This is a genomic window from Pseudomonas sp. BF-B-30 (genome assembly GCF_019956305.1).
In the GTDB taxonomy this organism is placed as follows: domain Bacteria; phylum Pseudomonadota; class Gammaproteobacteria; order Pseudomonadales; family Pseudomonadaceae; genus Aquipseudomonas; species Aquipseudomonas jessenii.
Map to the genome: position 1 here is coordinate 57,231 of NZ_JAHBDG010000005.1, position 57,671 is coordinate 114,901.

50 protein-coding genes (1 of these 50 only partly in view) are annotated in these 57,671 nt (G+C 60.5%); 23 read left to right on the forward strand and 27 right to left on the reverse strand.

Features of this window, described 5'->3' with window-relative positions:
* On the reverse strand, positions 1–842 hold the 5' portion of the coding sequence (locus tag KGB29_RS03265) for a GGDEF domain-containing protein (RefSeq protein WP_057713488.1). It extends 265 nt beyond the left edge of the window; the window shows 842 of its 1,107 coding nt (coding positions 1–842); it begins with the start codon at positions 840–842; its stop codon lies beyond the left edge, outside the window.
* Positions 843–1,335: 493 nt separating this feature from the next.
* Between KGB29_RS03265 and KGB29_RS03270 the strand changes: the two genes are divergently transcribed.
* The 5 genes from KGB29_RS03270 (at position 1,336) to KGB29_RS03290 (ending at position 9,260) form a co-directional block, all read left to right on the forward strand.
* Complete coding sequence (locus KGB29_RS03270; RefSeq protein WP_057396275.1) at positions 1,336–2,859, forward strand: fumarate hydratase; 1,524 nt, start codon at positions 1,336–1,338, stop codon at positions 2,857–2,859.
* Between the two features lie 236 nt (positions 2,860–3,095).
* Positions 3,096–4,862, forward strand: a complete 1,767-nt coding sequence (locus KGB29_RS03275; protein ID WP_150813327.1) for an ATP-binding protein — start codon at positions 3,096–3,098, stop codon at positions 4,860–4,862.
* Positions 4,856–6,181: a sigma-54-dependent transcriptional regulator gene (locus KGB29_RS03280; protein WP_008052500.1), complete on the forward strand. Its 1,326-nt coding sequence runs from the start codon at positions 4,856–4,858 to the stop codon at positions 6,179–6,181. Before KGB29_RS03275 ends, KGB29_RS03280 begins: the two co-directional genes overlap by 7 nt.
* A 314-nt stretch (positions 6,182–6,495) precedes the next feature.
* Positions 6,496–7,815, forward strand: a complete 1,320-nt coding sequence (locus KGB29_RS03285) for an MFS transporter (RefSeq protein WP_150813328.1) — start codon at positions 6,496–6,498, stop codon at positions 7,813–7,815.
* Positions 7,816–8,630: 815 nt separating this feature from the next.
* Entirely contained in the window at positions 8,631–9,260 is a 630-nt protein-coding gene (locus KGB29_RS03290; RefSeq protein ID WP_056726095.1) for a flavin reductase family protein, read from the forward strand.
* Here the strand turns inward: KGB29_RS03290 and KGB29_RS03295 are convergent, their stop codons facing one another.
* Positions 9,261–9,491, reverse strand: coding sequence for a hypothetical protein (locus tag KGB29_RS03295; protein ID WP_150813329.1), 231 nt, complete (start codon positions 9,489–9,491; stop codon positions 9,261–9,263).
* A 41-nt stretch (positions 9,492–9,532) separates the two neighbouring features.
* Complete coding sequence (locus tag KGB29_RS03300; protein WP_057713481.1) at positions 9,533–9,886, reverse strand: putative quinol monooxygenase; 354 nt, start codon at positions 9,884–9,886, stop codon at positions 9,533–9,535.
* A 339-nt stretch (positions 9,887–10,225) separates the two neighbouring features.
* Between KGB29_RS03300 and KGB29_RS03305 the strand changes: the two genes are divergently transcribed.
* Positions 10,226–11,155, forward strand: a complete 930-nt coding sequence (locus KGB29_RS03305) for an AraC family transcriptional regulator (protein WP_150813330.1) — start codon at positions 10,226–10,228, stop codon at positions 11,153–11,155.
* 126 nt (positions 11,156–11,281) lie between these two features.
* On the opposite strand, the gene KGB29_RS03310 is transcribed toward KGB29_RS03305, so the two are convergent.
* From KGB29_RS03310 to KGB29_RS03335, 6 genes are all read right to left on the reverse strand, one after another.
* The gene (locus tag KGB29_RS03310) at positions 11,282–12,337 is read right to left on the reverse strand and encodes an ABC transporter ATP-binding protein (protein ID WP_057713479.1); all 1,056 of its coding nucleotides are present in this window, start codon (positions 12,335–12,337) and stop codon (positions 11,282–11,284) included.
* A gap of 18 nt (positions 12,338–12,355) precedes the next feature.
* Positions 12,356–13,204 carry an ABC transporter permease gene (locus KGB29_RS03315; RefSeq protein ID WP_007978496.1) on the reverse strand — a complete coding sequence of 283 codons (849 nt, stop codon included), beginning with the start codon at positions 13,202–13,204 and terminating at the stop codon, positions 12,356–12,358.
* Positions 13,201–14,109 (reverse strand): ABC transporter permease, encoded by a 909-nt coding sequence (locus tag KGB29_RS03320; RefSeq protein ID WP_057713477.1) that lies wholly within the window; start codon positions 14,107–14,109, stop codon positions 13,201–13,203. Before KGB29_RS03320 ends, KGB29_RS03315 begins: the two co-directional genes overlap by 4 nt.
* 193 nt (positions 14,110–14,302) lie before the next feature.
* Positions 14,303–15,406: an extracellular solute-binding protein gene (locus KGB29_RS03325; RefSeq protein ID WP_057713476.1), complete on the reverse strand. Its 1,104-nt coding sequence runs from the start codon at positions 15,404–15,406 to the stop codon at positions 14,303–14,305.
* 304 nt (positions 15,407–15,710) lie between these two features.
* On the reverse strand, positions 15,711–17,159 hold the full coding sequence (locus tag KGB29_RS03330; RefSeq protein WP_150813331.1) for an aldehyde dehydrogenase family protein: 1,449 nt from the start codon (positions 17,157–17,159) through the stop codon (positions 15,711–15,713).
* Positions 17,156–18,793, reverse strand: a complete 1,638-nt coding sequence (locus KGB29_RS03335; protein WP_150813332.1) for a 5-guanidino-2-oxopentanoate decarboxylase — start codon at positions 18,791–18,793, stop codon at positions 17,156–17,158. Before KGB29_RS03335 ends, KGB29_RS03330 begins: the two co-directional genes overlap by 4 nt.
* A 159-nt stretch (positions 18,794–18,952) precedes the next feature.
* On the opposite strand from KGB29_RS03335, the gene KGB29_RS03340 reads away from it, so the two are divergent.
* Positions 18,953–19,834 (forward strand): LysR substrate-binding domain-containing protein, encoded by an 882-nt coding sequence (locus KGB29_RS03340; protein ID WP_150813333.1) that lies wholly within the window; start codon positions 18,953–18,955, stop codon positions 19,832–19,834.
* 140 nt (positions 19,835–19,974) lie between these two features.
* Here KGB29_RS03340 and KGB29_RS03345 read toward each other — a convergent pair whose 3' ends face one another.
* Together KGB29_RS03345 and KGB29_RS03350 are read right to left on the reverse strand one after the other, a co-directional pair.
* Positions 19,975–20,589, reverse strand: coding sequence for an NAD(P)-dependent oxidoreductase (locus KGB29_RS03345; protein ID WP_150813335.1), 615 nt, complete (start codon positions 20,587–20,589; stop codon positions 19,975–19,977).
* A gap of 216 nt (positions 20,590–20,805) precedes the next feature.
* Positions 20,806–21,681, reverse strand: a complete 876-nt coding sequence (locus KGB29_RS03350; protein ID WP_150813336.1) for an MBL fold metallo-hydrolase — start codon at positions 21,679–21,681, stop codon at positions 20,806–20,808.
* 223 nt (positions 21,682–21,904) lie between these two features.
* On the opposite strand from KGB29_RS03350, the gene KGB29_RS03355 reads away from it, so the two are divergent.
* Together KGB29_RS03355 and KGB29_RS03360 are read left to right on the forward strand one after the other, a co-directional pair.
* Positions 21,905–22,810, forward strand: a complete 906-nt coding sequence (locus KGB29_RS03355) for a LysR family transcriptional regulator (RefSeq protein ID WP_206743389.1) — start codon at positions 21,905–21,907, stop codon at positions 22,808–22,810.
* Positions 22,811–23,012: 202 nt separating this feature from the next.
* Positions 23,013–23,189 carry a hypothetical protein gene (locus KGB29_RS03360; protein WP_007978514.1) on the forward strand — a complete coding sequence of 59 codons (177 nt, stop codon included), beginning with the start codon at positions 23,013–23,015 and terminating at the stop codon, positions 23,187–23,189.
* A 9-nt stretch (positions 23,190–23,198) separates the two neighbouring features.
* Here KGB29_RS03360 and KGB29_RS03365 read toward each other — a convergent pair whose 3' ends face one another.
* Positions 23,199–24,095, reverse strand: a complete 897-nt coding sequence (locus tag KGB29_RS03365; RefSeq protein WP_150813337.1) for a helix-turn-helix domain-containing protein — start codon at positions 24,093–24,095, stop codon at positions 23,199–23,201.
* A gap of 181 nt (positions 24,096–24,276) precedes the next feature.
* Between KGB29_RS03365 and pobA the strand changes: the two genes are divergently transcribed.
* A complete protein-coding gene (gene pobA / locus KGB29_RS03370) occupies positions 24,277–25,470 on the forward strand; it encodes a 4-hydroxybenzoate 3-monooxygenase (protein WP_150813338.1) in 1,194 nt (397 codons plus the stop codon).
* Between the two features lie 78 nt (positions 25,471–25,548).
* On the forward strand, positions 25,549–27,066 hold the full coding sequence (locus KGB29_RS03375) for an MDR family MFS transporter (protein ID WP_150813339.1): 1,518 nt from the start codon (positions 25,549–25,551) through the stop codon (positions 27,064–27,066).
* Positions 27,067–27,189: 123 nt separating this feature from the next.
* Here the strand turns inward: KGB29_RS03375 and KGB29_RS03380 are convergent, their stop codons facing one another.
* The 4 genes from KGB29_RS03380 to KGB29_RS03395 form a co-directional block, all read right to left on the reverse strand.
* Positions 27,190–28,038: a cache domain-containing protein gene (locus tag KGB29_RS03380; RefSeq protein WP_150813340.1), complete on the reverse strand. Its 849-nt coding sequence runs from the start codon at positions 28,036–28,038 to the stop codon at positions 27,190–27,192.
* Between the two features lie 249 nt (positions 28,039–28,287).
* A complete protein-coding gene (locus KGB29_RS03385; protein WP_150813341.1) occupies positions 28,288–29,160 on the reverse strand; it encodes an ATPase in 873 nt (290 codons plus the stop codon).
* 116 nt (positions 29,161–29,276) lie between these two features.
* Positions 29,277–30,269, reverse strand: coding sequence for an NAD-dependent epimerase/dehydratase family protein (locus KGB29_RS03390; RefSeq protein WP_223616248.1), 993 nt, complete (start codon positions 30,267–30,269; stop codon positions 29,277–29,279).
* A gap of 54 nt (positions 30,270–30,323) precedes the next feature.
* Positions 30,324–31,217 carry a LysR family transcriptional regulator ArgP gene (locus KGB29_RS03395; protein WP_057713462.1) on the reverse strand — a complete coding sequence of 298 codons (894 nt, stop codon included), beginning with the start codon at positions 31,215–31,217 and terminating at the stop codon, positions 30,324–30,326.
* A gap of 96 nt (positions 31,218–31,313) precedes the next feature.
* On the opposite strand from KGB29_RS03395, the gene KGB29_RS03400 reads away from it, so the two are divergent.
* The 3 genes from KGB29_RS03400 (at position 31,314) to KGB29_RS03410 (ending at position 33,085) form a co-directional block, all read left to right on the forward strand.
* Entirely contained in the window at positions 31,314–31,715 is a 402-nt protein-coding gene (locus tag KGB29_RS03400; protein WP_150813343.1) for an ACT domain-containing protein, read from the forward strand.
* Between the two features lie 6 nt (positions 31,716–31,721).
* Complete coding sequence (locus KGB29_RS03405; protein WP_057713460.1) at positions 31,722–32,324, forward strand: LysE/ArgO family amino acid transporter; 603 nt, start codon at positions 31,722–31,724, stop codon at positions 32,322–32,324.
* A 164-nt stretch (positions 32,325–32,488) separates the two neighbouring features.
* Positions 32,489–33,085 carry a superoxide dismutase gene (locus KGB29_RS03410; protein WP_008022038.1) on the forward strand — a complete coding sequence of 199 codons (597 nt, stop codon included), beginning with the start codon at positions 32,489–32,491 and terminating at the stop codon, positions 33,083–33,085.
* Between the two features lie 193 nt (positions 33,086–33,278).
* Here KGB29_RS03410 and KGB29_RS03415 read toward each other — a convergent pair whose 3' ends face one another.
* On the reverse strand, positions 33,279–33,542 hold the full coding sequence (locus tag KGB29_RS03415; RefSeq protein WP_090457509.1) for a DUF6124 family protein: 264 nt from the start codon (positions 33,540–33,542) through the stop codon (positions 33,279–33,281).
* Between the two features lie 1,114 nt (positions 33,543–34,656).
* Between KGB29_RS03415 and KGB29_RS03420 the strand changes: the two genes are divergently transcribed.
* The 7 genes from KGB29_RS03420 (at position 34,657) to KGB29_RS03450 (ending at position 46,601) form a co-directional block, all read left to right on the forward strand.
* The gene (locus KGB29_RS03420) at positions 34,657–36,708 is read left to right on the forward strand and encodes a putative bifunctional diguanylate cyclase/phosphodiesterase (RefSeq protein WP_102671210.1); all 2,052 of its coding nucleotides are present in this window, start codon (positions 34,657–34,659) and stop codon (positions 36,706–36,708) included.
* 241 nt (positions 36,709–36,949) lie between these two features.
* Positions 36,950–38,299 (forward strand): imelysin family protein, encoded by a 1,350-nt coding sequence (locus tag KGB29_RS03425; protein ID WP_150813344.1) that lies wholly within the window; start codon positions 36,950–36,952, stop codon positions 38,297–38,299.
* Positions 38,300–38,577: 278 nt separating this feature from the next.
* On the forward strand, positions 38,578–40,005 hold the full coding sequence (locus tag KGB29_RS03430) for a di-heme oxidoredictase family protein (RefSeq protein ID WP_150813345.1): 1,428 nt from the start codon (positions 38,578–38,580) through the stop codon (positions 40,003–40,005).
* Between the two features lie 27 nt (positions 40,006–40,032).
* On the forward strand, positions 40,033–41,097 hold the full coding sequence (locus KGB29_RS03435; protein WP_150813346.1) for an imelysin family protein: 1,065 nt from the start codon (positions 40,033–40,035) through the stop codon (positions 41,095–41,097).
* 14 nt (positions 41,098–41,111) lie between these two features.
* Positions 41,112–42,212: a DUF1513 domain-containing protein gene (locus tag KGB29_RS03440; RefSeq protein WP_150813347.1), complete on the forward strand. Its 1,101-nt coding sequence runs from the start codon at positions 41,112–41,114 to the stop codon at positions 42,210–42,212.
* Positions 42,213–42,412: 200 nt separating this feature from the next.
* Complete coding sequence (locus KGB29_RS03445; protein WP_150813348.1) at positions 42,413–43,561, forward strand: efflux RND transporter periplasmic adaptor subunit; 1,149 nt, start codon at positions 42,413–42,415, stop codon at positions 43,559–43,561.
* A gap of 13 nt (positions 43,562–43,574) precedes the next feature.
* Positions 43,575–46,601: a multidrug efflux RND transporter permease subunit gene (locus tag KGB29_RS03450; RefSeq protein WP_150813349.1), complete on the forward strand. Its 3,027-nt coding sequence runs from the start codon at positions 43,575–43,577 to the stop codon at positions 46,599–46,601.
* A gap of 183 nt (positions 46,602–46,784) precedes the next feature.
* On the opposite strand, the gene KGB29_RS03455 is transcribed toward KGB29_RS03450, so the two are convergent.
* The 5 genes from KGB29_RS03455 to colR all read right to left on the reverse strand — a co-directional run bounded on the left by KGB29_RS03455 (position 46,785) and on the right by colR (position 50,503).
* Complete coding sequence (locus KGB29_RS03455) at positions 46,785–47,012, reverse strand: hypothetical protein (protein WP_079246712.1); 228 nt, start codon at positions 47,010–47,012, stop codon at positions 46,785–46,787.
* 2 nt (positions 47,013–47,014) lie between these two features.
* Positions 47,015–47,728, reverse strand: coding sequence for a lipopolysaccharide kinase InaA family protein (locus tag KGB29_RS03460; RefSeq protein WP_057713452.1), 714 nt, complete (start codon positions 47,726–47,728; stop codon positions 47,015–47,017).
* 4 nt (positions 47,729–47,732) lie between these two features.
* On the reverse strand, positions 47,733–48,401 hold the full coding sequence (locus KGB29_RS03465; protein WP_057716567.1) for a class I SAM-dependent methyltransferase: 669 nt from the start codon (positions 48,399–48,401) through the stop codon (positions 47,733–47,735).
* A 154-nt stretch (positions 48,402–48,555) separates the two neighbouring features.
* The gene (locus tag KGB29_RS03470) at positions 48,556–49,830 is read right to left on the reverse strand and encodes a sensor histidine kinase (protein WP_057713451.1); all 1,275 of its coding nucleotides are present in this window, start codon (positions 49,828–49,830) and stop codon (positions 48,556–48,558) included.
* The gene (gene colR, locus KGB29_RS03475) at positions 49,820–50,503 is read right to left on the reverse strand and encodes a two-component system response regulator ColR (RefSeq protein WP_007985839.1); all 684 of its coding nucleotides are present in this window, start codon (positions 50,501–50,503) and stop codon (positions 49,820–49,822) included. Before colR ends, KGB29_RS03470 begins: the two co-directional genes overlap by 11 nt.
* Before the next feature lie 218 nt (positions 50,504–50,721).
* Between colR and KGB29_RS03480 the strand changes: the two genes are divergently transcribed.
* The gene (locus tag KGB29_RS03480) at positions 50,722–51,465 is read left to right on the forward strand and encodes a phosphatase PAP2 family protein (protein WP_150813350.1); all 744 of its coding nucleotides are present in this window, start codon (positions 50,722–50,724) and stop codon (positions 51,463–51,465) included.
* Positions 51,466–51,695: 230 nt separating this feature from the next.
* Here KGB29_RS03480 and groL read toward each other — a convergent pair whose 3' ends face one another.
* The 4 genes from groL to KGB29_RS03500 form a co-directional block, all read right to left on the reverse strand.
* The gene (gene groL / locus KGB29_RS03485) at positions 51,696–53,342 is read right to left on the reverse strand and encodes a chaperonin GroEL (protein ID WP_090457529.1); all 1,647 of its coding nucleotides are present in this window, start codon (positions 53,340–53,342) and stop codon (positions 51,696–51,698) included.
* 50 nt (positions 53,343–53,392) lie between these two features.
* Positions 53,393–53,686 carry a co-chaperone GroES gene (locus KGB29_RS03490; protein ID WP_007985847.1) on the reverse strand — a complete coding sequence of 98 codons (294 nt, stop codon included), beginning with the start codon at positions 53,684–53,686 and terminating at the stop codon, positions 53,393–53,395.
* 248 nt (positions 53,687–53,934) lie between these two features.
* Positions 53,935–54,411, reverse strand: a complete 477-nt coding sequence (locus KGB29_RS03495; RefSeq protein WP_057713449.1) for an FxsA family protein — start codon at positions 54,409–54,411, stop codon at positions 53,935–53,937.
* 66 nt (positions 54,412–54,477) lie between these two features.
* Positions 54,478–55,209, reverse strand: coding sequence for a HugZ family protein (locus KGB29_RS03500; protein ID WP_150813351.1), 732 nt, complete (start codon positions 55,207–55,209; stop codon positions 54,478–54,480).
* Between the two features lie 163 nt (positions 55,210–55,372).
* On the opposite strand from KGB29_RS03500, the gene KGB29_RS03505 reads away from it, so the two are divergent.
* Positions 55,373–56,131, forward strand: coding sequence for an SDR family oxidoreductase (locus tag KGB29_RS03505; RefSeq protein WP_150813352.1), 759 nt, complete (start codon positions 55,373–55,375; stop codon positions 56,129–56,131).
* A 133-nt stretch (positions 56,132–56,264) separates the two neighbouring features.
* Here KGB29_RS03505 and apbC read toward each other — a convergent pair whose 3' ends face one another.
* Positions 56,265–57,359 carry an iron-sulfur cluster carrier protein ApbC gene (gene apbC / locus KGB29_RS03510; RefSeq protein WP_150813353.1) on the reverse strand — a complete coding sequence of 365 codons (1,095 nt, stop codon included), beginning with the start codon at positions 57,357–57,359 and terminating at the stop codon, positions 56,265–56,267.
* Between the last annotated feature and the right edge of the window lie 312 nt (positions 57,360–57,671).

Genomic DNA, 57,671 nt, shown 5'->3' on the forward strand with positions numbered 1-57,671 from the left:
TAGCGAGCCAGTACGTCACCGTCACGCAGGCACGCGCTGGCAACGCCGGCAAAGGCTTGCAGCACCTGATCGCCGGCGGCATGACCGTGCAGGTCGTTGATGCGTTTGAAATGGTCGAGGTCGATCAGCGCCAGGCCATGCACGACACCGGCGTCCATGGCGTTCAGCTCGCGTGACGCCAGGCGCAGGAAATGCCGACGATTGAACAGGCCCGTGAGCTCGTCGGTGGCCACCAGGTCTTCGAGCTGACGCATCATCCCGCGCAACGTGTCCTGGTGCGCCTGCAAGGCAAAACGCCGCTGGCGCATGCGTTGTCGCGAGGCCTGGACATAGCGGGCATACAGCACCAGCCACACCAGCACGATGAACAGCACACAGACCTGCAACACCGCCATAGCCGGGTCAGGCAGCTGGAAGTGGTAGCCCTCCCACAGCGTGATCGCACTGAAACTCAAAAACACCAGCAGCGCGCATCGTACTAAAGACCGGCGAGACAGATGGAACAGGCCGAACAGCAGGATCAGCACGTAAAACACCAGAAACGCGCCCCGGGCTTCGTCCAGATGGGCAATCAGCCAGGTTTGCCAACCCAGCCCCAGCAACACTTGTGCCTCGGTCAGGCTGGGGTCGGCGAAGCGCAGGTTGCAGCCGCTGTAGAACACCGCGAACAGGATGGCCTGACTGATCACTACCAGTGCGCTGCCGATGGCGACACTGGAAAGCGGCGCGTTGTAGTGACCGGTAAAAAACGCCAGCCACAGCAACAGCAATGCCAGGGCATAGGTGCCGGCCGCGAGGGCGAAACGTTTGAGCAACAGGCGCTGGATGGCGTTTTGGGTCAATCGTTGATTCACCAAATGAAAGGAGACTGACAGAGCGTCCTACTCTACAGACCGAATGTCACTTTAGTGGCGTGGCCGATAAATGACCATTCAATTTTCGGGATCGACGGTCGAGCCTTGCGCGACCCTGTGGCGAGGGGGCTTGCCCCCGTTCGGTTGCGAAGCAGCCGCAAAAACGGTGAAAACAATCCGCCTGACACAACGACCTGTCTGTTACCGGGACTGCTCCGCAGTCCAACGGGGGCAAGCCCCCTCGCCACAAAAGCCACGCACTCCTCTTGCAGCTTCAATCTTGCCGCTTGCAGCTGCTTCTATGCGACCAACGATTGACTGCCGGCGCGTGTGCCTGTCCGCGAGGCGCGGTATACTGCCGCGCCTTTTTAGCGTCGCGCCAGCTTGCCCGGCGTGCCTTGAAAGGTGCTTGCAACCGACCGATGCACCCAAGCTGCAAGCACCTTATTGAATGTTCCCGTCTTTTAGAGGAGCGCGACTCATGACCGTGATCAAGCAAGACGACCTGATTCAGAGCGTTGCCGACGCCCTGCAGTTCATTTCCTACTACCACCCCGTGGATTTCATCCAGGCGATGCACGAGGCCTACCTGCGCGAAGAATCGCCAGCGGCCCGCGACTCGATGGCACAGATCCTGATCAACTCGCGCATGTGCGCCACCGGCCACCGCCCGATCTGCCAGGACACCGGTATCGTCACCGTGTTCGTGCGTGTCGGCATGGACGTGCGCTGGGATGGCGCCACCATGGGCCTGGACGACATGATCAACGAAGGCGTACGTCGCGCCTACAACCTGCCGGAAAACGTCCTGCGTGCTTCGATCCTCGCCGACCCGGCGGGCGCTCGCAAGAACACCAAGGACAACACCCCGGCGGTCATCCACTACTCCATCGTTCCGGGTAACACCGTGGAAGTGGACGTGGCAGCCAAGGGCGGCGGTTCCGAGAACAAGTCGAAGATGGCCATGCTCAACCCGTCCGACTCGATCGTCGACTGGGTGCTCAAGACAGTTCCGGAAATGGGCGCCGGCTGGTGCCCACCGGGCATGCTCGGCATCGGCATCGGCGGCACCGCCGAGAAAGCTGCCGTCATGGCCAAGGAAGTGTTGATGGAATCCATCGACATTCACGAACTGAAGGCCCGTGGCCCACAGAACCGCATTGAAGAAATGCGCCTGGAGCTGTTCGAGAAGGTCAACCAACTGGGCATCGGCGCCCAGGGCCTGGGTGGCCTGACCACCGTGCTCGACGTGAAGATCATGGACTACCCGACTCACGCCGCTTCGCTGCCGGTGTGCATGATCCCGAACTGCGCCGCCACCCGTCACGCACACTTCGTGCTCGACGGTTCCGGCCCTGCTTCGCTGGAGGCGCCACCGCTGGACGCCTACCCGGAAATCGTCTGGGAAGCCGGCCCGTCGGCCCGTCGCGTCAACCTCGACACCCTGACCCCGGAAGAAGTGCAGAGCTGGAAGCCGGGCGAAACCGTCCTGCTCAACGGCAAGATGCTCACCGGCCGCGACGCTGCGCACAAGCGCATGGTCGAGATGCTGAACAAGGGAGAAACCCTGCCGGTGGACCTCAAGGGTCGCTTCATCTACTACGTCGGCCCGGTCGATCCGGTTGGTGACGAAGTGGTTGGCCCGGCCGGTCCTACCACCGCCACGCGGATGGACAAGTTCACCCGTCAGATCCTCGAGCAAACCGGCCTGCTGGGCATGATCGGCAAATCCGAGCGCGGCCCGACCGCCATCGACGCGATCAAGGACCACAAGGCCGTCTACCTGATGGCAGTCGGCGGCGCGGCTTACCTTGTAGCGCAAGCGATCAAGAAATCCCGCGTGGTGGCTTTCGCCGAACTGGGCATGGAAGCGATCTACGAGTTCGACGTGAAAGACATGCCTGTGACTGTTGCCGTCGACAGCAAAGGTGAGTCGGTACACATCACCGGTCCTGCCATCTGGCAGAAAAAGATCAGTGAAAGCCTGGCGGTAGAAGTGCAGTAAGCGCTTGGACTGTTCCAGAAAAGGCGACAGGGTTATCCCTGTCGCCTTTTTTATTGCCAGGCCATCCCTCTGCAGAAGCGAGCCCGCTCGCGAAGGACGCATGGACGCATGGACGACACGGGCTGTCTGATGCCCCGCGTTATCGTTGACTTCCATCGCGAGCAGGCTCGCTCCTACAAGGGCCAAGTCGCTCATGTTATCGTGCGCCCCCTCCGTATTCCTTGTGTAAGCCCTGCATGTTTGAGTCATCTCGATCCCTGCGCCTGGCGCTCTATACCGTATTGATCATTGCCGGTGCTGCCATCGCGGCCACTCTGGCCATGCGCCACACCGTGCGCCAGTCAATGGTCGAAGACGCGGCTCGCGCCAATCAGCAACTGGCACTGTATGCCACGTCCCTGCATACCCTGATCGAACGTTACCGCGCCCTGCCCGCGGTGCTGGCGCTGGACCCGGAGCTGCGCTCGGCGCTCAAGGGCAAGGTCAGTTCCGAACAGCAGGACGCATTGAACCGCAAACTGGAAAAAATCAACGGCGCCGCCCAATCATCGACCCTGGAACTGCTCGATCACACCGGCCTCGCCGTGGCGGCGAGCAACTGGCGTTTGCCCAGCAGTTATGTCGGCCACAACTACGGTTTCCGTCCCTATTTCAACCAGACCCGCACCCAGGGCACCGGGCGCTTTTACGCCGTGGGGGTGACCAGCGGAATTCCCGGCTACTTCCTCTCCAGCGCGGTCAGCGATGACGATGGCCGGTTCCTCGGCGCCATGGTGGTGAAACTGGAATTCCCCGAACTGGAACGCGAGTGGCGCCAGGGCAGCGACACACTGCTGGTCAGCGACGCACGTGGAATAATCTTCATCGCCAACCAGCCGGGCTGGCGCTATCGCTTGCTCAAGCCGCTGAGCGACAGCGATCATGCCGAACTCAAGACCACCCGCCAGTACGACAAGCAGCCGCTGACGCCGCTTGAGTTTCAATCGTTGCGGCGCTTCGACGATAACAGCGACCTGGCTCGGGTCGACGGCCCCGACGGCAAGGCGGATTACCTGTGGGAATCCCTGCCGCTGAATACCGAGGGCTGGACCCTGCACCTGCTGCGGCGCCCACAAGTCGCCTTCGAAGACAGCCGCAATGCTGCCCTCGCCGCGGCCGGGCTATGGCTGACCCTGGTGTTCCTGCTGCTGTTTCTCAACCAGCGCTGGCGCCTGGCCAAACTGCGTCAGCGCAGTCGCGAAGAACTCGAACAGCTTGTAGAAGAGCGTACCCGCGACCTGCGCACCGCCCAGGAAGGTCTGGTGCAGTCGGCCAAACTCGCGGCGCTGGGGCAGATGTCCGCCGCCCTGGCCCATGAGATCAACCAGCCGCTCACCGCCCAGCGCATGCAGCTGGCGACCTTGCGCCTGCTGCTCGACAACGGCCGCGTCGACGACGCCTACAAGGCGCTCAAGCCGGTGGATGAAATGCTCACCCGCATGGCGGCCCTCACCGGCCACCTGAAAACCTTCGCCCGCAAGAGCCCCAGCGGTTTGCGCGAACGCCTGGACCTGGCGGCGGTGGTGGATCAGTCGCTGCAACTGCTCGACACTCGGCTGCGCGACGAACAGGTCAGCACCGTGCTGCATCTGACCCGCCCGGCCTGGGTGCGTGGCGATGCGATTCGCCTGGAACAGGTGCTGATCAATCTGCTGCGCAATGCCCTCGATGCGATGCAGGATAAACCCTGCAAACGCCTGGAAATCCGCCTCGAAGCCGACGAACAACTATGGCGCCTGAGTGTGATCGACAACGGCGGCGGTATCGCCGAAGAGAACCTGTCCAAGGTCTTCGATCCGTTCTTCACCACCAAACCGGTGGGCGATGGCCTGGGGATCGGTTTGGCCGTATCGTTTGCCATCGTTCACGAATCCGGCGGGCGCTTGAGTGCCGACAATCATGACAAAGGTGCCGTGTTCACCGTGACCTTGCCCATCGACCTGGAGGTGCATAAACCATGCTGAACTCAGTGATCGTGGTCGACGACGAAAGCAGCATCCGCAGTGCCGTCGAGCAATGGTTGAGCCTGTCGGGTTTCGAGGTGCAGTTGTTCAGTCGCGCCGATGAATGCCTGGCGCAATTGCCCAGGCATTTTGCCGGGGTGATTCTCAGCGATGTGCGCATGCCCGGCATGACCGGCCTCGAACTGCTGGCCGAGGTGCAACGCCGGGATGCCGATTTGCCGGTGATCCTGCTGACCGGTCACGGCGATGTACCGATGGCCGTCGAAGCCATGCGCGACGGTGCCTACGATTTCCTCGAAAAACCCTTCAGCCCGGAAACCCTGCTCGGCAGCCTGCGCCGCGCCCTCGACAAACGCCGGCTGGTGCTGGAAAACCGCGCGCTGCACGAGCAGGCGGACAACCGCGCCAAACTGGATGCCACGCTGCTCGGCGTGTCTCGGGGTCTACAGACCCTGCGTCGGCAAGTTTTGGACCTGGCAGCACTGCCGGTCAACGTGCTGATTCGCGGCGAAACCGGTAGCGGCAAGGAACTGGTCGCGCGTTGCCTGCACGACTTCGGGCCGCGGGCCGACAAGCCCTTTGTCGCACTCAACTGCGCGGCCATCCCCGAGCAATTGTTCGAAGCCGAGCTGTTCGGTCACGAGAGCGGTGCGTTCACCGGAGCGTCCGGCAAGCGCATCGGCAAGCTCGAGTACGCCGACGGCGGCACACTGTTTCTCGATGAAATCGAAAGTATGCCGTTGGCCCAGCAAGTGAAACTGCTACGGGTGTTGCAGGAGCAAAAGCTTGAACGGCTGGGCTCGAACCAGAGCATCCGCGTGGATTTGCGCATCATTGCCGCGACCAAGCCGGACCTGCTCGACGAAGCGCGGGCCGGACGTTTTCGCGAAGACCTGGCCTATCGCTTGAACGTCGCTGAGCTACGCCTGCCGCCCTTGCGCGAACGCCGTGAAGACATACCCCTGTTGTTCGAATCATTTGCCCAAAACGCCGCCGAACGCCTGGGACGTAAATTTCCGCCGTTGAGCGGCGCCCAGTTGAGTCACCTGCTGAGCCACGACTGGCCAGGCAACGTGCGCGAATTGGCGAATGTCGCCGAGCGTCAGGTATTGGGGCTCGGTGAACCGGAACCCTTGGGCATCGAGCCCGGCCAGTCACTGGCGGCTCAGCAGGAAGCGTTCGAAGCGCAATGCCTGCGTGCGGCATTGACCCGGCACAAGGGCGATGTGAAAGCGGTGCTCGAAGAACTGCAACTGCCACGCCGGACCTTCAATGAAAAGATGCAGCGGCATGGGTTGAGCCGGGAGATGTTTTTGTAGCGCCTGAACTGGCCTCTTCGCGAGCAAGCCCGCTCCCACAGTGGATCTCCAGTGAACACAAGATTTGTGTACGTCTCAGATCAATTGTGGGAGCGGGCTTGCTCGCGAAGAGGCCGGTACAGGCGACACAAACCCAGGAGCCCGAATAAGCAACTTTCCGCTCACCACCAACAAAAGATAAGCGGATTTCCGCTCACCGAAACACTCCACCCCCTCTAAACCGGCCCTCTCCCCGTTGGCACACCTCCTGCTATAGCCCTGGCAGGCTGCGTTTCATCGCGCTCCACAAAAACAATTAAATGAAGGATCCTTCAATGGATAACTCCAACTCCCTGCCGCTTGGGTCGGCTGCCACGCCGGCCAAAGAAAGAACCACTTCCAGCCGCATCAAGTCGATCTTCAGCGGTTCCGTTGGCAACATGGTCGAGTGGTACGACTGGTACGTCTACGCCGCCTTCTCCCTGTACTTCGCCAAAACCTTCTTCCCCAAAGGCGACACCACCGCCCAACTGCTCAACACCGCCGCGATCTTCGCCGTGGGCTTCCTGATGCGTCCGATCGGTGGCTGGCTGATGGGTCTGTATGCCGACAAGGTCGGGCGCAAAAAGGCCCTGATGGCCTCGGTGTACCTGATGTGCTTTGGCTCGCTGCTGATTGCCCTGAGCCCGGGTTATGAAGTCATCGGCATCGGCGCGCCGATCCTGCTGGTGTTCGCGCGCTTGCTGCAAGGCCTGTCGGTGGGTGGCGAATACGGCACCTCCGCCACTTACCTCAGCGAGATGGCGACCAAGGAACGTCGCGGTTTCTACTCCAGCTTCCAGTACGTGACCCTGATCTCCGGCCAGCTCATCGCTTTGGCGGTGCTGATTGTCCTGCAGAACTTCCTGACCACCGAGGAGCTCTACGCCTGGGGCTGGCGCATCCCGTTCGCCATCGGCGCGCTGTGTGCCGTGGTTGCGCTGTACCTGCGTCGTGGCATGGAAGAAACCGAGTCCTTCACCAAGAAAGAAAAAGCCAAGGAAAGCGCGATGCGCACCTTGATGCGCCACCCCAAGGAACTGATGACCGTGGTCGGCCTGACCATGGGCGGTACGCTGGCGTTCTACACCTACACCACCTACATGCAGAAATACCTGGTGAATACCGTCGGCATGAGCATTTCCGACTCCACCACCATTTCCGCTGCCACGTTGTTCCTGTTCATGTGCCTGCAACCGATCATCGGCGGGCTGTCGGATAAAATCGGTCGTCGGCCGATCCTGATTGCCTTCGGCATCCTGGGCACGCTGTTCACCGTACCGATCCTGACCACCCTGCACACCATTACGACCTGGTGGGGCGCGTTCTTCCTGATCATGGCGGCGTTGATCATCGTCAGCGGCTACACCTCGATCAACGCCGTGGTGAAAGCCGAACTGTTCCCGACCGAGATCCGCGCCCTGGGCGTGGGCCTGCCGTACGCACTGACCGTCTCGATCTTCGGCGGCACCGCTGAATACATCGCGCTGTGGTTCAAGAGCATCGGCATGGAGACGGGTTACTACTGGTACGTCACCGCGTGTATTGCCGTGTCGTTGCTGGTGTACATCACCATGAAAGACACCCGCAAGCATTCGCGGATCGTCACTGACTGACAGATAGATCGAAGCTGGCTGTACCGGCCTCTTCGCGAGCAAGCCCGCTCCCACATTCGACCGCGTTCCTTCTGGAACAACCCGGTTAAATGTGGGAGCGGGCTTGCTCGCGAATGGAGCCGACTCGGTATCAAGCCAGCATAGTCATGACAGCCAAACCCAGGCTCGGCGATGCCACACTGAAAAATGGACAAAGGCTTCATGAAAAATCCGTCATCCAGGTAAAAGAGCCGATTAATCACGCGTTAATGCTCGCCGCCCAACCTTTAACGGCCTGATCGATTCATTGCGATGCGCTCACTCAGTCCTTGAAAGCGGAAAAGCCTGACGGCCTTAACATCCAATTAATCGATAAGTAGCAGGATTTAATTGCGAAATTTAATCGATATATCTGGCGTCTTGGCTTTTTCCACTAAACGCCAACGAGACGGGAGTCACCACCATGAAGACCAAACTGATCCTTGCCCTGGCCCTTTCCGTACTGGCCGCCAACACGTTCGCCGCCGATGGCTACGACAAAACCGGTAGCGCTGAAGCTATCGGCTGATCGTGGAGGGAACTCACGGCCCGGCTTCGGCCGGGCTTGGTCGTTTTTGGGGTAATACAATTCTTCCGGCAGACCACAAATCCTGTGGGAGCGGGCTTGCTCGCGAAGACGGCGGCACATCCAATATCAATGTGACTGGCACACCGCTTTCGCGAGCAAGCCCGCTCCCACATTGGATCTCATCAACTCAAGTACCGAATCCGACTGGAAATCCGTGGCGCGTGCTTGCACCATGAGCGCCTCCATCCCGCTCCGGAAATTCTCTCCAATGCCTGACGACATCCACTTCTACGAACCCGCCAACGGCCACGGCCTGCCCCACGATCCGTTCAACGCTATCGTCGGCCCGCGCCCCATTGGCTGGATCTCTTCACAGGATGCCGAGGGCCGCTTGAACCTGGCGCCCTACAGTTTCTTCAACGCCTTCAACTACATTCCGCCGATCATTGGGTTTTCCAGCGTCGGGCGCAAAGACAGCCTGAACAACATCGAACAGACCGGCGAGTTCGCCTGGAACCTGGCCACGCGGCCGCTGGCCGAGCAGATGAACCAGAGCTGCGCCATGGTCGGGCCTGAGGTCAACGAATTCGAACTGGCCGGGCTGACGACCGCTGCCTCGAAGGTCATTCAGGTGCCACGGGTGGCAGAGAGCCCGGTGTCCTTCGAGTGCAAGGTCACGCAGATCATTCAGTTGCAACGAGCGGACGGCAACGTGGTGCCGAGCTGGCTGATCCTCGGCGAAGTGGTCGCCGTGCATATCGCCAAATGGCTGTTGAAGGACGGGGTATACGACACCGCCGCGGCAGAACCGATTCTGCGCGGCGGCGGGCCGGCGGATTACTTCCAGCTGGGGCCTGAGGCGTTGTTCAAGATGTACCGCCCGGGGGCGGTGAAGTGATCACCAGAGCAGGTCGGCGTCTTCTTTGACGTCCTTGAGGTGGGTCAGTTCTTTGGCCGCTGCCAGGTCGGCGTCATGGGCGGTCTTGAAGATCTGCCCTTCCAGCACCTTGTGAAAACGCGGGGCGCCGGAACCACCCAGCGCTTTGACGGCGATAGCGGCGTGGTAACCACCCTCGCCCGGTACTACAGCGGAAACAGCTTCGAAGTGTTCAAAGGCTTTACGTGCCATGTCGCGAATCCTGGCTGGTTGAGAATGCCGTCATTAAACCCTCAACCGGCCAGTTTGTGTACCGCCACTGCGGACTGCCCCAGGGCCTGCGCCGCCGAGACATCCTTGAAGGTGTGGAAATCCAGGCTGTTGACCACCAGCTCCTGCACCAGCTCGGCAAAAATCTCCATCGCCGGCGTGCTGAAGTACGCGGTCATGGCCTGTTGATTGCTCCAGAAACCGGACACCAGCCACAGCTCCGGATCGCATTGCGAATGCTGCAAGGCAAAGCTCAGGCAGCCTGGCGCTGCGCGGGACGGTTCGATCAGGGCGCTGAGGCGCACACCGAGTTCCTCCGAGCGCCCGGCACGCGCTCGAACGAAGGCCATATGACTGACGGGGATCTGCGTGGACATGTTCAACCCTCCCGGGGAGTCGCGTGGCAGCCGGGGGACGGGCTGCGACAGGATCAAAGGTTAAGGGCCGCGACGCCTGTCTCGTTAGTCGATTCCTGCCGGCGCGTTGCACAATCCTGCGAAACTTCATCGCCAGCCTGTAACAAGCTGTAAAACCCTGTCACGGTTCTGCCATACGAGTTTCAAGCAAGTTCTTGCGGCACAAGGCTCTATTGGCTACACCGCCGGTCGCCCCCTGGCAGAATCAGGCAAGCATCCGGCAGGATGTGTCTACCGCTGTCGCTTGCACAAACTTATGCTCTGCACCACTCCCTTCATGCCTTGCCGAGGATGCCTCGCATGTCGCCGCTCGATCACTTTCAAGCCCCGCTGGACACCGACATGGAAAAGCAGCGCGCGGAACTGGCGGCCATCATCCGCCGCAACACCGCCGAAGATGGCAGTTATGCCACGGCCATCGGCTCGCTGTTCATGTCCCGCCACAGTCAGTCCCACGAGTTCGCCCCGGTGCTCGCGCAACCGGCGCTGTGCATCATGGCCCAGGGGCGCAAGGAAGTTCAGCTGGCCAACGAATACTTCAACTACGACCCGCTGAACTACCTGGTGGTCTCGGTCTCGATGCCGCTCAGTGGACGAGTGGTGGATGTCTCGCCTGAGGAACCGATCCTGGCCTTGCGCCTGGACATCGATCCGACGGAAATCACCGCACTGATCGCTGACGCCGGCCCCCTCGGCGTGCCCACCCGGCCGACCGGGCGCGGGCTTTATGTCGAAAAACTCGACACCGCGATGCTCGACGCCGTGCTGCGCCTGGCACGGTTACTGGACACGCCAAAAGACATCGCCATGCTCGCGCCGCTGATTCGCCGGGAGATCCTCTATCGCCTGTTGCGCAGTAAACAGGGGCATCGGCTGTACGAAATCGCCATCGCCAACAGTCAGAGCCATCGCATCAGCCAGGCGATCAAATGGCTCAACGGCAATTTCGAACAGCCGTTGCGCATAGATGAATTGGCCAAGGAAGTGAACCTGAGCGTGTCGACGCTGCATCACCGCTTCAAGGCGATGACGGCGATGAGTCCGTTGCAGTATCAGAAGCAGCTGCGCCTGCAGGAAGCACGGCGGCTGATGCTCGCCGAAGGGCTGGAGGCTTCGGCGGCGGGGTATCGGGTCGGGTATGAAAGTCCGTCGCAGTTCAGCCGGGAGTACAGCCGGTTGTTCGGTGCGCCGCCGTTGCGGGATCTGGCGCGGTTGCGGTTGACGGTTTGATCCGGAGTTTTTGGTGTGGCTGCTGACCCCTTCGCGAGCAAGCCCGCTCCCACAGGTGGAATACATTCCAAATGTGGGAGCGGGCTTGCTCGCGAAGAGTCCAGCTCAGGCAATACAAATCCTGGATCAGGCTCCGAGTACCCGGCATGCCTCCACCGGCAAGGTCACCGACACCGGATGACCAACGCTCAGGCCAAAGCCCTGACATGGCGTGCTCAGCGCGGTAAACGACACCCCGGAACACTCCACCGTGGTCTCGATGGTCGCACCGATATCGCGCACGAACGTCACCTTGCCCAGCAAACGGTTGCCCGCGGTCGCCTGGGGTGCGGACAGTTGCAGGTCTTCCGGGCGAATCAGCATCTTCACCTTTTCACCGACCACGATGCTGCTGCAGATCGGTACTTGCAGCGCATCGCCGCCCGGCAAACTGACCTTGCCGTTACCCAGCACCGTGGCCGGGAAGATGTTGCCGGAACCGATGAAGTCCGCGACGAACTCGTTGGCCGGGTGGCGATAGATCTCGATCGGCGTGCCCACCTGCTGCACCTTGTGCTCACCCAATACGACCACGATATCGGCCATGGTCATGGCCTCGCGCTGGTCGTGGGTCACCATGATGGTGGTGATGTTCAGGCGTTGTTGCAGTTGGCGGATTTCCACCTGCATCGACTCGCGCAGCTTGGCATCCAGCGCCGACAGAGGCTCGTCGAGCAGGAGGATTTTCGGGTGATTGGCAATCGCCCGGGCAATCGCCACGCGCTGGCGTTGGCCGCCGGACAGCTTGGCCACCGGACGATTGATCATCGCTTGCAGCTGGATCAGTTCCAGCAATTCCACCACCCGCGCCTGCTGGTCAGCCTTGCTGACCCCGCGCAGTTTCAGCGGATAGGCGATGTTCTCCCCCACCGTCATGTGCGGGAACAGCGCCAGGGACTGGAACACCATGCCGAAATTACGCAAATGCGCCGGAGTGTGGCCGATGTCCTCACCGTCCAGGCGAATCTCGCCACCGCTCAGGGTTTCCAGCCCGGCAATCATGCGCAGCAAGGTGGTTTTGCCACAGCCCGAAGGACCGAGGAAACACACCAGTTTGCCCTCGGGCAAATGCAGGTTTACATCCTTTACCGCGCAGGCCGAGCCGTAATGTTTCTCGACGTTTTCCAGAATCAGACCAGACATAAGAATCACCTCAAGAAATCAGAACGAAACGCCACCTTCACCAACCAGCTTCTCCAGCGCCCAGATGAGGACGAAGTCGATCAGCACGATCAGCACGGCAAACGAAAATACGGTTGGGTCGAGCGAAGACACGGTGCGGCTGTACATCCAGATCGGCACGGTCATGACGTCGATGGTGTAGAGGAAATAGGTCACGGTGAATTCGTTGAACGAGACGATGAACGCCAGCAGCATGCCCGCCAGGATCCCCGACTTCATCAACGGCACCACCACATCGACAATCGCCCGCAGCGGTGAAGCACCGAGCATTTGCGCGGCCTCTTCGACTTCGCTGCCGATGGAGAGCATCGCCGCCGTGCAGTTCTTCACCACGAATGGCAACGCGAGGATCACGTGGGCAATCACCAGGCGCGAGGTGGTCATGTGGAACGGCAGGCTGTCGAACACCAGCAGCAACGCCAGGCCCAACACCACCATCGGAAACACCAGCGGCAACGACATCAGCTGCAGCGCCACGGCCTTGCCGCGGAACTCGCAACGGGTCAGCGCGTAGGCCGCCGGCACCGCGATGATCGTGGCGAAAATCATGGTCAGGCACGACACCAGCAGGCTGGTGCTCATGGCCTGGCCGAGGCTCAGGACGTCACTGGCATCCGGCGACACGAAGGTGTGCCAGGCGGCCTTGTACCATTGCAGGCTGTAGCTGCTCGGCGGGAAGTCGAGGTTCGACGCGCCGCTGAACGACATGACGATCATGGTCAGGATCGGCAGTACCGCCAGCAGCAAGATGAAGCCGGAAAGGATGCCGGCAAACTTGCCGGTCTCGCCGGGCAACAGCCCATAACGCTTTTTGGTCAGGGTGCTCATTGGGAAGCCTCCAGCATGCGCCGACGACGGCCAGTGATGTATTCGGACAAGGTCATGATCGCGAGGGTGGTGACGATCAGCACCACGCCGGCAGCGGATGCGGCGGGCCAGTTCATCAGCGGGGCGATCTGGTCATGCACCATCACCGCCAGCATCGGCACGCGCCGACCTCCGAGCAGCAAGGGCACCACGAAACTGCTGGCGTTGTAGGCGAACACCAGGGTCGCACCGGTAATGATCCCCGGCAGACTCATCGGCAATACCACCTGGCGGAACACCTGGAAGCGACTGGCGCCCAGGGTGGCGGCAGCTTCTTCGTAGCTGCGGGCGACACCGCGCATGGCGCTGGCAATCGGCAACACGGCCAGCGGGAAGGCGGTTTGCACCAAGCCCATCAACACGCCGTTCTGGTTGTACAACAGCATGATCGGGCGCTTGATCAGGCCCAGGCCCATCAGTGCCTGGTTGAGCATGCCGCCAGGGCCGAGGATCACCAGCCAGCCGTAGCTTTGCAGCAGCAGGTTGACCAGCAATGGCAGCAACACCGCCGCCAGGAAGATCCGTCGCACGAACGGCGAGGTCAGGCGCGACATGGTGTAGGCCACCGGGATCGCCAGAATCACTGCGATCACCGCGCTGATCAGCGCCAGGCGCAGGGTCAGCATCAGCGACTTGAGGTAATAGGGTTCCAGCAACTGGGCGTAACTGGCCAGGCTGAACCCGGACCATTCCGCGCCTTTGGTGCCCACGCTCATGCGCAGTACCAGCAGGCTCGCGGCAATCAAAACGCCGAGAAACAGCATCGACGGCGTGAGGAAAAGCCAGGCGCGCGCGGTCGGCGAAACACCCCGAGCGGCGCGCACGGGGGCGGCACTCAGCGGATGAGTCAGAGGTTGGTGTTCCATAGCAAAGGGTCTCGTCAATGGACAGCAGCTGACAAACACAAGCCTCGATACCACCGTGAACCCTGTGGGAGCGGGCTTGCTCGCGAAAGCGGTGTATCAGTCACATTGATGTTGGATGTGCCGACGCATTCGCGAGCAAGCCCGCTCCCACATTTGATTTGTGGTGCTTCAAGGTCTTGTGTACGTCACTCGATCAGGAAGAAAAGATTTCCGTGTAACGACGAATCCATTGGTCATGCACGCTGGCCAGGAAGGCGTTGTCGTGCATGATCGCCTTCTCGGCAATCTGCTCCGGCGTGAGGATGTACGGGCTCTTGCGTGCTTCGGCGGAAATGATCGCCTTGGCGTTGACCGGGCCGTTGTAGATGTCTTCAGCCATCTTGCCCTGCACCAGCGGGTCCAGAGAGTGGTTGATGAAGGCGTAGGCCATGTCGGTATCGCCCGGACGGTTCTTCGGCATCACCGACAGCATCAGGTCGGTGTAGAAACCTTCCTTCATGCCGAATGTGGCGCCCAGGCCGTAGTTCGGATCGCGGATCTGTTTCGGGAAGAAGGCTGGCGCGTACAGGCCGCCCATGTCCAGGGAACCGGTGCGGAACAGTTCGGCGATCTGGTTCGGGTTTTCACCCAGGGTCACCACACGATCCTTCAGCTCGGCGAGCTTCTTGAAGCCAGGCTCGATGTTGTGTTCGTCACCACCGGCCAGTTTGGCGGCGATGATGATCAGGTCCATGGCCTCGGTCCAGTTCGGCGGCGGCAGGAAGATGTTCGGCGCCGCGTCGGCATCCCACAGGGAGGCGTAGCTGGTCGGGGCTTCTTTCTGGGTGCGGGTGCTGTAGACCAGGCTGTTGCACCACAGCAGGTAACCGATACCGTGGCCATTGGCGCCGGTGCGGTATTTCTCCGGTACATCGACGAGGTTGGGAATGCGGTTGAGGTCGGGTTTTTCCAGCAGGTTGGCGGCGGCCAGACCTTCGGCGCCGACGCCTGCCAGGGTGATGATGTCGTATTGCGGACGATCACCGCCGGCCTTGAGCTTGGCGACCATTTCCGAGGTACTGCCGGTGCGGTCAGCGATGACCTTGCAGCCGTACTTGTCTTCGAACGTCGCGGCGATGTTGCGCAGTGCGGCCAGGCCGGTGTCATCGGACCAGGTCAGCAGACGAAGGGTCTTGCCGGCAAAGCGTGTGTCGCTGGCATTGGCCTTGATGAACGGCATGCTCATGGCTGCCGCTGCAACCGAGGCTACGCCCACGGTCTTGATGAATTGACGTCTGTTCAGATCATGCTCGCCCATTACGGACTCCCTTTGTTTTTGTAGGTATAAGGCAGGTCGAAACTGTTGCATCCGCGCGACCGGACCAGCGTTAGCCCTCGTATTTTCGGGGGCTTGGCTGAGCCAGCGAGTTCATCCTGAGGTCGTGTAAAACACCTGACTATCGATAAAAACTCATTGAAGCCATGACGCCAGCGCATGCCTCCTTTTCCTTGTGGGAGCGAGCTTGCTCGCGATGGACGTCAACGATAATGCGGGGCATCAGACAGCCCGTGTCGTCCATGCATCCATCGCGAGCAGGCTCGCTCCTACACAGAGCCAGGCGTCAGACGGCCCGGATCACGTGTTTGATTTCCTGGAAAGCCTGCAAGCCCCATGGCCCCAATTCGCGGCCGATGCTGCTCTGCTTGTAGCCGCCCCAGGCGGTCTGCGGGAAGATCACCTGCGGCGCGTTGATCCACACAAGCCCCGCCTGCAAAGCATTGGCAACGCGGTCGGCGGTCTGTGCATTGCGCGTCACCACACTGGCGACCAGGCCAAACTGACTGTCGTTGGCCAGGGCAATCGCTTCGGCCTCGGAGGCGAAACGGCGCACGCAGATCACCGGGCCGAAAATCTCTTCATTCCACAACGCACTGTCGAGGGGCACTTCGGTGAACACCGTCGGCTGCAAAAAATATCCGCGCGGCAGGTCGGCCGGGCGATTGCCACCGCAAACCAGCTTGGCACCGGCACTCAAACCGCGATCGATGTGACCGAGCACGCGCTGGTATTGCGCCTGATTGACCAGCGCGCCCATTTCCACGTTCGGGTCGAACGGGTCGGCCACGCGAATGGCTTCGGCACGGGCCTTCACTCGACTCAGGAATTCATCGGCCAGTTCATCGGCGACCAGCACGCGGCTGGTGGCAGAGCACATCTGCCCGGCGTTGAAGAAACCACCGCCACAGGCCACTTCCACCGCCAGTTCGAGATCGGCATCGGCCAGCACCAACAGCGAAGATTTGCCGCCCAGCTCCAGGCTCACGCCTTTGACGGTTTCCGCCGCCCGTTGCATGACCTGCACGCCAACGGCATTGCTGCCGGTGAACGACACCTTGGCGATGCGCGGGTCTGCCGACAGCGGAGCGCCAACGGCCAGGCCGGTGCCGCACACCAGGTTAAAGACACCCGCCGGCACACCGGCTTGAGCGATGATCGCGGCCAGTTCCAGTTCCGGCAGCGGCGTCACTTCCGAAGGCTTGAGCACCACGCAGCAACCGGCGGCCAGGGCTGGGGCGAGTTTCCATGCGGTGGTGACCATCGGAAAATTCCACGGCACGATCAGGCCGACCACACCGCACGGCTCGCGGCGCAGGCGAGCGCTGAAGTCGTCGGTCGGCAGCTCTACCGCGCTGTCTTGTTTGGCATCCAGGCCTTCGGCCAGACCGGCGTAATACTCGAACGTGGCGATCACGTCATCGACGTCGATCGCGGCTTCGAACTGCGGTTTGCCGTTGTTGCTCGACTGCAAGTGCATCAGTTTTTCACGGTTGGCCTGCACGCCCGTGGCGATTTTGCGCAGGATCGCACCGCGTTCGGCGCCCGTGGTTTTCGACCAGTCGGCGAACGCCTGGGTCGCTGCGTTCACGGCTTGATCAACTGCGCGTTCGTCGCCGCCATTGACGGTGGTCAACAGGGCTTCGGTCGCCGGGTTGATCACCCGCAGGTGTTCGTTGCCGGCCGACCATTGGCCGTTGATGTACAGGCCATCCAGAGTCGTCGGGAAGCTCATTTCGACACCGCCTGCATCCACTGGGTCTGGTCGATTTCAATCAGGGTCGGGCCCTGGCGATCGGTAGCCACCCGCAATGCGCCGCGCAATTGCTCGACACTGCTGACCGCTTCGGCGGCGCAACCCAATGCCTTGGCCACACCGATGAAGTCCGGGGTGTAGATGTCCACGCCCACCGGCTCGATGGCGCGGTTGACCATGTATTTCTTGATCTCTTCGTAGCCCTGGTTATTCCACAGCAGCACGATCACCGGGGTGCGCGCTTCAACGGCACTGGCCAGTTCCGGCAAGGTGAACTGCAGGCCACCGTCGCCGATCAGGCACACCACCGGAGGACGCGCGCCACCTTCGATGCGGCCACCCAGCCAGGCGCCAATCGCCGCCGGCAAGGCATAGCCGAGGGTGCCGTAACCGGTGGACGAGTTGAACCAGCGACGCGGACGCTCCGGGTTGAACGTCAGGTTGCCGGTGTAAACCGGCTGGGTCGAATCGCCGACGAACACCGCGTCCGGCAGTTCCTGCAGCACGGTTTCGAGGAAGCGGGTCTGGGCCAGGGTCGGTGCGTCCCAGGTTGCAGCCAGGTCTTCACGCAGACGGGCGGCACGTACTTGTCCCCAATCGTTGCGACGCTCGGCCAGGGATTTGTGCGACAGGGCACTGAGCAAAGCCTGGGCGGCGTTGCGCGAGTCGGCCACCAGCGCCACGTGCGGCGGGTAGTTGCGCACGGTCTGGTCCGGGTCGATATCGACGCGCAGCAACTTGCCAGGAATTTCGAAGCCACCGGCGAAGGTCACGTCGTAGTCGGTCTCGGCCAGTTCAGTGCCGATGGCCAGTACCACGTCGGCCTCGGCGACCAGCGCTCGGGTGGCGACCAGGCTCTGGGTCGAGCCGATCAGCAGCGGGTGGCCGGAGGCGAGCATGCCCTTGGCATTGATGGTCAGGGCGACCGGCGCGTCCAGCAGTTCAGCCAGCTCAGTCAGCTCGACGGCCGCGTCGATGGCGCCGCCACCGGCGAGAATCAGCGGACGCTTGGCGCCGGCCAGCAATTCGGCCATGCGCGACACGGCGCTCGGCGAAGCACCGGCGCGGTCGATGTTGACCGGCAGGCTGACGAGCAAGTCGTCGGCTTCTTCAACCAGAACATCCAGCGGAATTTCAATGTGTACCGGACGCGGACGGCCAGCCTGGAACAGTGCAAAGGCGCGAGCCAGCACACCCGGCAATTCCGACGCCGACATCAGGGTGTGGGAGAACGCCGCGACACCGGCACACAGTGCGCCCTGGTTCGGCAGTTCATGCAGCTTGCCGCGACCACCGCCCAACTGGCTGCGCGATTGCACGCTGGAGATCACCAGCATCGGGATCGAATCGGCGTAGGCCTGGCCCATGGCGGTGGTGATGTTGGTCATGCCAGGGCCGGTGATGATGAAGCACACACCCGGTTTGCCGCTGGTACGGGCGTAGCCGTCGGCCATGAAGCCGGCGCCCTGTTCATGGCGCGGCGTGACGTGGTTGATGCTCGAACGGGCCAGCCCGCGATACAGCTCCACGGTGTGCACCCCTGGAATGCCGAACACCTGCTCGACCCCGTAGTTTTCGAGTAACTTGACCAATACTTCGCCGCACGTCGCCATGTCTTTGCCCTTTTTGTTCGTTTGAGACGCCGGGCGTGCGCTGTGTTTATGATGGATTCGCAGGCCCGGGAATGGCCTCATTGGAACGGGCGACAGGTAGCCGCAACAATGGATAAAAAGTCATACTAGCCATGTCCTCACGTCATACCTTGGATCCCAATGAAACGACTGCCTCCCCTGCCGGCGCTGCACACTTTTCTGATTACCGCGCAGTGCTGCAATTTCACCCGGGCCGCCGAACAGCTGCACATCACCCAGGGCGCGGTGAGTCGGCAGATCGCCGGGCTGGAAGATCATCTGGGTTATGAACTGTTCATCCGCCTGGCCCGAGGCCTGGACCTGACAGCCGAGGGTCGGGAATGGCTGCCACGGGTCCAGCAGATTTTCGGCCTGATCGACGAGGCCGTTGAACAGATCGGCGAGAAGCGTGAAACCCTGCAACTCAAGGCACCGACCTGCGTCATGCGCTGGTTGCTGCCGCGTCTGTTGCAATGGCAAAGGGAACGCCCGGACGTGCCGGTGGAACTGACCACCACGGTCAAGCACGGGGTGGATTTTCATCGCGAGCAGTTCGATGCGGCGGTGATGTACGGCGCACCGCCGGATGATTCATTGATGTCGCAAAAACTCTTCGACGAACAACTCACGCCGGTGTGTTCCAGACCAATGCTCGAAGGCCCCATGCCCCTGCAGACTCCGGCCGATCTGCAACAACACCTGTTGCTGCACCCGACCCGCGACGAACGGGACTGGAAAGCCTGGTTGAAAGCCGCGGATGTGCATTTGACCAATGTCGGCAAGGGCCAGCACTTCGAAACACTGGACCTGGCGATGTCGATGGCGTCCCAGGGAACGGGGGTGGCCATTGGCGACTGGTCGCTGATCGGCGATGACCTGAACGCCGGGCGGCTGGTCATGCCATTCGATTTGAAGGTGACAACGGGGCTGGCGTATTACCTGGTGTTCCCGGAAAAACCCGGGCCTTCGCCGAAGTTGCGTGAACTGATGGGGTGGTTGGTGGAGCAAGCGCAATCGCGGTAAAACCGCAAAATCCTGGTGCACCACCCTGTGGGAGCGCGCTTGCTCGCGATGAACCTGAGAACGCCGCGGGGTATCAGGTTCCCAGCGTTATCGTTGGCGATCATCGCGAGCGAGCTCGCTCCTACAGGAAGTCAGTGACCTCAATAACCGACGGTAAACCGCTGCCGCGAATGCTTCGGGGCTTCCACTTCATCGAGCATCGCGATCGCATAATCGGCGAACGTGATCCAGCTGCGCCCTTCGCTGCTCACCAGCAAATCGTCCTTGCCGATGCGGAACTTGCCCGTGCGCTCGCCCTCGACAAATTCGGCCGATGGCGACAGGAAGGTCCAGTCCAGATCCCGCTCTTCACGCAGGTTTGCGAGGAATTCGGCACCCGCGCTGGCCTCTGCCTTGTAAGCCTCAGGGAAACCTTCGCTATCGATCACTCGAGCGCCATCGGGCAATAGCAGCGAACCCGCCCCGCCCACTACCAACAAACGTTTAACCCCGGCTTTTTTCACCGGGCCAACGACTGCGCTGGCAGGCAGGGTCGCGAAATGTGCGGCGCTGATGACTACGTCATGGCCCGCAATCGCAGCTTGCAACGCAGGGGCATCAAGGGCATCGACGGCCTTGCTGGCCACACCTTCACGCGCGTCTATTTTCGACGTATCGCGGGCAATGGCGGTAACGCTGTGACCGCGCCGCAGGGCCTCTTCCAGCAGTTGGCTACCGGCACGACCGGTGGCACCGATGATTGCGATTTTGCTCATGACGTTCTCCAGTTGGCTTGAAAGTATCGGTATCAAATTGCGCTGACCTTTGTGGCGAGGGGGCTTGCCCCCGTTCGGCTGCGTAGCAGTCGTGAAACCTGTACTTAGGGACTGTTGGATTACAGGGGAGCGCTTCGCACTCCAACGGGGGCAAGCCCCCTCGCCACAGGTAATCAATTTCATCTCAAAACTTGCTTCAGCTTCATGTACTTCCGGTTACCACTTCATCTCGCCCTTGGCGACCTTGGCACTCAGCTCCAGGGAGCTTTCATCGCCCAGGGTCGGGAAGCGTTTTTTCATCGCGGCGATCAGCGCGGCAGCATCCCTGGCCTTGGCGGTTTCTTCGTCGAAGGCCTTGATGTAGGCAGCGGTGAACTGCACGGCCGTCAGTGAACGATCGCTCTCGCCAAGGTAATGACCCGGCACCACGGTCTGCGGTTTCAGGGTTTCAATGGCATGCAGCGTAGTCAGCCAATCGGCATGGGACTGCGGAGTTTGCGTGTCAGCCATCCAGACGTGGATGTTTTGCGCCACCACGACACCACCGACCACGGCCTTGATCGATGGAATCCACACAAAGCTGCGATCCGGCTGCGGGCCCTCAAGACCCACCACCTGCAACTTCTGCCCTTCGAGGATCAGGCTGTCACCCTTGAGCACGTCCGGCACGATGGTTTTTACAGGCACGTCGGCCCCCATTTTCGGGCCCCAGAATGCCAGTTTGCCGTCGACGGTGTGCTTGATGTGGTCGACGGTCGGCTGCGAGGCGAGGACCTTGGCCTTGGGGAATGCGGCCGTCAGGGTATCGAGGCCGAAGTAGTAGTCCGGGTCACCGTGGCTGATGTAGATGGTGGTCAACTGCTTGCCGCTGGCGCGGATTTTTTCCACTACCTGTTCGGCCTGGGATTTGCCGAATTGCGCATCCACCAGGATCGCTTCTTTCTCGCCACTGACCAGCACCGAGGTCACCGGGAAGATGGCTTTTTCGCCGGGGTTGTAGACATCCAGCGTCAGGGTCGAGGCGCTGGCGTGGGCGGCAAAACCGAAGGTGGTGGCCAGCAAAACTCGCTTAAGTGAGGTGAAACCGATCATCTGTTGCTCCGTGATCCCGATGCCATGTTTGGCGATGCCTTTTGTAGGAGCGAGCCTGCTCGCGATGGACTTGAAGGCGCCGCGTATAACCGGTATCCCGCGTTATCGTTAACGACCATCGCGAGCAAGCTCGCTCCTACACAGAGGAACAGAGCTTAGTTGCCTGACTCGGTACAAAAAATGCGATGCTTGAACATAGTTTGTTTCTGAAAGCGGGCAAATCATGGATCGTCTTCAAGCAATGCGTGTGTTCGTCACGGTGGTCGACCTCGGCAGCCAGTCGGCCGCCGCCGATCATCTGGAGCTGTCACGGCCGGTGGTGTCGCGGTATCTGGCGGAACTGGAAGACTGGGTCGGCGCGCGCCTGATGCATCGCACCACACGCAAGTTGAGCCTCACCGCCGCCGGCACCGAGATCCTGCCCCGCTGTCGGCAGATGCTCGATTTGTCCACCGATATGCAAGCTGCCGTCAGCGAACCGGATGACGCACCCCGCGGCCTGCTGCGAATCAGCGTCAGCACCTCCTTCGGCCAAGCGCAATTGGCCGACGCCATGGCCGCCTATGTCCGACGCTACCCCGGCGTCAGCATCGACATGCAGATGCTCGACCGCACCGTGAACCTGGTGGATGAGCGCATCGACCTGGCGATCCGTACCAGCAACGACCTGGACCCGAACCTGATCGCCCGCCGCCTGACGGTTTGCCGCTCGGTGATCTGCGCGTCCCCCGCTTACTTGCGCGAGCACCCGGCGCCGCAGCGGGTCGAGGACTTGAGCCTGCACAATTGCCTGACCCACTCCTACTTCGGCAAAAGCCTGTGGCATTTCGAACAGGACGGCGAGCAGGTTTCAGTACCGGTGCAAGGCAACATCAGCGCCAACGAGGCCAGCACACTGCTGCGCGCAACGATAGCCGGCGCCGGGGTGGCGATGCTGCCCACCTACCAGGCCGGCGTGCACATCCACAGCGGCGAGTTGATTCGCCTGCTGCCGACGGCCGAACCCCGGCAAATGAACGTGTATGCGGTGTATGCCTCGCGCAAGCACATGCCGGCGGCGTTGCGCAGCTTGCTGGATTTTCTGGTGGTGAGGTTTCCGCAAGAACCGGAATGGGATATCGGGTTGTAAATGGAAAGCCTGTGGGAGCGAGCTTGCTCGCGATGGCTGCCGAACATTCACCCATGATATCGACTGATCCACCGCTATCGCGAGCAAGCTCGCTCCCACAGGGGTGATCAGTGTTCTGAATACCGCGTTATTGCTGGTAACTCACCGGCGCTGACCTATGCTCAAAGTAATACCGAAAGGTATTCGTTCAGAGGTCAACGCCATGAACATCAGAACAAGAAGATACCTCGCGATTTTCATCACCTGTGCGGTCACGCTCGGGCTTTATGGCGCTGCGGCCTGGCGCGTCGAGCAACTGCGCAACCTGCCCCGTGAAGCCGCGAGCTGCAACTTCGAGCGCTGCATCCCCCACAACGCCACCCTCAACGCCCTCCGGTAACGAAGGGGGTCAGGCTTCGTTGTCCTGATCGGCCTTCAAGCGGTCGCGAAACGCCTTTGGCGAAATCCCCACACGACGCCGGAACAGGCGCGTGAAGTTGGTCGGATCGGAAAAACCCAACACGTCGGACATTTCATAAATGGTCATGCTGGTGTAGGTCAGCAAACGCTTGGCCTCCAGCAATTGCCGTTCGTGCACGATCTGCAACGCCGGTTGCCCCGCCAGCTCACGGCAGGTGCCGTTGAGGTGGGACACGGAAATTCCCAGCCGGTGTGCCAGATCCTCGACCTTGACGTGCTGGCGATACGTCTCTTCCACCAGTTGAATAAAGCCGTTGAGATATTCCCGGGCCCGCTGCGGTCGCGCCATGGCGGTGCGACGCTGGATCACCTGGCGGCTGATCCACACCACAATCACGCTGACCAGCGAATGCATAAGCATTTCCCGCGCCGGTTGATGGCTGGTGTATTCGTTCTGCAAGGCGCTGAACAGGCTGTTGAGGTACTCGGCGTCCTTGCCTGCCGGGTAGCTTTCGGACTGGGCCAGGGCATTGACCGATTGCCCCAACTGCATCTGCAGGTGGGCGATCAGCGGCGCGGCCAGGGTTACGACAAACCCTTCCACGTCCTCGGAAAAACGAAAGCCGTGCACCGACAGCGGTGGCAGGATCTGGATTGCCGGCTCCACCAGTTGCGTTCGCTTGCCTTCGATTTCAAGCTCGGCCTGACCTTTGAATACGAAGAGCAACTGGCACAAGTCAGCGTGGCGGTGAGGTTTGATTTCCCAATGATGTTCGCGACTGCGTTTGGAAATGGTTTCACAGTGCAGCAAGTCCGGGGTCGGCCAATCCAGGCTTTCACCGTAGAGCTTGAACACCGGAATCGAAGGCAGGTCAGGCTTGTTCATCACTTCAATCCAGGCCTCGGGGTTGATCTGGGGCGATAATCGCACCGATTGGCAGAATGTACAGCTATCGGCTCAGTTTTCACCTTCAATTGACAGACTCGCAAGGGAAAAATGCAAGCACTCGATCCATAAAAATCATTCACCGGCCCAGGTCGTGTGGAGCTTGCGAGTCATAAGAACAATGAAAACACTGAAAACCCAAGTTGCCATTATCGGTGCTGGCCCCTCAGGCTTGCTGCTCGGCCAATTGCTGCACAACGCCGGCATCGACAACATCGTTCTCGAACGTCAAACCCCCGATTATGTACTCGGTCGAATCCGCGCCGGCGTGCTTGAACAAGGCATGGTAGAGCTGTTGCGTCAGGCCGGCGTGAGTCAGCGCATGGACGCCGAGGGACTGGTCCATGGTGGCTTCGAACTGGCCCTCGACGGGCGTCGGGTGCACATCGATCTGCACGCCCTGACGGGTGGCAAAACCGTGATGGTCTACGGCCAGACCGAAGTCACCCGCGACCTGATGGCCGCTCGTCGGGAGGTGGGCGCGCAGACGATTTACCAGGCCAGCAACGTCGCTCCCCACGGCATGAAAACCGATGAAGCGTTTGTCACTTTTGAGAAGGACGGCGAGCCGTATCGACTCGATTGCGACTACATCGCCGGTTGCGACGGCTTCCACGGTGTGGCGCGACAATCGATTCCCGCCGACAGCCTGAAAGTCTTCGAACGGATCTATCCCTTCGGCTGGCTCGGGATCCTGGCCGACACGCCACCGGTCCACGAAGAACTGGTCTACGTCCGCCATGAGCGCGGTTTCGCCTTGTGCAGCATGCGCTCGCCGACGCGCACCCGTTACTACCTGCAAGTGCCCGCAGAGGAAAATGTCGAGGATTGGTCCGATCAACGCTTCTGGGACGAACTCAAAAACCGCCTGCCGGTCGATCTTGCGCAAAAACTGGTGACCGGCCCGTCCATCGAGAAAAGCATCGCGCCGCTGCGCAGCTTCGTCGTCGAACCCATGCAGTACGGGCGGATGTTCCTCGTCGGTGATGCCGCGCACATTGTCCCGCCCACCGGGGCCAAGGGCCTGAACCTGGCGGCCAGTGACGTCAGCACGCTGTTCAACATCCTAGTCAAGGTTTACCGCGACGATCGCCTTGATCTGCTGGAGAAATACTCGGAAATCTGCCTGCGCCGGGTGTGGAAAGCCGAGCGTTTTTCCTGGTGGATGACCTCGATGCTGCACCGCTTTGATGATCACGATGCCTTTAGCCAGCGCATTGCCGAGTCGGAACTGGACTATTTTGTCGATTCGCAGGCGGGTCGCAAAACCATTGCAGAAAACTACGTCGGGCTTCCTTATGAGGCTATCGAATAGCTTCCTATCGACTTACACTGGCGAGCATCCCCGCTCGCCTTGCCTCTTGCGGGTCAATCACTGCCCGCAGGTTTTCCCGTGACCAATCTCCATCAGCCTGAAACGCCCAAACCGGCCATTCGCAGCGTGCTGATCGCCCTGATGCTGGCGATCTTTCTCGGTGCGTTGGACCAGACCATCGTCGCCGTTTCGATGCCGGCCATTTCCGCGCAATTCAAGGACGTCAGCCTGCTGGCCTGGGTGATTTCCGGCTACATGGTGGCCATGACCGTGGCGGTGCCGATCTACGGCAAACTGGGTGACCTGTACGGGCGGCGCAAGCTGATGCTGTTCGGCATGGGCCTGTTCACCCTGGCGTCGGTGTTCTGCGGCATGGCCCAGAGCATGGAGCAGCTGGTACTGGCGCGGATCCTCCAGGGCATCGGGGCCGGCGGAATGATTTCGGTGAGCCAGGCGATCATCGGTGACATCGTACCGCCACGGGAGCGCGGCCGGTATCAGGGCTATTTCAGCAGCATGTATGCCGTGGCCAGCGTGGCCGGCCCGGTACTCGGCGGTTACATGACCGAATACCTGTCCTGGCGCTGGGTGTTCCTGATCAACCTGCCACTGGGCCTGGGCGCCTGGCTGGTCGCCTATCACACGCTGGTGGGCCTGCCGATTCCGCAACGCAAACCGATCATCGACTACCTGGGCACCGTGCTGATGATCATCGGGCTGACAGCATTGTTGCTGGGCATCACCCAGGTCGGCCAGGGCCATTCGTGGCGCAGTGCCGAGGTGTTGGCGCTGCTCGCTTGTGCGGTGCTGGTGCTGGGGCTGTTTGTCGTCCACGAGCGGCGGGCGCGAGAACCGTTGTTGCCCATGCATCTGTTCGCCAACCGCAACGCGATCCTGTGCTGGTGCACGATTTTCTTCACCAGTTTCCAGGCCATCTCGCTGATTGTGTTGATGCCGCTGCGCTTTCAGAGCGTGACCGGCGCCGGTGCCGACAGTGCCGCCCTGCATCTTTTGCCGCTGGCCATGGGCTTGCCGATTGGCGCGTATTTCGCCGGCCGCCGTACTTCCGTGACCGGACGCTACAAACCGATGATTCTCACCGGTGCTGCGCTGATGCCCATCGCGATTATCGGCATGGCGTTCAGCCCACCGCAGGCATTCGTCACGAGCAGCCTGTTCATGTTGCTCTGCGGGATTTCCTCGGGCATGCAGTTCCCGACGTCATTGGTCGGCACGCAGAACTCGGTGGAGCAGCGGGACATCGGTGTAGCCACCAGCACCACCAACCTGTTCCGTTCGCTGGGTGGTGCGGTGGGTGTGGCGTTGATGTCGGCGCTGCTGTTGGCGTTGTTGCAGGATTCGAGTTTCGCGCACCTGGCCGGTTCGTCGCTGATTGCCGAAGGCAGTTCGGGGAATGTGTTGCTGGACGGTTTGAATGCCGCGCCGGGTGACGCGCAGAACACCCTGCGCGCCGAATTGTCACTGACATTCCGGCATTTGCTGACGGTCAGCGCGGCCGTTTCATTGCTTGGGCTGGCGGCGGCGATTGCCATGCCGAACATGTTGTTGCGCGGGCGCGAGGACAAGGTTCGATAGATAGACCGGGTCGCCTGTATTCGCGAGCAAGCCCGCTCCCACGGTTGACCGCGTGCTCATGGAGGACTCGGTCTAATGTGGGAGCGGGCTTGCTCGCGAAAACGATCTGACAGTCACTACAATTCAAGGGCTGTAATACCCGACCGCCACCAGAAAATGCCCGACCTTCTTCAGGTAGGCATGCTTGTTCTCGACCTTGCCAGTCACCGGGTTTTTCCAGCGGTATTCGTATTCGCCGTAATCCTGCTGGGCCATCAACGCCAGAATCGGCTCGCCCACCGGTTTGCCTTCCGGGTCCACGATCTTGCTGAAGTCGGTATTGATCAGCCGCAGGTTGGTGCCGTGGGCCACGTAACGCTGAGTATCCAGGTCGACGACAAACACATACAGGTCATCCTGCAGGTAGCCGCCCTTGAGGGAATTGATCGCCGTCAGGGTGCCCTTTTCGTCCTTGGCCAGATCGGTTGCCGCTTTGTTCAGCAAGGCCATGGCCTGTTCGGCGGAGGCCCGTGGCAGGTAATAACCGACCGCCAGAATCCGCTGTCCAACGCGCTGGTAGTAGACATGCTTGCGCTCGACCTTGCCGTCACTCCAGTTCTGCCAGCGATATTCCGCCTGCTGAATGCCATTGCCCTCCGGCACCTTCAGGGCGTCCTTGAAAGCTTTCTGCAGATCCGGTCCAAGCACTTGCGACACGTCCCGGCCAATCAGCGCCGACGACGGCCCGCCACTGGCGAGCATCACGCCCTTGGTGTCTAGCACAAAGACATAACGGTCCTTGTCGACAAATTCACCCTGTCGACTGAACGCCGCCAGCGCCTTGTCGCCATTCTGGTGGTAGTAGGCCAGGGCTTTTTCCAGCAGGGCAATGGCCGCCTTGCTGTCGTCCTTTTCCGTCCCGGCGGCTTGCGCCTGGCCCAGGCACAACAAAAACATGCCGCACAGCAAGGCGAACCTATGCAGAAACCCCATTGCGCATTCCTCGTTCCTGATGGTGTTTCAAGAGCGTAGACGGCAATGGGATATGTACGAATATTCGCCAGAACAGGGTCATAGGCTTTTGTGGCGAGGGGTCTTACCCCCGTTCGGCTGCGTAGCAGTCGTAAATCAGGCACCGCGGTTGATCTGGTGAACCGCGGCGAATGGATTTGGGGCGGCTTCGCCACCCAACGGGGGCAAGCCCCCTCGCCACAACAAGCCCCCTCGCCACAAGTGTTCGGATTACTGCCGGGCGCGCAGTTGCTGCTGAAGGTTCTGGATCTGCGCCTGAAGGGTATTGATGTTGCGGGTGACCTGGCTGCGGAACGCATCGAACTCGGCGGTATTGGTCGAGCCCGGCGTGACCGCTGGACGGTTGTCCTGCTCGCTCTTGAGCACGATCATGTCTTGCTCGAGACGCTCGATAGCAGCGCTTGGGTTGCCTTGTTTCTTCAGCGCGGTGATATCGGCGCCCAGGCTCTTCAGTTGTGCATCGAGTTTTTCAGCGTCCGACGGGGCACTTTTCAGGGTGGCCAATTCAGCACTCAAGGCTTTGACCTGGGCCTGCAACTGCGTATTGGCCGTCTGATGTTCGGTGTTCTGGGCATTCATTTGCGCCAGGCGCTTGTCCAGTTCGGTGGTTTGCGCGGTCATTTGTGCCAGTCGCTTGTCCAGGTCCGAGGCCTGGCCGGCAACACCTTGCTGCTGGGCGTTCTGGTCCTGGAGCTTGCTTTCCAGCTGGCGGATTTGCAGCTTCAAGGCCTCGCTGTCGGTGTTGACACTGGTCTGGCTGGCAACAACCTTTCCGGAAATATCCTGCAGGCGCCCTGCCGCTTCCTCACTGATTCGCGCGAAGCTTTCCTGGGTCGCCACCAGTTGCTGTTCCATCAGGGAGATCTGCTGAAAGCTCCACCAAGCCAGGCCCGCGAACGCAAAGAACAACGCCCCGACCAACGCCCACAAGGCACCGGTACTCGCCGCCTTGACCTTCACCACCGGCGTCGTGCGCGAATGCACGACCGTGCGGGCGGTGGGCGCAAAGTCGTCATCGAGAACGTCTGCACGCAGGCTCGGTACATCATCGAAGTCGTCGTTGGCATCGTTTCGCATGGACATTGAATCAACCTTAGTGAATCACATAATGGCTTTATGCCGCGCAGTATAAACCCCACAGCCGCAACCATTGACCCCCAAGCCCGAATCCGGTTCAGTCGGGGGTCGTTGTTCGAGCGTCAGCGAACAGCCTGGGCCTTCCACCAGCCACAGAATTCATCGAGCGCCGTCCAGAGGCTGACCTTGGGATCGTAATCCAGATAATGCCGCGCGCGGCTGATGTCCAGGGTGAAATTTTTGTTCATGACCTGCATGCCCAGACGCGACAGCGTCGGTTCGGGACGCCCCGGCCACAACTTGCACACGCCCTCGTTGAGCGCCGCCACACTGTAGGCCAGGCCGTAGGAACGGTAGCGGGTGACCTGTGGGACTTCCATGTTGCGCATGACGTAATTGACCACATCCCACAGGGGAATCGGCGTGCCGTTGCTGATGTTGTAAGCCTTGCCCAGCGCAGAGCCGCTGGCCAGCAAACTACTGAGCAACGCCTCGTTGAGGTTTTGCACGCTGGTGAAATCAACTTTGTTCAGACCGTTGCCGATGATCGCCAGGCGCCCCTTGCGCTGCATGTTCAACAGGCGCGGGAAGATGCTCATGTCGCCGGCCCCGGTGACGAAACGCGGGCGCAGGGCCAGGGTTTCGAGACCAAACTCCTGGGCACCGAAGACTTTTTGCTCGGCCAGGTACTTGGTGGCGGCGTAAGGGTGTTTGAAGCGCTTGGGCACCTGTTCTTCGGTCAGGCCCAGGTGATCGCGACCATCGAAGTAGATCGACGGCGACGACAAATGCACCAGCCGCCGAACCCGTTGCTTCAAGCAGGCTTCGACCACGTTCTCGGTGACCTGGACGTTGCCCTGATGGAAGTCCTGATAACGTCCCCATAAACCAACAGCACCGGCGCAATGCACCACGGCCTCGACGTCCGAGCACAGCTCGCGCGCCAGTTCCGGGTATCTCAAGTCACCCTGGATGAACTCGGCTCCCCGGCGTACCAGATGCTCCACGCTCTCGGCCCGGCGACCGTTGACCCGCACGTCCAGGCCCTGCTCCAGGGCAAAACGCGCAAAGCGCCCGCCGATGAAGCCGCTTGCGCCGGTAACCAGAATCTTCATGAATTGCTCCGAATATTTCGTTTTGCGTATTACGTGAGGTCTTGACGCTGCGCGTCAGTCCAAGGGCACCAGCCATTGCTTCGATGCGCTGACCAATTGATCGGTGAGCAGCCCCAGCAGCTGGCCGCCATTACGCCAATGATGCCAGTACAGCGGCACATCGATCGGCTTATCTGGCAGCAGCTCCTGCAATACACCCCTTTGCAGTTGCTCGCGCACCTGCAGTTCCGGAACCAGCCCCCAGCCCAGACCGGCTTCCGCCAAGCGGATAAAACCTTCGGAGGACGGGCACAAATGGTGTTCGAATCCACCCTCGACGCCTAGGGACGCAAGGTAGCGATGCTGCAGGAAATCGTCCGGGCCAAATACCAGCGCCGGGGTTCGGGCCAACTGATCGGCGCGTACGCCCTGCGGAAAATGCCGGGCAATAAAGGCGGGGCTGGCCAGCGCACGGTAACGCATGGCCCCCAGCAACACGCTGCGCGCACCCGCCACCGGCCGCTCGCTGGCGCAGACACAAGCCGCCACTTCACCGGCGCGCATGCGCTTGAGGCCGACGGTCTGGTCTTCGACCACCAGATCCATCAGCAGATGCTGTTCGGCGCAAAACGCCCCCACGGCCTGCGCCCACCAAGTGGCCAGGCTGTCGGCGTTCAGGGCGATCCGCAGGCGTTCCGGCAGGCCCTCTTCATCCAGCGCCGGCACCAGGCTTTGCAAATCCCGTTCAAGCAATCGCACCTGCTGCACGTGGTTGAGCAGCCGTCGACCGATTTCCGTCGGCGTTGGCGGCGTGGCCCGCACCAGCACCGGCTGACCAACTCGCGCTTCCAGCAGCTTGATGCGCTGGGAGATCGCCGATTGCGACAAGCCCAGTACCTGGGCCGCCCGTTCAAAACCGGCCTGTTCGACCACGGCGGCCAAGGCAGAAAGCAATTTATAGTCGAACATCAGTTTTCCTAATGAGCGATCAGCAAGATTGGTTTTTCTTATACAGCCTTCACAAGGACAATGACCAGCAAGAACTCTTGAACAAGGATCACCCACATGGCTGGCGAAACTTCATTGGCAACGCTGCTGCGCAGCATGAGCCCGCAACTCAATGCTGGCGAATACGTGTTCTGCACCCTGCGCGACGGTAAATTGCCTACGGATCTGGAGATTGTCGGCAGCTTCCGCGAGCAGGAAGGCCTGACCGTGATTCTCGAGCGTTCCCACGCCGAAACAGCCGGATTCAGCTTCGACTACATCGCCGCCTGGATCACCTTGAACGTACATTCGGCCCTCGAAGCCGTCGGCCTGACCGCCGCGTTCGCCACGGCATTGGGCAAGGCCGGAATCAGCTGCAACGTGATTGCCGGCTACTACCACGACCATTTGTTCGTCGGCCAGGCCGACGCCGACCGTGCCCTGCAAGTGCTGCGGGATCTGGCAGCCAACGCGGAGTAAGAAATCATGTGGCAAAGTTATGTGAACGGGCTGCTCGTGGCCTTCGGCCTGATCATGGCGATCGGCACCCAGAATGCGTTTGTCCTGGCGCAAAGCCTGCGGCGTGAACATCACCTGCCGGTGGCGGCACTCTGCGTGACCTGCGATGCCCTGTTGGTAGCCGCCGGGGTATTCGGCCTGGCGACGGTGCTGGCGCAGAACCCGACGCTGTTGGCCATCGCACGCTGGGGCGGCGCAGCGTTCCTGTTGTGGTACGGCAGCCAGGCGCTGCGCCGGGCCTTCTCGAAGCAGAGCCTTGAGCAGGGCGAAGGCCAGACCGTACGTTCGCTGCGGGCGGTGATGCTCAGCGCGCTGGCGGTGACCTTGCTCAACCCGCACGTCTATCTGGACACCGTTTTGCTGATCGGCTCCCTGGGCGCCCAACAAACCGAGCCCGGCGCTTATGTCGTGGGCGCAGCCAGTGCCTCTCTGCTGTGGTTCTTCACCCTGGCGCTCGGTGCGGCATGGCTGGCACCGTGGCTCGCCCGCCCCGGCACCTGGCGAATTCTCGATCTGTTGGTGGCGGTGATGATGTTTGCCGTAGCGCTGCAGCTGATCGCGGCCATCTGATTGGCGGAACCTCTATTCCACACAGTTGTTGCGTGGTTATGCCGCCCCCCCGGTGCTATGATCCGACTCCCTGCGCCGCAAAGAGTACAAACTCCCCGGCGCTTGTCTGGCCGCCCGTGATCGGCCTTGCGCTCACCGCAACTGACCTGACTAGGAGAATCATCATGGCTTTCGAATTGCCGCCGCTGCCTTACGCACACGATGCCCTGCAGCCGCACATCTCCAAGGAAACCCTGGAGTTTCACCACGACAAGCACCACAACACCTACGTCGTGAACCTGAACAACCTGGTGCCAGGCACCGAGTTCGAAGGCAAGACCCTGGAAGAAATCGTCAAGACTTCCTCGGGCGGTATCTTCAACAACGCCGCTCAGGTCTGGAACCACACTTTCTACTGGAACTGCCTGGCGCCAAACGCTGGCGGTCAACCAACCGGCGCACTGGCTGAAGCCATCAACGCGGCCTTCGGTTCGTTCGACAAGTTCAAGGAAGAGTTCAGCAAGACGTCCATCGGCACCTTCGGTTCCGGTTGGGGCTGGCTGGTGAAGAAGGCTGACGGTTCCCTGGCCCTGGCCAGCACCATCGGCGCCGGCAACCCGCTGACCAACGGCGACACCCCGCTGCTGACCTGCGACGTCTGGGAACACGCTTACTACATCGACTACCGCAACCTGCGTCCGAAGTACGTCGAAGCGTTCTGGAACCTGGTCAACTGGAAATTCGTGGCTGAGCAGTTCGAAGGCAAAACCTTCACCGCTTAAGCTCGATGCCAAACAAAAACCCGGCTTTGTGCCGGGTTTTTTTATGGAAAGAATATGAGCAAAGGGACGGTGGTGATTGTCCCGCCGTCTTCGCGAGCAAGTCGGATCGCCGCACCGCCGCTCCCACAGGTCACCACCGAGCCAGTGGGAGCGGGCTTGCTCGCGAAGAACGATAACGCGGTTAGCCTGCCAACTACTGCGGATCAAGGTTATCCAGCGCGCGATTCACCGCCAGCTCCGCCAACATGACAATCTGCGAAATGGCCAGCGCCGTGTTGCGCTGGGGGCCAGCCAGGCAGGTAGCGAAATCACTCGCCATGACATTGGCTGAAGCCAGTGATTCACAAGCGTGGGCAAGCAGGCTTTCAGTGTCCATGTCGGGGACGATCATGAACATGGTGCGAGGGCTGTAGGGTTTGGTGGTGTTGCAGGGGGGATCAGGGATTAATTTGTCCATAAAACCATTCCTCTAGCGCTGGGGCCACCACTTGCCGTTTCTCACGCGGTGAAGAGGTGGCAGCTATGTGCGAGGTGAGAAACCGGTATGGACACCCGGGCCAGACCTAAGTCTGCCCGCACACAGCCGCCATGACGCATTTACAGACAGCGGATTAGCTGGCGGCGATTATGCGTGCACAGGCTCTGGATGACCATAAGTAGCCGGGTTCTCACACCCGATCGCTGAGTTTCAGCGACAGCCAAAGGTTATTCAGCCCGCTTCCGACGGACAACCTGAAAACTGCGTGGGAAACTTCTGGCGCTTTCCTACACCGCGCTAACGCCCAAAACGTAACGCGGACCGTCCCTGGCAGCACTCCCACGCGGGTGTGTGGAAACGATATGTTGGGGTGTGGCTGAAAATGCAATGTCGACTGTCCCGCCGTCTTCGCGAGCAAGCCCGCTCCCACAGAAGAGCCGAGCAAAGGCAGATCGGCATACACCCAGGCTCTTCACCACTCAACAGGCCGAGCGTTAGCTCGCCTGCAGCTCTTGATCTTGATCCACCCGCCCCCTCGGCAGGCTGAGTGGAGGCGTTCATCCGGGGATGGGCGCGCAGCGCCGTTCGACGCAGTCGAACCCATCGCATGTAGGTGCCAGCGAAGCCAACCGGAGGGCGATGCCCCCGGATGAATGCCGGAGCGAAGGAACCCCGAGCCCTGGCGAGGGGCCGTACGTTCGGGGCGAGACTTTTTGGTTCCTTTTGTGTCGTTTGACAAAAGGGACTCGCCGTAAGGGCGAAACCGCCAACCGCCGTTACCAAAAAAACGGATATGTACCCCACCCAAACCCGGACGAAGCCAATTTCCCAAGATGAAACCAGCCTCCAGCCCCTTGCTCCCCCGCCCACGCCGACTAACATCAAACAAAAGGAAAATATCTCCATCCCGCCCCTCAAGTTGAAGGACTCGACAACCGACACAGTACTAATAGGCTAACTCGCCAGGTCAACTGCAAATCGGCCAAGCAGCAGGCAAAATCCCCCAAGGATGATTGTCCCTTTGACTGCCATCACGGGATTGCCAATACTCATGGCAACTTGATGCTACCCGCACGGAACAAGGAATAACCCTTTGAAGCTGGAACTCAAGAACAGCTTGTCGGTGAAGTTGCTCCGGGTCGTACTCCTGTCGGCATTGATCGTCGGCGTGGTCTTGAGCTGCGCGCAGATCGTGTTCGATGCCTATAAAACACGCCAGGCCGTCGCCAGCGATGCCGAGCGCATCCTCGACATGTTTCGCGACCCTTCGACCCAGGCCGTCTACAGCCTGGACCGGGAAATGGGCATGCAGGTGATCGAAGGCCTGTTTCAGGACGCCGCCGTGCGCAAGGCCTCCATCGGCCACCCCAACGAAGCCATGCTCGCGCAAAAAACCCGCGAGTTACAGCACTCCCACAGCCGCTGGCTGACCGACCTGATTCTTGGCAAGGAACGCACCTTCACCACCCAACTGGTCGGTCGCGGGCCCTACAGTGAGTATTACGGCGACCTGAGCATCACCCTCGATACCGCCACCTACGGCCAAGGGTTCATTGTCAGCTCGGTGATCATCTTCATTTCCGGCGTCCTGCGCGCACTCGCCATGGGGCTGGTGTTGTACCTGGTCTACCACTGGCTGCTGACCAAGCCGCTGTCGCGGATCATCGAGCACCTCACGGAAATCAATCCGGATCGTCCCAGCGAACACAAGATTCCGCTGCTCAAGGGCCACGAGAACAACGAACTGGGCATCTGGATCAACACCGCCAACCAGTTGCTCGAATCCATCGAACGCAATACCCATCTGCGCCACGAAGCGGAAAACAGCCTGGTGCGCATGTCCCAGTACGATTTCCTGACGGGGCTGCCGAACCGGCAGCAATTGCAGCAGCAACTGGACAAGATCCTCATCGACGCCGGCAAATTGCAGCGCCGGGTCGCGGTGTTGTGTGTTGGCCTCGATGACTTCAAGGGCATCAACGAGCAGTTCAGCTACCAGACCGGCGACCAGTTGCTGCTGGCCCTGGCCGATCGCCTGCGCGGTCATAGCGGTCGCCTGGGCGCCCTCGCCCGCCTCGGTGGCGACCAGTTCGCCCTGGTCCAGGCCGATATCGAGCAGCCCTACGAAGCCGCCGAGCTGGCGCAAAGCATTCTCGATGACCTGGAAGCGGCGTTTGCCCTCGACCATCAGGAGATCCGCCTGCGCGCCACCATCGGCATCACCCTGTTCCCCGAGGACGGCAACAGCACCGAGAAGTTGCTGCAAAAGGCCGAGCAGACCATGACGCTGGCCAAGACCCGTTCGCGCAACCGCTATCAGTTCTATATCGCCAGCGTCGATACCGAAATGCGTCGCCGCCGCGAGCTGGAAAAAGACCTGCGCGATGCGTTGATCCGCAATCAGTTCTACCTCGTCTATCAACCGCAGATCAGCTACCGCGACAACCGCGTGGTGGGCGTCGAGGCCCTGATTCGCTGGCAACACCCCGAGCACGGTATGGTGCCGCCGGACCTGTTCATCCCGCTGGCCGAACAGAACGGCACCATCATCGCCATCGGCGAATGGGTGCTGGACCAGGCCTGCAAACAACTACGCGAGTGGCATGACCAGGGCTTCTCCGACCTGCGCATGGCGGTGAACCTGTCTACGGTTCAACTGCACCACGCCGAACTGCCACGGGTGGTCAACAACCTGCTGCAGATGTACCGCCTGCCACCGCGCAGCCTGGAGCTGGAAGTCACCGAAACCGGTCTGATGGAAGACATCAGCACCGCGGCCCAGCACTTGCTCAGCCTGCGCCGCTCCGGCGCGCTGATCGCCATCGACGATTTCGGAACCGGCTATTCGTCCTTGAGCTATCTCAAGAGCCTGCCTCTGGACAAGATCAAGATCGACAAGAGCTTCGTCCAGGACCTGCTCGATGACGATGACGATGCGACCATCGTTCGCGCCATCATCCAGCTGGGCAAAAGCCTGGGCATGCAGGTGATTGCCGAGGGCGTGGAAACCGCCGAGCAAGAGGCCTACATCATTTCCGAAGGCTGCCACGAAGGTCAGGGCTATCACTACAGCAAACCGTTGCCGGCACGGGAACTGGGCGTTTACCTCAAGCAGGCCCAACGCAGCAATGCGGCTATTTTCTAACCCCTGTAGGAGCGAGCCTGCTCGCGATGGTCGTGAACGATAACGCGTTCATTCGGGATGAGCGCGTGGTTCTCAGGTTCATCGCGAGCAAGCTCGCTCCTACAGGGTTGCGAGCCGCGCTCTGTGAATAAGAAATATTTACAGGTACAACCCTTTACACATAATGCGAAAGATTTGCATTATGTCGCAGTTTTGCGTGCGCATAGCACGACTCCACCCCTATCGAAGCAGGATGTTCGCCATGATTCGTATGCCTCTGGCTACCGCCAGTCTGTTGGCCATCGCTATTTCCCTCGCCGGTTGCGGCGAAGGTAAAGACCAAGAAAAAGCTGCCGCGCCAGCTGCCAGCACTGCAACTGCCCCGGCTGCTCCAGCCACTGCGCCTGCCGCTGCCGGTAAAGTCGACGAAGCTGCCGCCAAAGCCGTTGTCGCCCATTACGCCGACATCGTTTTCGCCGTTTACAGCGATGCCGAATCCACCGCGAAGACCCTGCAAACCGCCGTAGACGCCTTCCTCGCCAAGCCGAACGCCGACACCCTCAAAGCCGCCAAGGCTGCCTGGGTTGCCGCTCGCGTGCCTTACCTGCAGAGCGAAGTGTTCCGTTTCGGCAACACCATCGTTGACGATTGGGAAGGTCAGCTGAACTCTTGGCCGCTGGACGAAGGTCTGATCGACTACGTCGACAAATCCTACGAACACGCCCTGGGCAACCCGGGTGCCACTGCCAACATCATCGCCAACACTCAAGTGCAGATCGGCGAAGACAAGGTCGATGTCAAAGACATCACCCCGGAAAAACTCGCCAGCCTGAACGAGCTGGGCGGTTCCGAGGCCAACGTCGCCACCGGCTACCACGCCATCGAATTCCTGCTCTGGGGCCAGGACCTGAACGGCACCGGCCCTGGCGCCGGCAACCGTCCGGCTTCGGACTACCTGGAAGGCAAAGGCGCTACCGGCGGTCACAATGATCGTCGTCGTGCCTACCTGAAATCCGTGACTCAGCTGCTGGTCAGCGATCTGGAAGAAATGGTCGGTAACTGGAAGCCGAACGTGGCCGACAACTACCGCGCCACCCTGGAAGCAGAACCGGCTGAAACCGGCCTGCGCAAAATGCTGTTCGGCATGGGCAGCCTGTCCCTGGGCGAACTGGCGGGCGAGCGCATGAAGGTTTCCCTGGAAGCCAACTCCCCGGAAGACGAACAGGATTGCTTCAGCGACAACACCCACAACTCGCACTTCTACGATGCCAAGGGCATTCGTAACGTGTACCTGGGTGAATACACTCGCGTCGATGGCACCAAAATGACCGGCGCCAGCCTGTCGTCCCTGGTGGCCAAAGCCGACCCGGCTGCCGACACCGCGCTCAAAGACGACCTGGCCGCCACTGAAGCCAAGCTTCAGGTCATGGTCGACCACGCCAACAAGGGCGAGCACTACGACCAGTTGATCGCTGCCGGCAACACCGCAGGCAACCAGATCGTCCGTGACGCTATCGCGTCCCTGGTCAAGCAGACCGGTTCGATCGAAGCCGCCGCTGGCAAACTGGGCATCAACGACCTGAACCCGGACAACGCTGATCACGAATTCTGATCAACGCTGGTTGAGTGAAAAAGGCGACCTTCGGGTCGCTTTTTTTCATTCCTGCTACACACATGCCCTTGTGGGAGCGGGCTTGCTCGCGAAGACGGCGTCACATTCAACAATTGTGGTGACTGACACACCGCCTTCGCGAGCAAGCCCGCTCCCACAGGGTTATGGGCAAGCAAAATTACCTGCCCCACATCAAGCAAACGATAATTCCTCTTATTCAAATTCCCATCCCCTGTTAGACTTTGCGCCCTTGTTTTGCTCGTCTTGCAGGATGTCTGATGCCCCCGCTGCCTCTTCGCTTGTCCGCACTGTTTCTGGCCCTGGGCCTGAGTGCCTGCGATGACGCCCCGAAATTCACCCGGGCCGAACCCGGTGAAGCCCGCTCCGGCGGCAGTGCGACGGTGCGCAAGACCGATCAGAACGCGTTTTCCATGCCCTCGGCGAACCTGCCGCCATCACGGCGTGTGGATTTCAGTGTCGGCAACAGCTTCTTCCGCAGCCCTTGGGTGATCGCCCCGTCGACGACGACCGCTCGCGATGGTCTCGGTCCACTGTTCAACACCAATGCCTGCCAGGGCTGCCACATCAAGGACGGCCGCGGCCATCCGCCGACGCCCGACGATGTGAACGCGGTGTCGATGCTGGTACGCCTGTCGATTCCCGACGCCCCGGCGTATGCCAAGGTCATCGAACAGCTCGGCGTGGTGCCGGAGCCCGTCTACGGCGGCCAGTTCCAGGACATGTCCGTACCCGGCGTGGCCCCCGAAGGCAAAGTGCGGGTCGATTACACCGCCGTGCCGGTTCGCTTCAAGGACGGCACCGAAATCGAGTTACGCAAACCGAGTCTGAACATCACCCAGCTGGGTTACGGCCCGATGCACCCCGACACCCGTTTCTCGGCCCGCGTGGCGCCACCGATGATTGGCCTGGGTCTGCTCGAAGCGATCCCCGAGGAGGCGATCCTGGCCAACGCCGAGGCACAGGCCAAGGCGAACAACGGCATCAGCGGGCGACCGAACCGGGTCTGGGATGACGCTCTGCAAAAGACCGTTCCGGGACGATTTGGCTGGAAAGCCGGACAACCGAACCTCAATCAACAGAATGTCCACGCGTTTTCGGGTGATATGGGGCTCACAACCAGCCTTAGACCCCTTGATGACTGCACGGACGCGCAAACGGCCTGCAAACAGACACCCAGTGGCAACGGCCCCGATGGCGAGCCGGAAGTCAGCGACAACATCCTGCGCCTGGTGCTGTTCTACAGCCGCAACCTTGCCGTACCGGCCCGCCGTGACGTCAACGCCCCTGAAGTGCTGGCCGGCAAGACCCTGTTTTATCAGGCCGGGTGCCAGTCCTGTCACACACCGAAATACACCACCGCTGCCAACGCCGCCGAACCTGAACTGGCCAATCAAGTGATTCGCCCGTACAGCGATCTGCTGCTGCATGACATGGGCGACGGCCTGGCCGACAACCGTAGCGAATTCCAGGCCAGCGGCCGCGAATGGCGCACCCCGCCGTTATGGGGCATCGGCCTGACACAGGCGGTCAGCGGCCACACCCAGTTCCTGCACGACGGCCGCGCCCGCAACCTGCTCGAAGCCGTGCTCTGGCATGGCGGCGAGGCGACTGCGGCGCAACAACAGGTTTTGTCTTTCAATGCCGAGCAACGCGCTGCGTTGCTGGCGTTCCTGAATTCCCTTTAACACGCATTCCACTCGCGGGAGCCCGACATGTTCCGTCCCAAACTGTTGTTCACCAGCCTTGCCGCCCTCGCCCTGGGCGCCTGCTCGCCCCAGGACCCGCAAGCAGTCACGTCGGCGGCCATTGCCAAGTCGGTGATCCTGCCGACCTACACCCGCTGGGTTGAGGCCGATCGTCAATTGGCGGTCAGCGCCCTCGCCTACTGCGAAGGCAAGGAAAACCTGGAAACCGCCCGTGCCGACTTCCTGCATGCGCAAAAAGCCTGGGCCGAGCTGCAACCGCTGCTGATCGGGCCTTTGGCCGAAGGCAACCGTTCGTGGCAAGTGCAGTTCTGGCCGGACAAGAAAAACCTGGTCGGCCGCCAGGTCGAGCAACTGGTCACCGCCCAGCCGCAAATCGATGCCGCCGCCCTGGCCAAGTCCAGCGTCGTGGTACAGGGGCTCTCGGCCTACGAATACATTCTGTTCGACAGCAAGCCCGACGTGGCCAACGCTGAGCAGAAGAGCAAATACTGCCCGCTGCTGGTCGCCATCGGCGAACGCCAGAAGCAATTGGCCGAAGAAATTCTGCAAACCTGGAACAACACCGACGGCATGCTCGCGCAAATGAGCAAGTTCCCGAACCAGCGCTACGCGGACTCCCACGAAGCGATCGCCGATCTGCTGCGCGTGCAAGTCACCGCCATCGACACCCTGAAGAAGAAACTCGGCACGCCGATGGGCCGCCAGAGCAAGGGCGTGCCGCAACCGTTCCAAGCCGATGCATGGCGCAGCCAGGCGTCCCTGACCAGCCTCGAAGCCAGCCTCGCGGCCGCCAGGACCGTCTGGGAAGGTGTGGATAACAAAGGCCTGCGCGGCCTGTTGCCGAGCGAGCAGAAGCCGTTGGCCGACAAGATCGATGCAGCCTATGCCGCCTCGCTGAAGCTGTTCGCCGGCAACCAGCGCTCGCTGACCGACATGCTCAATGACGAGGCCGGCCGCCAGCAACTCAACGAGCTGTATGACAGCCTCAACGTCGTCCATCGCCTGCACGAGGCCGATCTGGCCAAGGCACTGGGCATCCAGCTGGGCTTCAACGCCAACGACGGTGACTGATGAGGGCCGGTTCCATGCTGCGACGCCAGGTTCTGACATTAGGTAGTTTGCTGCTGGGTGCAGTGACGCTGGGCGGCTGGAAGCTGTTCAAGCAAAAGGACAGGAGTCCGTTGTTGCTTTCGGCACGGGACGACACCGACGGCCAGCATTACGCCGTCGGTTACCGGCTCGATGGCACCCAAGTGTTCGCCACCCGGGTCGGCCAGCGTTGCCACGACATCATCAACCACCCGACACAGCCGATTGCGCTGTTCGTCGCTCGCCGTCCGGGCACCGAGAGCTACCTGATCGACCTGCGCGACGGCGCGCTCCTGCAAACCGTGGTGTCACAGCCGAACCGGCACTTCTACGGGCACGCGGTCATTCACCACAGCGGCGACTGGCTGTACGCCACGGAAAACGACACCTCCGATCCGGGGCGCGGCCTGCTCGGCGTGTATAAGTTCGAAGGCGAACGGCTGGTGCACAGTGGTGAGATTTCCACCCACGGCCTCGGTCCGCATCAGGTGTCGTGGCTGCCCGATGGCGAAACCCTGGTGGTGGCCAACGGCGGGATTCGCACCGAGGCCGAAAGCCGGGTGGAGATGAACCTCAACGCCATGGAACCGAGCCTGGTCCTGATGCACCGCGACGGCACCCTGCTGAGCAAGGAAACCCTCGCCCAGCAGATGAACAGCGTGCGTCATCTGGCCATCGCCAGCGACGGCACCATCGTCGCCAGCCAGCAGTTCATGGGGGCAGCCCACGAGTCGTCGGAGTTGCTGGCGATCAAGCGCCCCGGTCAGCCCTTCGTCGCGTTCCCGGTACCCGAACACCAGTTGCAGGCCATGGGACACTACACCGCCAGCGTCGCAATACACAGCGACTTGCGCCTGGTGGCGTTGACCGCACCGCGGGGCAACCGCTTTTTCATCTGGGACCTGGACAGCGGTGAAGTACGCCTGGACGCGCCACTGCCCGATTGCGCCGGGGTCGGTGCCGTGGCCGACGGTTTTGTCGTGACCTCGGGCCAGGGACGCTGCCGTTACTACGACTGCCGCCAGACAAACCTTGTTGCAAAACCGCTGGAGCTACCCGCAGGGCTCTGGGACAACCATCTGCACCTGATGGCCTGAATCATTGAAAAATCGCCGCCTTGGGCCGCGCCTGCATCGGGATGACCTACACCCCGCAGGCGCGACCCGAGGCGGCGAATTTTTTCAGGCTTTCACCCCTCTAATACCTCACAACCTGTAAAAACGGCAGTTGGATTACCCTCTACACTCCCGGTAATGAGCCCCGCTGTCTCGCCTGATTTTGTCCAAGGAACTGGAATATGCTGCGTCGCCGCATGCTGATCATGTTGGGTGTTGTTCTACTGATTGTGCTGGTCCTGGCTGCATATAAAGCCTTCTCGATCTACACGATGGTTCAAGGCTTCTCTGCGCCTAGACCGGCGATCAGCGTTGCCGTGGCCACCGCCATCGAGCGCCCATGGCAAGCCCGCCTGCCTACCGTTGGCACGCTCAAGGCATTGCAGGGGGTGGACCTGAGCCTGGAGACCGATGGCACCGTCATCGATCTCCAGTTCGAGTCGGGGCAGAAGGTCAAGGCCGGCCAACCACTCCTGCGCCTCGACAGCGCCGTTGAAAGTGCCCTGCTGGAAACTGCTCTGGCCGACCTCGGGCTGGCACAGCTTGATTACGGTCGCGGTAGCCAACTGGTCGGCAGCCAGGCCATTTCCAAAGGCGAATTCGACCGACTTTCGGCGGTGCTGAAAAAGAGCAAGGCCACGGTCAATCAACTCAAGGCTGCGCTCGGCAAAAAAAGCATCATCGCGCCGTTCAGCGGCACCATTGGCATTCGTCAGGTGGACGTTGGCGACTACATGGCCAGTGGCACCATGATCGCCACCCTGCAAGACCTCAGTAGCCTGTATGTCGACTTTTTTGTGCCCGAGCAGTCGGTACCGAAGATTGCGCTCGGCCAGCCAGTGCAGGTCATTGTCGCGGCGTATCCGACCGTGGAGTACCCCGGCACCATCAGTGCAATCAACCCTAAAGTCGAGAACAGCACCCGTAACGTGCAGGTCCGCGCCACCCTCGCCAACCCCGATGGCAAGTTGATGCCAGGCATGTTCGCCAGCCTCCAGGTGCTCCTGCCCGACCCGCAACCGCGCATCGTGGTGCCGGAAAGCGCGATTACCTACACGCTCTACGGCAACTCGGTGTATGTGGCCGTACCAAAGAAAGCCGAGGATGGCAGCCTGGTAAAGGACGACAAGGGCCAACCGGTGCTGATCGCCGAACGGCGGTTTGTCGAGACCGGCGAACGCCGCGATGGGCAAGTGATGATCACCAAAGGCGTGCAGAGCGGCGAGAAAGTGGTAACCGCCGGCCAGCTCAAACTGGATAACGGCTCACGCATTGCCATCAGCGACGACAAGACCCTGGCCGGGCAGAACAGCCAGCCACGCGCGGACTGATCAAGGAATTCCCATGGCTTTTACCGACCCGTTCATCCGCCGTCCGGTTCTCGCTACCGTGGTCAGTCTGTTGATTGTACTGCTGGGCTTCCAGGCCTGGAGCAAGCTGCCGCTACGCCAGTACCCGCAAATGGAAAACGCCCTGATCACGGTAACCACCGCCTACCCCGGGGCCAACGCCGAAACCATCCAGGGCTACATCACCCAACCGATGCAGCAAAGCCTGGCCAGCGCCGAGGGCATCGACTACATGACCTCGGTCAGTCGCCAGAACTTTTCGGTGATCTCGATCTACGCGCGCGTCGGCTCCGACAGCGACCGTCTGTTTACCGAACTGCTGGCCAAGGCCAACGAGGTCAAGAACCAGCTGCCCCAGGACGCTGAAGACCCGGTACTGAGCAAAGAGTCGGCCGATGCGTCAGTGCTGATGTACATCAGCTACTTCAGCAAGGAGTTGAGCAACCCGCAGATTACCGATTACCTGTCACGGGTGATCCAGCCCAAGCTGGCGACCTTGCCCGGCATGGCCGAAGCCGAGATCCTCGGTAACCAGGTATTTGCCATGCGCCTGTGGCTGGACCCGATGAAGCTGGCGGGATTCGGCCTCAGTGCCAGCGATGTGACCAACGCGGTGCGTCAGTACAACTTCCTCTCTGCCGCCGGCGAGGTGAAGGGCGAATACGTGGTCACCAGCATCAACGCCAATACCGAACTCAAGTCCGCCGAAGCCTTCGGGACGATTCCGCTCAAGGTCGATGGCGACAGCCGTGTGCTGCTGCGGGATGTGGCACGCGTGGAAATGGGCGCGGAGAACTACGACTCCATCAGCTCGTTCGGTGGCACCCCTTCGGTGTACATCGGCATCAAGGCGACGCCCGGCGCCAACCCGCTGGAAGTGATCAAGGAAGTGCGCAAGATCATGCCGGACCTGGAGGCCCAGCTACCTCCGAACCTGAAAGGTGAAATCGCCTACGATGCCACCCTGTTCATCCAGGCCTCGATCGACGAAGTGGTGAAGACCCTGTTCGAAGCGGTGCTGATCGTGATCGTGGTGGTGTTCCTGTTCCTCGGTGCCCTGCGCTCGGTGGTGATCCCGGTGGTGACCATCCCGTTGTCGATGATCGGCGTCATGTTCTTCATGCAGATGATGGGGTACTCGATCAACCTGCTCACCCTGCTGGCAATGGTATTGGCCATCGGCCTGGTGGTGGACGATGCCATCGTGGTGGTGGAAAACATTCACCGTCACATAGAGGAAGGCAAGACACCGCTCGAGGCCAGCATTGAAGGCGCCCGGGAAATCGCCATGCCGGTGGTTTCGATGACCATCACCCTGGCGGCGGTGTATGCACCGATCGGTTTCCTGACCGGCCTGACCGGGGCGCTGTTCAAGGAGTTCGCCCTGACCCTGGCTGGCGCGGTGGTGATTTCCGGTATCGTCGCCCTGACCCTGTCGCCGATGATGTGTGCGTTTCTGCTGCGTCACGACGAGAACCCCAGCGGCCTGGCCCATCGCCTGGACATGACTTTCGAACGCCTCAAGCGCCGCTACCAGAGCCTGCTCCACGGCACCCTCAACACCCGGCCGGTGGTGCTGGTGTTCGCCGTGATCGTGTTGTGCCTGATTCCGGTCCTTCTCAATTTCACCAAGTCGGAACTGGCACCGGATGAGGACCAGGGTATCATTTTCATGATAGCCAACGCCCCGCAGCCGACCAACCTCGACTACCTGAACACCTACACCGACGAGTTCGTCTCGATCTTCAAGGCATTTCCCGAGTACTACTCGTCATTCCAGATCAACGGTTTCAACGGCGTGCAATCGGGCATCGGCGGTTTCCTGCTCAAGCCATGGGACGAGCGCAGTCGCACGCAAATGGCGATCCTGCCCGAAGTGCAGGCCAAACTGGGAAAGATCCCGGGGTTGCAGATTTTCGGATTCAACCTGCCATCACTGCCGGGCACCGGCGAAGGCGTGCCATTCCAGTTCGTCATCAACTCCGCCAATGATTACGAACTGCTGCTGCAAGTGGTCGACCGGATAAAAATACGTGCGAAGGAATCCGGCAAGTTTGCGTTTGTCCACGTTGACCTGGCCTTCGACAAGCCGGAAGTGGTGGTGGATATCGACCGTGCCAAGGCTGCGCAGATGGGGGTTTCCATGCAGGACCTGGGGGGGACCCTGGCGACCCTGCTGGGTGAAGGCGAGATCAACCGATTCACCATTGAAGGTCGCAGCTACAAGGTCATTGCCCAGGTCGAGCGGCCGTTCCGTGACAATCCGGACTGGCTGAACAATTACTACGTGAAGAACACCAAGGGTGAACTGTTGGCGTTGTCGACCCTGATCACCGTCACCGACCGTGCCCGACCGAGACAGCTGAACCAGTTCCAGCAACTCAACTCGGCCATCCTGTCCGGCGTGCCGCTGGTGAGCATGGGGGAAGCCATCGACCTCGTGCGCCAGATCGCCCGGGAGGAGGCACCCGCCGGTTTTGCCTTCGACTACGCCGGCGCATCGAGGCAGTACGTTCAGGAAGGCAGTGCCCTGTGGGTCACCTTTGCCCTGGCGCTGGCGATCATTTTCCTGGTGCTGGCGGCCCAGTTCGAAAGCTTCCGCGACCCGCTGGTGATCCTGGTCACCGTGCCCTTGTCTATCTGCGGTGCATTGATTCCGCTGTTCCTGGGCTGGTCGAGCATGAACATCTATACCCAGGTCGGGCTGGTGACCTTGATCGGGCTGATCAGTAAACACGGCATTCTGATCGTCGAGTTTGCCAACCAGTTACGCAAGGACAAGGGCCTGAGCGCACGGGAAGCGGTGGAGGAAGCGGCGGCCATCCGGCTGCGTCCGGTCTTGATGACCACGGCGGCAATGGTGTTCGGCATGGTGCCATTGATCATCGCCAGCGGTGCTGGCGCGGTCAGCCGGTTCGACATCGGCACGGTCATCGCGACCGGCATGTCGATCGGCACACTGTTCACCTTGTTTGTATTGCCCTGCGTCTACACCTTGCTGGCCAAGCCGGATAAACCCTGATGCAGAAAAACCTGTGGGAGAGGGCTTGCTCGCGAAGGCGTCATTCCAGTCAACCTCAATGTCGACTGACAGATCGCCTTCGCGAGCAAGCCCGCTCCCACACAGGTCAGTGTTGAAGCCCGAAGTCAGGGCAATAAAAAAGGCCTCGCATCAGCGAGGCCTTTCATTTTGGCTTCAATCGGTTCAACTCTGCGGCCTCAATCCCTGAGAAAGTCCGAACATGAACAGCAACAAGTCATGATCGGGTCGAGTGGCCACGGATGCCTTGGCAATCCGTGGCAACGGACAATGTTCTTCTGCGTTTATCGAGCTGAGAACCTGGGGGCGTGGTTGCTCCCAGGTTGCCATCGCGATCGATGCAACTGCCAAGGCTCCTACCAGAAACAAACCTCGTGCAATTTCGAGTTTCATCGCTATAAACCCTTGATAGCGCTGCCAAACGCCGTCTCATAAAAGTAGATGAGTTTTTCCCAGTCTGCGTCGCTGAACGACGAGTGGCGACGCAATTGCTTCATGTCATGGACAGCTGCGCGATGGGCCGTCAAACGCTGTCGGCATTTCTCCAGATCGATCAGGGCCACTTCGACCTTGGCCGTCTCGCCCTCACCGGTCACGCGAACGAATACGTGCTTGTCGTAAATACATCCGTGCTGCCAGCGGCCCTTGTGCATGCGAGCCAGGTTTTCAGCCAGGTCCTTGAGCACTCGTTCGTTTATGGCTTCACCATGACGCTCGCGACCGCCACCGGCGTACCAGCGATCGATTTCCTCGAAGCCGTCCAGCGACTTGGTGACCAGCAAGGCACGCCACTTGTGCACTGGATCGCGCTGCGCACCACAAAAAACGATTTCCGGAACCCGTACGCCAAGTGCGGTCACACCGGTGAGCGCAGCATGCTCGCGCATGACCGTCGGCCGCCCGAAAGGGTGCTGCAAGCTACGATGAATATGCCCGGTCTGGCGCTTGACGTAGAGCAGTTGACCATCACTGCCCATCAGGCGTTGAACGCCGCTTTCCCCGCCGCGACGGACGTTGGGTTCTTCTACCCATTCACCGCGCTGATTCCAAAAGTAATCGAAGCGGTCCTGGGGAACGACTTCCGTTTCTGCTGCACACTGCACTGCCATCCTGTTACCTCTTGCGTAATACGTAAACTCGCCACATGGCATAGAGCGGCAAAAAGTCCAGTTGTTCCTGGATTCGGAAACCCGCCTGCTCAAATTCCTTCTCTACGGTAGCGGCCGGTAACACAAACCGGTTTTGGTAACCTTCCTGCCCACGGGTTTTCTCCGAACGCTTGCGTTTCCAGGCCTTGAAGTTGCCATCGACCCACAGCGAAAGGATCACGCTGTCGCGGGAAACCCGCTCGAACTCACGCAAAATAGCCATGCGATGCTTGGCTTCACCGATGTGGTGGAGCAAACGCATGCAAAAAATGCTGTCGACGGCGTTGTCCGGCAAGGCGATGTCGAATACAGATGTGTGCAAGGGTTGTACCCGCTTCACCACATCGGCAGGTTGCGCCTGGGTTGCGACCTTCAGCATGGACGGCGAGTTATCGGCACCGATGATCACTCGGTTGGATTTTTCCGCCAACAAGGGCCAGAAACGCCCGGCACCACAAGGCAAATCGAGGACCAGACCCGGCTCGCCAACCAGGGCCAGTGCCTTGCGCGCCAGTTGTTCGTCACGCCAGTGGGACAATCGACGGCCGAGACCTTCCTGGTGTTTGCGCAAATAGCGTTGCGCGTGTTGATCGTCGTACTTTTCGGAAAAATCGAGCTTGATCGGGCCGTCCATCATCAGGTCTCCTGAACTTCTGATAGCAGCTACCTTAGATTTTGTAGTGTCGGCGTCTGGTCATCCATTTGTGAAAATATCGTTATGGGAAAACCTGAAATATTACAGGGTTTTACGGAGTTGACAGGGTTTGCTGGACGCCTGACTTAACAGATCAAGTTCGGGACAGCTCCACCTGAAAACGGCAGCCACTGGGCTCCATCGTAGTCAGGCTGACGCTCCAGCCCTGGTTTTCACAAATCCGCTGCACCAGTGAAAGCCCCAGGCCCAAGCCTTCCCCGCGTTTTTCAGTGCCCCGAACGAAGGGTTCGAACATCGCCTCGCGTTTTTCTTCGGGAATGCCCACACCGCTGTCTTCGACCAGAAATCCCGTGCCCGTCAGGCTCAGGCGGATGAAGCCCCGTTCTGTGTAGTGCAAGGCGTTGCGCAGCAAGTTACCCATCACCGCGTGCAGGAGCGTCGCATTGTAGCCCTTGGCCTCAGGGTTGCCCGGTTCGAAGATCAGTTTCAACCCTTTGCTTTCAATGGGCCCGCGCCACAGACCGACCAGGCCCTCGGCTACCTGGCCCAGGGGCTGCTGCGGCGACATGCTGTTATCTTCGCGCTTGGCGCGGGCCAGCATCAGGAAGGTTTGCACCAGCTCACGCATTTCTTCACATGCCCGGGCAATGCGCTCGACCTGGGCGCGACCGCGCTGATCGAGACCTGGGTTTTCCAGCAACAACTCGCAGGAACTGGCCAGGATCATCAGGGGCGTACGCAATTCGTGGCTGACGTCGCTGGTGAACAAACGCTCGCGGGTCAGGGCCTGACGCAAGCGCCCGAGGGTGGCGTCGAAGGCCACGGCCAGTTCGCCCACTTCGTCGGCGGCATAATCCGGAGCCAAGGGAGGAGCCAAACCCAGCAGTTGATCGCGATGGCGTACCTGGCGGGCCAGCCGTACCACCGGCGCCATGACCTTGCGTGCCAGCACCCAGCCGAGAAATACAGCCAGTGCCAGGCTCAGTACGAAACCCACCAGCACCACGGCAAACAGCACCCGCTCGCGCTCTTCAAAATCGCTCTGGTCCTGCAACAGTACGTAACGTCGGCCGTCGACGATTTCGACCATGGCGTGGTACGACAGGTTTTCGCGGAACACTTCGTGGAAACCCGGCTCCAGATGCCGCAAATCCTTGGGCAAATTGAAATCGCCTGGCCCGTTGCTGAAGTAGAACAATTGGTCCGGTTCGGGGCGGTGGCTCCAGTCCGTGACATTGTCCATCAGCAACAGGCGCTGCAAATCGCCGCCCAGACCGGCCGAAATCAGTTTTTCCTCCACCAGGTGCACGGTCGCCACGATGCCCATGGCAAAGGCACCCGCCACCAGTGCGCTCATCAGCGCAAAGGCAATGATGATGCGTTGAGCAAGGCTCTGCTTAAACTCCATCACGGCCCTCGGCCAGGCGATACCCCACACCGTGCACGGTTTGCAGTAATGGTTTGGCAAACGGTTTGTCGATCACCTGGCGCAGTTGGTGGACATGACTGCGCAGGCTGTCGCTGTCCGGGCAGTCGTCGCCCCAGAGCGCTTCTTCAAGAATTTCACGGCGCAACACATGAGGGCTTTTCTGCATCAACACGGCCAGCAACTTCAGGCCGACCGGGTTGAGTTTCAGCAACCGGCCTTCGCGAGTGACTTCCAGGGTGTCGAGGTCGTAGCTCAGGTCGCCGACCTGCAAGGTCCGCCGCCCGCCGCCCTGGGTTCTGCGCATGACCGCTTCGATACGCGCCGCCAGCTCAGACAGGGCGAACGGTTTAATCAGATAGTCATCGGCGCCGGACTTGAAGCCCTGCAGACGGTCATCCAGTTGATCGCGGGCCGTGAGCATGATCACCGGCGTTTCGCGGCGAGCATCCTCGCGCAGGCGCTTGCACAGGGTGTAGCCATCGATGCCGGGCAACATGATATCGAGCACGATCAAATCGTAGTGCTCGGTGGCCGCCAGGTGCAGGCCCGACAGACCATCCTGAGCGCAATCGACGGTATAGCCTTTGAGCCCCAGGTAATCGGCCAGGTTGGCCAGGATATCGCGGTTGTCTTCAACCAATAGAATTCGCATGGGTATCTCTCCGTCCACAGTAACGGCCGTCGTGGCCCGCGCAGCTTAAGGCGAAGTTCCGCTCAGGGCTAGGACTGAGTGAAGCGCAAAAGCGCGGAAATTGACCGATTACAGCCTTAACGAGTTTTTCACCGGCGATTCACATGCTGGCGACAGAATCGGGTTCAAACTCTGCGCGGCTGCGCATTTGAGAACATTTCACTGATCAAGGAACTAGCATGGTTTCGACCCTTGCCCGCCCTTCCCCTCGTCCGCTCAATTTCTGGGTGTGCCTTGGAGTCCCCGCCGTAGCTGCGATCATTCTGGTATTGCTCGAATTGACCAGTCTGGACATGGACCTGGCCAAGCTGTTTTACGACCCGGTCACCGGGGAATTCATCGGACGCCACAGTTACTTCCTCGAGGACATCCTGCACGATCGCGCCAAGCAAGTGGTCATCGCCTTCTCGGTGTTTGCCATTCTCGCCTTCATCGCTTCGTTCTTCATGGCCAGGCTCAAACCGCTCAAGCGGGAACTGGGTTGCCTGGTGCTGTCCCTGGGCCTGGCGACTTCCTTTGTCACGCCCATCAAAGCAGTGACCGCGGTGCAATGCCCATGGAGCCTCGAACAATTCGGCGGTCACGAGACCTACAGCGAACTGTTGAGTCCTCGCCCGCACACCGATAAACCAGGGCGTTGCTGGCCCGGCGGCCATGCGGCCACCGGTTTCACCCTGTTTGCCCTGTTTTTCGTACTGCGCGACCGTCGCCCGCGCATGGCTCGCGCAGCGTTGGTCTTCGCCTTTGCCCTCGGCTCGGTGTTCTCCATCGGGCGGATGATGCAGGGCGCACACTTCTTCTCGCACAACGTGTGGACGGCGGTGTTCTGCTGGCTGATTTGTTTGGGGTCGTATTACTACGTTCTGTATCGACCGGCCTTGAGGGCGGATCGCGTGGCAAGTGCAGAACCTGTCAGCGCCTGACCTGACGCCTTCGCGGGCAAGCCACGCGCCCACAGGATTTATGCAGTTCCTTGTGGGAGCGGGCTTGCTCGCGAAAGCGGAATGTCATTCAGCATCTATATCGACTGACACACTGCCTTCGCGAGCAAGCGCGCTCCCACAATGGATCGATGTGAACATTGAAGTCCGGGCAATAAAAAACCCCGCCTGCTTTCGCAGACGGGGTTTTTTCGTACAGGGGTAAGGCTGGCTTACATCATGCCGCCCATGCCGCCCATACCGCCCATGTCTGGCATACCGCCGCCAGCTGCACCTTCTTTCTTCGGTGCATCAGCAACAGCGGCTTCGGTGGTCAGGATCAGACCGCCGATCGACGATGCAGCTTGCAGCGCGGAACGGGTGACCTTGGTTGGGTCCAGGATGCCCATTTCGATCATGTCGCCGTATTCGCCAGTCGCAGCGTTGTAACCGAAGTTACCTTTGCCGTTCTTGACTTCGTTGACCACAACGCTTGGCTCGTCACCGCTGTTGGCAGCGATCTGACGCAGCGGTGCTTCAACGGCACGGCGCAGAACAGCGATACCTACGTCCTGATCAGCGTTGTCGCCTTTCAGATCGTTCAGGGTTTGCAGAGCACGGATCAGCGCAACGCCACCGCCAGGTACCACGCCTTCTTCAACGGCTGCACGAGTAGCGTGCAGGGCGTCTTCAACGCGGGCTTTCTTCTCTTTCATTTCAACTTCGGAACCAGCGCCAACCTTGATCACTGCAACGCCGCCGGACAGCTTGGCCAGACGCTCTTGCAGTTTTTCACGGTCGTAGTCCGAGGAAGTTTCGGCAACCTGAGCACGGATCTGAGTGATGCGTGCTTCGATGTCGCCGTGTACGCCAGCACCGTCAACGATGATGGTGTTTTCCTTGGACAGGGTCACGCGCTTGGCGCTGCCCAGGTTTTCCAGGGTTGCGCTTTCCAGGCTCAGACCGATCTCTTCGGAGATAACGGTACCGCCGGTCAGAACGGCGATGTCCTGCAGCATGGCCTTGCGACGATCGCCGAAGCCTGGAGCCTTGACGGCTGCGACTTTAACGATGCCACGCATGTTGTTCACAACCAGAGTCGCCAGGGCTTCGCCTTCAACGTCTTCGGCCACGATCAGCAGTGGACGGCCGGCTTTGGCAACGGCTTCCAGCACTGGCAGCATTTCGCGGATGTTCGAGATCTTCTTGTCGACCAGCAGGATCAGCGGGCCGTCCAGCTCAGCGACCATGGTCTCTGGCTTGTTGACGAAGTACGGGGAAAGGTAACCACGGTCGAACTGCATGCCTTCAACAACCGACAGTTCGTTTTCCAGGCCCGAGCCTTCTTCAACGGTGATCACACCTTCTTTACCGACTTTTTCCATGGCTTCGGCAATGATGTCGCCGATGGAGTTGTCGGAGTTGGCCGAGATGGTGCCGACCTGAGCGATAGCCTTGGTGTCAGCGCATGGCTTGGACAGGTTTTTCAGCTCTTTGACGATGGCGATGGTCGCCTTGTCGATGCCGCGCTTGAGGTCCATCGGGTTCATGCCGGCAGCGACGGCTTTCAGGCCTTCGTTGACGATCGACTGAGCCAGAACGGTAGCGGTGGTAGTACCGTCACCAGCGTCATCGTTGGCACGGGAGGCAACGTCTTTGACCAGCTGCGCACCCATGTTTTCGAAACGGTCTTCGAGTTCGATTTCTTTGGCGACGGAAACGCCGTCCTTGGTGATGGTCGGAGCGCCGAAGCTCTTCTCGATGATCACGTTACGGCCTTTCGGGCCCAGGGTCGCTTTTACTGCGTCAGCCAGGACGTTGACGCCCTTGAGCATTTTTTTACGGGCGGAATCGCCAAACAGAACTTCTTTAGCAGCCATGATCGATATTCCTTAAATACTTTGTAGTAGCGGGAAAATGAACGGGGGTATCAGCCTTCGATAACGGCGAGAATTTCGTTCTCGCTCATTACCAGCAGGTCTTCGCCGTCGACTTTCACAGTGTTGCTGCCGGAGTAAGGACCGAACACAACCTTGTCGCCCACTTTCACGGACAGTGCACGCACTTCACCGTTTTCCAGTACGCGGCCGGTGCCTACAGCGAGGATTTCGCCGCTGTTGGCTTTTTCAGCAGCCGAACCTGGCAGGACGATACCGCCAGCGGTTTTCTTTTCTTCTTCGCTGCGACGGATGACGACGCGGTCATGCAGAGGACGAAGCTTCATTGTCGATCTCTCCTAATTGTGGTTTTCATCGGCCGGTGTAGTCCCGGCGGGTTTAACAAAGGCCGGCGGTGCCGGTTGCGGTTCGTCAAGCGAACCGCGGAAGTCTGTCTGGCTTGTTCGCCAGAAACCTTGCGGTGACCGTTACATAAGGGCGCATAAGCTTATTACAAGGGCGGCGATGAAAAATTTTTCAGGTCGATGCCCCGCAAACGAACACGGCACCCGAAGGTGCCGTGTCGATGTGTGTATTACTTGGTATCGCGGTGTTCGAACTCGCCTTCGATCACGTTGGGCTCGCGGCCCAGCGGCTCGCGAGGCGCCGGGCCGCCACGGGCCTGGAGGTCGTCGGCGAACGCTCGCTGACGCATCGCCTGCTCTTCGGCGCGCTGGCGCATTTTACCCGCCAGCAGGCGACGACTGAACGGCAGCAGCATGAACAGGCCGATCACATCGCTGATGAAGCCCGGAAGAATCAGCAGGCCACCGGCCAATGCCAGCATCAGGCCTTCGAGCATGGTCTGGGCCGGCAGTTCGCCGCGGCTCAGGCTTTCACGGGCACGCAGGGCCGTGGCCAGGCCGGCGATGCGCAGCACAAACACGCCGAACATCGAGCCGAGAATGATCAGCAGCAGGGCCGGGAAAAACCCGATGGACCCTGCCACCTTGACGAATACGAACAGCTCCAACACCGGGAACAGCAGAAAGAGCAACAAAAAAGGGCGCATCAAATGGTTCCTCAACGCAAGAATGCCTTGCCAGTTCACCTTAGATGACGTCGCCGTTTCGTGAATTCAAGCGTCGGCCACTTCATTTTTCGGCCAATGATCGGCGTGGGCCAGAGAAACCAAGGCTTCGCGAACTTGTGTCGGCGTATTACAAGGCGCTTGGAACGGTAACCAGTACAGACTTTGACCGATGCGCAGGTGCATGCCTTCACAATCGATGCCGACCATTTGCGCCGGCACGTTTTTCGGCAGCCCGGCCAGATCGACGTAATGGGCGATGGCCTTGGCGTGATCGGCGTTCATGTGCTCGACCATGCTCACTTCGGCCTTGCCGGCGAACGGGTTGGCCAGGGTCAGGTCGTTGACCCAATGAATCGCGCCAAAACCGCCGATGTAACGGTGGCGTACAGGCTCAAGCACCCAGAAATCGAAATCGTGGGCCTTGTGATAACCCTTCGACTCCGGGAAGTAGCGGTAGTAACGCTCGGAGGCAGCGTCGATGGCGGCTTCGTCTTCGAGCTGTTGCGCCTCAGCCAGGTAAGTCAGTCGACCAACGGCCTGGACATCTTCGGCACCACGTTCGCCGACAAACAGCGAGCATTTCGGATCTTTTTGCAGATTATGAGTGTGCTGGGCGATGCGGCTGATCAGGATCAGCGGCCGGCCCTGCTCGTCCAGGCAGTACGGAACCACGGAACCGAACGGAAAACCGGGCATTGATTTGGAGTGCGTCGAGAGCACCCCACGGTATTCCTTGAGAAGCAATTCTCGTGCATGCTTAGCCGCTTCAACGCTCAATTTATGACTCCTTAAATAGAATCCGTCAGAAAAACGGACGAGCTGCTGGCGAAAGTCCCAGCACGCCATCGGGGGCAGTTCTCATGTGCAGCCAGGCCAGGTCAGGCGCAGATCGAGAGGCTCTCTAAAGGAAACCACTCAGACCTGCTACCGGGGCATGCGAATGCAACTCACTGACAAAGTAATCATTATCACTGGCGGTTGCCAGGGTTTAGGCCGCTCCATGGCCGAGTATTTCGCAGGCCTGGGCGCGAAACTCGCGCTGGTGGACCTGAACCAGGAAAAACTCGACGACGCCGTCGCGGCCTGCAAGGCCCAAGGTGTCGAGGCCCGCGCCTACCTGTGCAACGTGGCCAACGAAGAGCAAGTGACCCGCATGGTTGCCCAGGTCGCTGAAGACTTTGGCGCGATCCATGGCTTGATCAACAACGCCGGGATCCTGCGCGACGGCCTGTTGCTCAAGGTCAAGGATGGCGAAATGACCAAGATGAGCCTGGCCCAGTGGCAGGCCGTCATCGACGTCAACCTGACCGGCGTGTTCCTGTGCACCCGTGAAGTCGCGGCGAAAATGGTCGAGCTGAACAACACTGGCGCGATCATCAATATCTCGTCGATTTCCCGCGCCGGCAACGTCGGTCAGACCAACTACTCCGCCGCCAAGGCCGGTGTTGCTGCGGCGACCGTGACCTGGGCCAAGGAGCTGGCACGCTACGGCATTCGCGTCGCCGGCATTGCACCGGGCTTCATCGAAACCGAAATGACCCTGGGCATGAAGCCTGAAGCGCTGGAGAAGATGACTGCGGGGATCCCGCTCAAGCGCATGGGCAAGCCTGAGGAAATCGCCCATTCGGCGGCTTACATCTTCGAGAACGACTATTACACCGGTCGGATTCTGGAGATGGATGGCGGGTTGCGGATCTAAGCCCAACCCCAAACAACTGTGGGAGCGGGCTTGCTCGCGAAGGCGATAGATCAGTCAACTTGTTGGTTGAATGACACACCGCTTTCGCGAGCAAGCCCGCTCCCACATTTGGTCAGCGTTTATTTGGCGAACATTAGTCGTCGCTGACGCTGATGTTCGGCATCGCCGGCGTCAACGCTTCCTGCAACACGATCCGCGCGCCGACATGGCGGGCCAGTTCCTGGTAAACCATCGCAATCTGGCTATCAGGCTCGGCGATCACTGTTGGCTTGCCGCCATCGGCCTGCTCGCGGATGACCATCGACAGCGGCAGCGAAGCCAGCAGTTCAACGCCATACTGGTTGGCCAGTTTCACACCACCGCCTTCGCCAAACAGATGCTCGGCATGCCCGCAGTTGGAGCAGATGTGCACGGCCATGTTCTCCACCACGCCCAGCACCGGGATGTTGACCTTGCGGAACATTTCCACGCCCTTGCGTGCGTCCAGCAATGCCAGGTCCTGTGGGGTGGTCACGATCACCGCACCGGCCACCGGCACTTTCTGCGCCAGGGTCAACTGGATGTCACCGGTGCCTGGCGGCATGTCGATGACCAGGTAATCGAGGTCACCCCACGCGGTCTGGGTGACCAGTTGCAACAGGGCGCCCGAAACCATCGGCCCGCGCCAGACCATCGGCGTGTTGTCGTCGGTGAGGAAAGCCATGGACATCACTTCGACGCCATGGGACTTGAGCGGAACGAACCACTTCTGATCCTTGACCTCGGGGCGGGTACGCTCGGGTATGCCGAACATGATGCCCTGGCTCGGGCCGTAGATGTCCGCATCGAGAATCCCGACCTTGGCGCCTTCCCGGGCCAGAGCCAGGGCCAGGTTGGCCGCCGTGGTGGATTTGCCCACGCCGCCCTTGCCGGACGCCACGGCCACCACGTTTTTCACGTTCGCCAAGCCCGGAATCTGCACCTGAGCCTTGTGCGCGGCGATCACGCTGGTGATTTCGACCTTGGCACTTGCCACGCCATCCAGCCCCTGAATGGCCATTTCCAGCATCTGCGCCCAGCCACTCTTGAACAGACCGGCGGCGTAACCCAGTTCAAGCTGAACGCTGACGCGGTCGCCCTGGATCTCGATGTTGCGCACGCACCCGGCGCTGACCGGGTCCAGGTTCAGGTAAGGGTCGGTGTATTGGCGAAGGACGGCTTCCACCGCTGCGCGATTGACGGCGCTCATGGGCAACTCCGAAAACAGGACTGGAAAAGATAGTGGGTATCGTACCTGTTCTGCGCCCGAGGCGGCATGCCTGTAGACCATTTGTTGCGAAGGCATTCATGTGGCGAGGGGGCTTGCCCCCGTTGGGTGGCGAAGCCGCCCCAATCCCGGCAGCCCGGTTCCGACAATTGGATCGCATCAGCCTTATTACGACTGCTGCGCAGTCGAACGGGGGCGAGCCCCCTCGCCACAGTTTTCACCAGCTATGCATCCGGAAACAGGCTCACAGGGTGAAAAATATGCGCCGGCGCTTTATAGTGGCCGACCTCCGTT

Bases quoted from the DNA above. Each gene is read 5' to 3' on its own strand.
- KGB29_RS03270 (WP_057396275.1), top strand. From the start codon at position 1,336: ATGACCGTGATCAAGCAAGACGACCTGATTCAGAGCGTTGCCGACGCC.
- KGB29_RS03275 (WP_150813327.1), top strand. From the start codon at position 3,096: ATGTTTGAGTCATCTCGATCCCTGCGCCTGGCGCTCTATACCGTATTG.
- KGB29_RS03280 (WP_008052500.1), top strand. From the start codon at position 4,856: ATGCTGAACTCAGTGATCGTGGTCGACGACGAAAGCAGCATCCGCAGT.
- KGB29_RS03285 (WP_150813328.1), top strand. From the start codon at position 6,496: ATGGATAACTCCAACTCCCTGCCGCTTGGGTCGGCTGCCACGCCGGCC.
- KGB29_RS03290 (WP_056726095.1), top strand. From the start codon at position 8,631: ATGCCTGACGACATCCACTTCTACGAACCCGCCAACGGCCACGGCCTG.
- KGB29_RS03295 (WP_150813329.1), bottom strand. From the start codon at position 9,491: ATGGCACGTAAAGCCTTTGAACACTTCGAAGCTGTTTCCGCTGTAGTA.
- KGB29_RS03300 (WP_057713481.1), bottom strand. From the start codon at position 9,886: ATGTCCACGCAGATCCCCGTCAGTCATATGGCCTTCGTTCGAGCGCGT.
- KGB29_RS03305 (WP_150813330.1), top strand. From the start codon at position 10,226: ATGTCGCCGCTCGATCACTTTCAAGCCCCGCTGGACACCGACATGGAA.
- KGB29_RS03310 (WP_057713479.1), bottom strand. From the start codon at position 12,337: ATGTCTGGTCTGATTCTGGAAAACGTCGAGAAACATTACGGCTCGGCC.
- KGB29_RS03315 (WP_007978496.1), bottom strand. From the start codon at position 13,204: ATGAGCACCCTGACCAAAAAGCGTTATGGGCTGTTGCCCGGCGAGACC.
- KGB29_RS03320 (WP_057713477.1), bottom strand. From the start codon at position 14,109: ATGGAACACCAACCTCTGACTCATCCGCTGAGTGCCGCCCCCGTGCGC.
- KGB29_RS03325 (WP_057713476.1), bottom strand. From the start codon at position 15,406: ATGGGCGAGCATGATCTGAACAGACGTCAATTCATCAAGACCGTGGGC.
- KGB29_RS03330 (WP_150813331.1), bottom strand. From the start codon at position 17,159: ATGAGCTTCCCGACGACTCTGGATGGCCTGTACATCAACGGCCAATGG.
- KGB29_RS03335 (WP_150813332.1), bottom strand. From the start codon at position 18,793: ATGGCGACGTGCGGCGAAGTATTGGTCAAGTTACTCGAAAACTACGGG.
- KGB29_RS03340 (WP_150813333.1), top strand. From the start codon at position 18,953: ATGAAACGACTGCCTCCCCTGCCGGCGCTGCACACTTTTCTGATTACC.
- KGB29_RS03345 (WP_150813335.1), bottom strand. From the start codon at position 20,589: ATGAGCAAAATCGCAATCATCGGTGCCACCGGTCGTGCCGGTAGCCAA.
- KGB29_RS03350 (WP_150813336.1), bottom strand. From the start codon at position 21,681: ATGATCGGTTTCACCTCACTTAAGCGAGTTTTGCTGGCCACCACCTTC.
- KGB29_RS03355 (WP_206743389.1), top strand. From the start codon at position 21,905: ATGGATCGTCTTCAAGCAATGCGTGTGTTCGTCACGGTGGTCGACCTC.
- KGB29_RS03360 (WP_007978514.1), top strand. From the start codon at position 23,013: ATGAACATCAGAACAAGAAGATACCTCGCGATTTTCATCACCTGTGCG.
- KGB29_RS03365 (WP_150813337.1), bottom strand. From the start codon at position 24,095: ATGAACAAGCCTGACCTGCCTTCGATTCCGGTGTTCAAGCTCTACGGT.
- pobA (WP_150813338.1), top strand. From the start codon at position 24,277: ATGAAAACACTGAAAACCCAAGTTGCCATTATCGGTGCTGGCCCCTCA.
- KGB29_RS03380 (WP_150813340.1), bottom strand. From the start codon at position 28,038: ATGGGGTTTCTGCATAGGTTCGCCTTGCTGTGCGGCATGTTTTTGTTG.
- KGB29_RS03385 (WP_150813341.1), bottom strand. From the start codon at position 29,160: ATGTCCATGCGAAACGATGCCAACGACGACTTCGATGATGTACCGAGC.
- KGB29_RS03390 (WP_223616248.1), bottom strand. From the start codon at position 30,269: ATGAAGATTCTGGTTACCGGCGCAAGCGGCTTCATCGGCGGGCGCTTT.
- KGB29_RS03395 (WP_057713462.1), bottom strand. From the start codon at position 31,217: ATGTTCGACTATAAATTGCTTTCTGCCTTGGCCGCCGTGGTCGAACAG.
- KGB29_RS03400 (WP_150813343.1), top strand. From the start codon at position 31,314: ATGGCTGGCGAAACTTCATTGGCAACGCTGCTGCGCAGCATGAGCCCG.
- KGB29_RS03405 (WP_057713460.1), top strand. From the start codon at position 31,722: ATGTGGCAAAGTTATGTGAACGGGCTGCTCGTGGCCTTCGGCCTGATC.
- KGB29_RS03410 (WP_008022038.1), top strand. From the start codon at position 32,489: ATGGCTTTCGAATTGCCGCCGCTGCCTTACGCACACGATGCCCTGCAG.
- KGB29_RS03415 (WP_090457509.1), bottom strand. From the start codon at position 33,542: ATGGACAAATTAATCCCTGATCCCCCCTGCAACACCACCAAACCCTAC.
- KGB29_RS03425 (WP_150813344.1), top strand. From the start codon at position 36,950: ATGATTCGTATGCCTCTGGCTACCGCCAGTCTGTTGGCCATCGCTATT.
- KGB29_RS03430 (WP_150813345.1), top strand. From the start codon at position 38,578: ATGCCCCCGCTGCCTCTTCGCTTGTCCGCACTGTTTCTGGCCCTGGGC.
- KGB29_RS03435 (WP_150813346.1), top strand. From the start codon at position 40,033: ATGTTCCGTCCCAAACTGTTGTTCACCAGCCTTGCCGCCCTCGCCCTG.
- KGB29_RS03440 (WP_150813347.1), top strand. From the start codon at position 41,112: ATGCTGCGACGCCAGGTTCTGACATTAGGTAGTTTGCTGCTGGGTGCA.
- KGB29_RS03445 (WP_150813348.1), top strand. From the start codon at position 42,413: ATGCTGCGTCGCCGCATGCTGATCATGTTGGGTGTTGTTCTACTGATT.
- KGB29_RS03450 (WP_150813349.1), top strand. From the start codon at position 43,575: ATGGCTTTTACCGACCCGTTCATCCGCCGTCCGGTTCTCGCTACCGTG.
- KGB29_RS03455 (WP_079246712.1), bottom strand. From the start codon at position 47,012: ATGAAACTCGAAATTGCACGAGGTTTGTTTCTGGTAGGAGCCTTGGCA.
- KGB29_RS03460 (WP_057713452.1), bottom strand. From the start codon at position 47,728: ATGGCAGTGCAGTGTGCAGCAGAAACGGAAGTCGTTCCCCAGGACCGC.
- KGB29_RS03465 (WP_057716567.1), bottom strand. From the start codon at position 48,401: ATGGACGGCCCGATCAAGCTCGATTTTTCCGAAAAGTACGACGATCAA.
- KGB29_RS03470 (WP_057713451.1), bottom strand. From the start codon at position 49,830: ATGGAGTTTAAGCAGAGCCTTGCTCAACGCATCATCATTGCCTTTGCG.
- colR (WP_007985839.1), bottom strand. From the start codon at position 50,503: ATGCGAATTCTATTGGTTGAAGACAACCGCGATATCCTGGCCAACCTG.
- KGB29_RS03480 (WP_150813350.1), top strand. From the start codon at position 50,722: ATGGTTTCGACCCTTGCCCGCCCTTCCCCTCGTCCGCTCAATTTCTGG.
- groL (WP_090457529.1), bottom strand. From the start codon at position 53,342: ATGGCTGCTAAAGAAGTTCTGTTTGGCGATTCCGCCCGTAAAAAAATG.
- KGB29_RS03490 (WP_007985847.1), bottom strand. From the start codon at position 53,686: ATGAAGCTTCGTCCTCTGCATGACCGCGTCGTCATCCGTCGCAGCGAA.
- KGB29_RS03495 (WP_057713449.1), bottom strand. From the start codon at position 54,411: ATGCGCCCTTTTTTGTTGCTCTTTCTGCTGTTCCCGGTGTTGGAGCTG.
- KGB29_RS03505 (WP_150813352.1), top strand. From the start codon at position 55,373: ATGCAACTCACTGACAAAGTAATCATTATCACTGGCGGTTGCCAGGGT.
- apbC (WP_150813353.1), bottom strand. From the start codon at position 57,359: ATGAGCGCCGTCAATCGCGCAGCGGTGGAAGCCGTCCTTCGCCAATAC.